General features: G+C 44.8%; 60 protein-coding genes (1 of these 60 cut by a window edge). 33 read left to right on the top strand and 27 right to left on the bottom strand.

Annotation, left to right across the window (positions count from 1 at the left end):
• The 3 genes from AC5JL3_RS08830 to petB all read right to left on the bottom strand — a co-directional run.
• A protein-coding gene (locus AC5JL3_RS08830) for an ATP-binding protein (RefSeq protein ID WP_496074132.1) crosses the window boundary here: on the bottom strand, positions 1–246 show its 5' portion. 174 nt of this gene lie to the left of the window's left edge; 246 of the gene's 420 nt are visible here — the first part of the coding sequence; it begins with the start codon at positions 244–246; its stop codon lies off the left edge, out of view.
• Between the two features lie 519 nt (positions 247–765).
• Positions 766–1,248, bottom strand: coding sequence for a cytochrome b6-f complex subunit IV (petD, locus tag AC5JL3_RS08825; RefSeq protein ID WP_496074131.1), 483 nt, complete (start codon positions 1,246–1,248; stop codon positions 766–768).
• A 133-nt stretch (positions 1,249–1,381) separates the two neighbouring features.
• Positions 1,382–2,050, bottom strand: a complete 669-nt coding sequence (gene petB, locus AC5JL3_RS08820) for a cytochrome b6 (RefSeq protein ID WP_496074130.1) — start codon at positions 2,048–2,050, stop codon at positions 1,382–1,384.
• Positions 2,051–2,466: 416 nt separating this feature from the next.
• On the opposite strand from petB, the gene ctpA reads away from it, so the two are divergent.
• Positions 2,467–3,708, top strand: a complete 1,242-nt coding sequence (gene ctpA / locus AC5JL3_RS08815; protein WP_192219135.1) for a carboxyl-terminal processing protease CtpA — start codon at positions 2,467–2,469, stop codon at positions 3,706–3,708.
• Between the two features lie 90 nt (positions 3,709–3,798).
• Here the strand turns inward: ctpA and AC5JL3_RS08810 are convergent, their stop codons facing one another.
• Positions 3,799–4,467, bottom strand: a complete 669-nt coding sequence (locus AC5JL3_RS08810; RefSeq protein WP_496074136.1) for an MBL fold metallo-hydrolase — start codon at positions 4,465–4,467, stop codon at positions 3,799–3,801.
• 426 nt (positions 4,468–4,893) lie between these two features.
• On the opposite strand from AC5JL3_RS08810, the gene AC5JL3_RS08805 reads away from it, so the two are divergent.
• The 3 genes from AC5JL3_RS08805 (at position 4,894) to trmFO (ending at position 8,683) form a co-directional block, all read left to right on the top strand.
• The gene (locus tag AC5JL3_RS08805) at positions 4,894–6,387 is read left to right on the top strand and encodes a site-2 protease family protein (RefSeq protein ID WP_496074129.1); all 1,494 of its coding nucleotides are present in this window, start codon (positions 4,894–4,896) and stop codon (positions 6,385–6,387) included.
• Between the two features lie 334 nt (positions 6,388–6,721).
• On the top strand, positions 6,722–7,222 hold the full coding sequence (locus tag AC5JL3_RS08800; protein ID WP_496074128.1) for an FHA domain-containing protein: 501 nt from the start codon (positions 6,722–6,724) through the stop codon (positions 7,220–7,222).
• Positions 7,223–7,321: 99 nt separating this feature from the next.
• Entirely contained in the window at positions 7,322–8,683 is a 1,362-nt protein-coding gene (gene trmFO / locus AC5JL3_RS08795; RefSeq protein ID WP_496074127.1) for an FADH(2)-oxidizing methylenetetrahydrofolate--tRNA-(uracil(54)-C(5))-methyltransferase TrmFO, read from the top strand.
• A gap of 322 nt (positions 8,684–9,005) precedes the next feature.
• Here the strand turns inward: trmFO and AC5JL3_RS08790 are convergent, their stop codons facing one another.
• Positions 9,006–9,158: a hypothetical protein gene (locus tag AC5JL3_RS08790; RefSeq protein ID WP_496074126.1), complete on the bottom strand. Its 153-nt coding sequence runs from the start codon at positions 9,156–9,158 to the stop codon at positions 9,006–9,008.
• A 212-nt stretch (positions 9,159–9,370) separates the two neighbouring features.
• Here AC5JL3_RS08790 and AC5JL3_RS08785 point away from each other — a divergent pair, with 212 nt between their 5' ends.
• Positions 9,371–9,607 (top strand): helix-turn-helix domain-containing protein, encoded by a 237-nt coding sequence (locus AC5JL3_RS08785; protein WP_496074125.1) that lies wholly within the window; start codon positions 9,371–9,373, stop codon positions 9,605–9,607.
• A gap of 169 nt (positions 9,608–9,776) precedes the next feature.
• Positions 9,777–10,343 carry a restriction endonuclease gene (locus tag AC5JL3_RS08780; RefSeq protein ID WP_496074124.1) on the top strand — a complete coding sequence of 189 codons (567 nt, stop codon included), beginning with the start codon at positions 9,777–9,779 and terminating at the stop codon, positions 10,341–10,343.
• Here AC5JL3_RS08780 and AC5JL3_RS08775 read toward each other — a convergent pair.
• Positions 10,306–11,499, bottom strand: a complete 1,194-nt coding sequence (locus AC5JL3_RS08775; RefSeq protein ID WP_496074135.1) for a DNA cytosine methyltransferase — start codon at positions 11,497–11,499, stop codon at positions 10,306–10,308. The genes AC5JL3_RS08780 and AC5JL3_RS08775 overlap by 38 nt on opposite strands.
• A gap of 87 nt (positions 11,500–11,586) precedes the next feature.
• On the opposite strand from AC5JL3_RS08775, the gene AC5JL3_RS08770 reads away from it, so the two are divergent.
• From AC5JL3_RS08770 to AC5JL3_RS08760, 3 genes are read left to right on the top strand one after another with little or no spacing between them, the layout of a single operon-like run.
• A complete protein-coding gene (locus AC5JL3_RS08770; protein WP_496074123.1) occupies positions 11,587–11,880 on the top strand; it encodes a UPF0175 family protein in 294 nt (97 codons plus the stop codon).
• The gene (locus AC5JL3_RS08765) at positions 11,877–12,359 is read left to right on the top strand and encodes a PIN domain-containing protein (protein WP_496074122.1); all 483 of its coding nucleotides are present in this window, start codon (positions 11,877–11,879) and stop codon (positions 12,357–12,359) included. Before AC5JL3_RS08770 ends, AC5JL3_RS08765 begins: the two co-directional genes overlap by 4 nt.
• A gap of 17 nt (positions 12,360–12,376) precedes the next feature.
• Positions 12,377–12,523: a hypothetical protein gene (locus AC5JL3_RS08760; RefSeq protein WP_496074121.1), complete on the top strand. Its 147-nt coding sequence runs from the start codon at positions 12,377–12,379 to the stop codon at positions 12,521–12,523.
• Positions 12,524–12,535: 12 nt separating this feature from the next.
• Here AC5JL3_RS08760 and AC5JL3_RS08755 read toward each other — a convergent pair whose 3' ends face one another.
• Together AC5JL3_RS08755 and AC5JL3_RS08750 are read right to left on the bottom strand one after the other, a co-directional pair.
• Positions 12,536–12,907, bottom strand: a complete 372-nt coding sequence (locus AC5JL3_RS08755) for a hypothetical protein (protein WP_496074120.1) — start codon at positions 12,905–12,907, stop codon at positions 12,536–12,538.
• Complete coding sequence (locus tag AC5JL3_RS08750) at positions 12,904–13,236, bottom strand: DUF433 domain-containing protein (protein ID WP_496074119.1); 333 nt, start codon at positions 13,234–13,236, stop codon at positions 12,904–12,906. Before AC5JL3_RS08750 ends, AC5JL3_RS08755 begins: the two co-directional genes overlap by 4 nt.
• 24 nt (positions 13,237–13,260) lie before the next feature.
• Between AC5JL3_RS08750 and AC5JL3_RS08745 the strand changes: the two genes are divergently transcribed.
• From AC5JL3_RS08745 to AC5JL3_RS08735, 3 genes are all read left to right on the top strand, one after another.
• The gene (locus AC5JL3_RS08745) at positions 13,261–13,539 is read left to right on the top strand and encodes a hypothetical protein (protein WP_496074118.1); all 279 of its coding nucleotides are present in this window, start codon (positions 13,261–13,263) and stop codon (positions 13,537–13,539) included.
• Positions 13,540–13,729: 190 nt separating this feature from the next.
• Positions 13,730–14,737 carry a hypothetical protein gene (locus tag AC5JL3_RS08740; RefSeq protein WP_496074117.1) on the top strand — a complete coding sequence of 336 codons (1,008 nt, stop codon included), beginning with the start codon at positions 13,730–13,732 and terminating at the stop codon, positions 14,735–14,737.
• A gap of 294 nt (positions 14,738–15,031) precedes the next feature.
• Positions 15,032–16,756 carry an ABC transporter ATP-binding protein gene (locus AC5JL3_RS08735; RefSeq protein ID WP_496074116.1) on the top strand — a complete coding sequence of 575 codons (1,725 nt, stop codon included), beginning with the start codon at positions 15,032–15,034 and terminating at the stop codon, positions 16,754–16,756.
• 161 nt (positions 16,757–16,917) lie between these two features.
• On the opposite strand, the gene AC5JL3_RS08730 is transcribed toward AC5JL3_RS08735, so the two are convergent.
• Complete coding sequence (locus AC5JL3_RS08730; protein WP_242058515.1) at positions 16,918–17,307, bottom strand: c-type cytochrome; 390 nt, start codon at positions 17,305–17,307, stop codon at positions 16,918–16,920.
• A 278-nt stretch (positions 17,308–17,585) separates the two neighbouring features.
• Here AC5JL3_RS08730 and petG point away from each other — a divergent pair, with 278 nt between their 5' ends.
• Positions 17,586–17,705 carry a cytochrome b6-f complex subunit V gene (gene petG / locus AC5JL3_RS08725; RefSeq protein ID WP_192219129.1) on the top strand — a complete coding sequence of 40 codons (120 nt, stop codon included), beginning with the start codon at positions 17,586–17,588 and terminating at the stop codon, positions 17,703–17,705.
• A gap of 204 nt (positions 17,706–17,909) precedes the next feature.
• Here the strand turns inward: petG and rsmD are convergent, their stop codons facing one another.
• Both rsmD and hisH read right to left on the bottom strand, forming a co-directional pair.
• A complete protein-coding gene (gene rsmD / locus AC5JL3_RS08720; RefSeq protein ID WP_496074115.1) occupies positions 17,910–18,443 on the bottom strand; it encodes a 16S rRNA (guanine(966)-N(2))-methyltransferase RsmD in 534 nt (177 codons plus the stop codon).
• Entirely contained in the window at positions 18,444–19,079 is a 636-nt protein-coding gene (gene hisH / locus AC5JL3_RS08715) for an imidazole glycerol phosphate synthase subunit HisH (protein ID WP_496074114.1), read from the bottom strand.
• Positions 19,080–19,319: 240 nt separating this feature from the next.
• Here hisH and AC5JL3_RS08710 point away from each other — a divergent pair, with 240 nt between their 5' ends.
• Positions 19,320–19,892 carry a pyroglutamyl-peptidase I family protein gene (locus AC5JL3_RS08710; protein ID WP_496074113.1) on the top strand — a complete coding sequence of 191 codons (573 nt, stop codon included), beginning with the start codon at positions 19,320–19,322 and terminating at the stop codon, positions 19,890–19,892.
• A 462-nt stretch (positions 19,893–20,354) separates the two neighbouring features.
• Here the strand turns inward: AC5JL3_RS08710 and AC5JL3_RS08705 are convergent, their stop codons facing one another.
• Positions 20,355–20,840, bottom strand: a complete 486-nt coding sequence (locus tag AC5JL3_RS08705; protein ID WP_496074112.1) for a hypothetical protein — start codon at positions 20,838–20,840, stop codon at positions 20,355–20,357.
• Between the two features lie 354 nt (positions 20,841–21,194).
• Here AC5JL3_RS08705 and AC5JL3_RS08700 point away from each other — a divergent pair, with 354 nt between their 5' ends.
• The 3 genes from AC5JL3_RS08700 to glmM all read left to right on the top strand — a co-directional run bounded on the left by AC5JL3_RS08700 (position 21,195) and on the right by glmM (position 23,950).
• Entirely contained in the window at positions 21,195–21,431 is a 237-nt protein-coding gene (locus AC5JL3_RS08700) for a hypothetical protein (protein ID WP_496074111.1), read from the top strand.
• A gap of 412 nt (positions 21,432–21,843) precedes the next feature.
• On the top strand, positions 21,844–22,380 hold the full coding sequence (locus AC5JL3_RS08695) for a hypothetical protein (RefSeq protein ID WP_496074110.1): 537 nt from the start codon (positions 21,844–21,846) through the stop codon (positions 22,378–22,380).
• A 100-nt stretch (positions 22,381–22,480) separates the two neighbouring features.
• A complete protein-coding gene (glmM, locus tag AC5JL3_RS08690) occupies positions 22,481–23,950 on the top strand; it encodes a phosphoglucosamine mutase (RefSeq protein ID WP_496074109.1) in 1,470 nt (489 codons plus the stop codon).
• Positions 23,951–24,076: 126 nt separating this feature from the next.
• Here glmM and AC5JL3_RS08685 read toward each other — a convergent pair whose 3' ends face one another.
• On the bottom strand, positions 24,077–24,907 hold the full coding sequence (locus tag AC5JL3_RS08685) for a metallophosphoesterase (RefSeq protein WP_496074108.1): 831 nt from the start codon (positions 24,905–24,907) through the stop codon (positions 24,077–24,079).
• A gap of 611 nt (positions 24,908–25,518) precedes the next feature.
• On the opposite strand from AC5JL3_RS08685, the gene AC5JL3_RS08680 reads away from it, so the two are divergent.
• From AC5JL3_RS08680 to AC5JL3_RS08640, 9 genes are all read left to right on the top strand, one after another.
• Positions 25,519–26,874: an O-antigen ligase family protein gene (locus tag AC5JL3_RS08680; protein WP_496074107.1), complete on the top strand. Its 1,356-nt coding sequence runs from the start codon at positions 25,519–25,521 to the stop codon at positions 26,872–26,874.
• Between the two features lie 136 nt (positions 26,875–27,010).
• Positions 27,011–28,342, top strand: a complete 1,332-nt coding sequence (locus AC5JL3_RS08675; protein ID WP_496074106.1) for a flippase — start codon at positions 27,011–27,013, stop codon at positions 28,340–28,342.
• A gap of 352 nt (positions 28,343–28,694) precedes the next feature.
• Positions 28,695–29,705, top strand: a complete 1,011-nt coding sequence (locus tag AC5JL3_RS08670) for a glycosyltransferase family 61 protein (protein WP_496074105.1) — start codon at positions 28,695–28,697, stop codon at positions 29,703–29,705.
• Positions 29,706–29,829: 124 nt separating this feature from the next.
• Positions 29,830–30,768 carry a glycosyltransferase family 2 protein gene (locus AC5JL3_RS08665; RefSeq protein WP_496074104.1) on the top strand — a complete coding sequence of 313 codons (939 nt, stop codon included), beginning with the start codon at positions 29,830–29,832 and terminating at the stop codon, positions 30,766–30,768.
• 63 nt (positions 30,769–30,831) lie between these two features.
• On the top strand, positions 30,832–32,100 hold the full coding sequence (locus AC5JL3_RS08660; RefSeq protein ID WP_496074134.1) for a glycosyltransferase family 4 protein: 1,269 nt from the start codon (positions 30,832–30,834) through the stop codon (positions 32,098–32,100).
• Positions 32,101–32,265: 165 nt separating this feature from the next.
• The gene (locus AC5JL3_RS08655) at positions 32,266–33,177 is read left to right on the top strand and encodes a glycosyltransferase family 2 protein (RefSeq protein ID WP_496074103.1); all 912 of its coding nucleotides are present in this window, start codon (positions 32,266–32,268) and stop codon (positions 33,175–33,177) included.
• A 175-nt stretch (positions 33,178–33,352) separates the two neighbouring features.
• Positions 33,353–34,255 carry a phytanoyl-CoA dioxygenase family protein gene (locus AC5JL3_RS08650; RefSeq protein ID WP_496074102.1) on the top strand — a complete coding sequence of 301 codons (903 nt, stop codon included), beginning with the start codon at positions 33,353–33,355 and terminating at the stop codon, positions 34,253–34,255.
• A 92-nt stretch (positions 34,256–34,347) separates the two neighbouring features.
• Complete coding sequence (locus tag AC5JL3_RS08645; RefSeq protein ID WP_496074101.1) at positions 34,348–35,313, top strand: ABC transporter ATP-binding protein; 966 nt, start codon at positions 34,348–34,350, stop codon at positions 35,311–35,313.
• A 70-nt stretch (positions 35,314–35,383) separates the two neighbouring features.
• Positions 35,384–36,061, top strand: coding sequence for an ABC transporter permease (locus AC5JL3_RS08640; protein WP_496074100.1), 678 nt, complete (start codon positions 35,384–35,386; stop codon positions 36,059–36,061).
• Here AC5JL3_RS08640 and AC5JL3_RS08635 read toward each other — a convergent pair.
• On the bottom strand, positions 36,058–36,207 hold the full coding sequence (locus AC5JL3_RS08635) for a hypothetical protein (protein ID WP_496074099.1): 150 nt from the start codon (positions 36,205–36,207) through the stop codon (positions 36,058–36,060). The genes AC5JL3_RS08640 and AC5JL3_RS08635 overlap by 4 nt on opposite strands.
• Positions 36,208–36,342: 135 nt before the next feature.
• On the opposite strand from AC5JL3_RS08635, the gene AC5JL3_RS08630 reads away from it, so the two are divergent.
• Together AC5JL3_RS08630 and AC5JL3_RS08625 are read left to right on the top strand one after the other, a co-directional pair.
• Positions 36,343–36,555, top strand: a complete 213-nt coding sequence (locus AC5JL3_RS08630) for a hypothetical protein (RefSeq protein WP_496074098.1) — start codon at positions 36,343–36,345, stop codon at positions 36,553–36,555.
• A 584-nt stretch (positions 36,556–37,139) separates the two neighbouring features.
• Positions 37,140–37,313 (top strand): hypothetical protein, encoded by a 174-nt coding sequence (locus tag AC5JL3_RS08625; protein WP_496074097.1) that lies wholly within the window; start codon positions 37,140–37,142, stop codon positions 37,311–37,313.
• A 41-nt stretch (positions 37,314–37,354) separates the two neighbouring features.
• Here the strand turns inward: AC5JL3_RS08625 and AC5JL3_RS08620 are convergent, their stop codons facing one another.
• The 4 genes from AC5JL3_RS08620 to AC5JL3_RS08605 all read right to left on the bottom strand — a co-directional run bounded on the left by AC5JL3_RS08620 (position 37,355) and on the right by AC5JL3_RS08605 (position 42,998).
• A complete protein-coding gene (locus tag AC5JL3_RS08620) occupies positions 37,355–39,793 on the bottom strand; it encodes a TIM-barrel domain-containing protein (protein WP_496074096.1) in 2,439 nt (812 codons plus the stop codon).
• A 75-nt stretch (positions 39,794–39,868) separates the two neighbouring features.
• A complete protein-coding gene (locus AC5JL3_RS08615) occupies positions 39,869–40,831 on the bottom strand; it encodes a ribonuclease III domain-containing protein (protein ID WP_496074095.1) in 963 nt (320 codons plus the stop codon).
• Positions 40,832–40,888: 57 nt separating this feature from the next.
• Positions 40,889–41,254, bottom strand: coding sequence for a response regulator transcription factor (locus AC5JL3_RS08610; RefSeq protein WP_496074094.1), 366 nt, complete (start codon positions 41,252–41,254; stop codon positions 40,889–40,891).
• Positions 41,255–41,444: 190 nt separating this feature from the next.
• The gene (locus AC5JL3_RS08605) at positions 41,445–42,998 is read right to left on the bottom strand and encodes a SagB/ThcOx family dehydrogenase (protein ID WP_496074093.1); all 1,554 of its coding nucleotides are present in this window, start codon (positions 42,996–42,998) and stop codon (positions 41,445–41,447) included.
• Between the two features lie 328 nt (positions 42,999–43,326).
• Between AC5JL3_RS08605 and AC5JL3_RS08600 the strand changes: the two genes are divergently transcribed.
• Complete coding sequence (locus AC5JL3_RS08600) at positions 43,327–43,875, top strand: pentapeptide repeat-containing protein (RefSeq protein ID WP_192219105.1); 549 nt, start codon at positions 43,327–43,329, stop codon at positions 43,873–43,875.
• 49 nt (positions 43,876–43,924) lie between these two features.
• Here the strand turns inward: AC5JL3_RS08600 and AC5JL3_RS08595 are convergent, their stop codons facing one another.
• The 3 genes from AC5JL3_RS08595 to AC5JL3_RS08585 all read right to left on the bottom strand — a co-directional run bounded on the left by AC5JL3_RS08595 (position 43,925) and on the right by AC5JL3_RS08585 (position 45,592).
• On the bottom strand, positions 43,925–44,233 hold the full coding sequence (locus tag AC5JL3_RS08595; protein WP_496074092.1) for a DUF4349 domain-containing protein: 309 nt from the start codon (positions 44,231–44,233) through the stop codon (positions 43,925–43,927).
• A gap of 245 nt (positions 44,234–44,478) precedes the next feature.
• Positions 44,479–44,871, bottom strand: coding sequence for a translation initiation factor (locus tag AC5JL3_RS08590; protein WP_496074091.1), 393 nt, complete (start codon positions 44,869–44,871; stop codon positions 44,479–44,481).
• Between the two features lie 208 nt (positions 44,872–45,079).
• Positions 45,080–45,592, bottom strand: a complete 513-nt coding sequence (locus tag AC5JL3_RS08585; protein WP_496074090.1) for a hypothetical protein — start codon at positions 45,590–45,592, stop codon at positions 45,080–45,082.
• A gap of 706 nt (positions 45,593–46,298) precedes the next feature.
• Between AC5JL3_RS08585 and AC5JL3_RS08580 the strand changes: the two genes are divergently transcribed.
• The 3 genes from AC5JL3_RS08580 to AC5JL3_RS08570 all read left to right on the top strand — a co-directional run bounded on the left by AC5JL3_RS08580 (position 46,299) and on the right by AC5JL3_RS08570 (position 50,634).
• A complete protein-coding gene (locus AC5JL3_RS08580) occupies positions 46,299–48,251 on the top strand; it encodes an alpha-amylase family glycosyl hydrolase (RefSeq protein ID WP_496074089.1) in 1,953 nt (650 codons plus the stop codon).
• A gap of 69 nt (positions 48,252–48,320) precedes the next feature.
• Positions 48,321–48,587, top strand: coding sequence for a hypothetical protein (locus AC5JL3_RS08575; RefSeq protein WP_496074088.1), 267 nt, complete (start codon positions 48,321–48,323; stop codon positions 48,585–48,587).
• A gap of 145 nt (positions 48,588–48,732) precedes the next feature.
• The gene (locus AC5JL3_RS08570; RefSeq protein WP_496074087.1) at positions 48,733–50,634 is read left to right on the top strand and encodes a chloride channel protein; all 1,902 of its coding nucleotides are present in this window, start codon (positions 48,733–48,735) and stop codon (positions 50,632–50,634) included.
• A gap of 108 nt (positions 50,635–50,742) precedes the next feature.
• Here AC5JL3_RS08570 and AC5JL3_RS08565 read toward each other — a convergent pair whose 3' ends face one another.
• The 6 genes from AC5JL3_RS08565 to AC5JL3_RS08540 form a co-directional block, all read right to left on the bottom strand.
• Positions 50,743–51,381: a histidine phosphatase family protein gene (locus AC5JL3_RS08565; RefSeq protein WP_496074086.1), complete on the bottom strand. Its 639-nt coding sequence runs from the start codon at positions 51,379–51,381 to the stop codon at positions 50,743–50,745.
• Between the two features lie 124 nt (positions 51,382–51,505).
• Entirely contained in the window at positions 51,506–51,649 is a 144-nt protein-coding gene (locus AC5JL3_RS08560; protein ID WP_496074085.1) for a hypothetical protein, read from the bottom strand.
• Between the two features lie 397 nt (positions 51,650–52,046).
• A complete protein-coding gene (locus tag AC5JL3_RS08555) occupies positions 52,047–52,217 on the bottom strand; it encodes a hypothetical protein (protein WP_496074084.1) in 171 nt (56 codons plus the stop codon).
• Positions 52,218–52,382: 165 nt separating this feature from the next.
• Positions 52,383–52,610 carry a hypothetical protein gene (locus AC5JL3_RS08550; protein WP_496074083.1) on the bottom strand — a complete coding sequence of 76 codons (228 nt, stop codon included), beginning with the start codon at positions 52,608–52,610 and terminating at the stop codon, positions 52,383–52,385.
• Positions 52,611–52,815: 205 nt separating this feature from the next.
• Positions 52,816–53,481, bottom strand: a complete 666-nt coding sequence (locus tag AC5JL3_RS08545) for a histidine phosphatase family protein (protein WP_496074082.1) — start codon at positions 53,479–53,481, stop codon at positions 52,816–52,818.
• Between the two features lie 44 nt (positions 53,482–53,525).
• Positions 53,526–54,005 (bottom strand): FHA domain-containing protein, encoded by a 480-nt coding sequence (locus AC5JL3_RS08540; RefSeq protein WP_496074081.1) that lies wholly within the window; start codon positions 54,003–54,005, stop codon positions 53,526–53,528.
• Positions 54,006–54,456: 451 nt separating this feature from the next.
• On the opposite strand from AC5JL3_RS08540, the gene AC5JL3_RS08535 reads away from it, so the two are divergent.
• Positions 54,457–56,386 (top strand): inverse autotransporter beta domain-containing protein (locus tag AC5JL3_RS08535; protein ID WP_496074080.1); only part of this gene is annotated, 1,930 nt, incomplete at its 3' end.

Here is a 56,386-nt window from a genome sequence, read left to right as displayed (position 1 = left end):
AATTTCTATCCGCTCATCCCAGATAGCTAGCTCGATTTCAATTGCTGTTTCGGAGGGTAATTTGTGATGAGCATGGCGAACAGCATTAGTAAATCCTTCTGTCAGAGCTAAATTCAAGTGAGCGAATGAATGAGAAGATCTGTTGATCCGAGAGATATAGTTTGAACAATTTTGTGCAAACCATCCGTTTAAGTCAGTGATGACATTCAGATCGCTTTTGACTTTGAGGCGCTCAAATAATAACATCCCTTTGCTCGACTTTTTGCTGAGCCTACCTTACAGCAGCTTACTAGAAATTGAAAAGTAAACAACCATATTACCGATTGTTTTAAATAATTACTATTAACCTAAAGATAAGAGCAAAAAAACTTAGCTTGCTCTGTAAACTCCCATCAAGTGGCTTTTAGTAAATTCTGCACGGATACTAGTGATGCTGATTTTGCATAGACACCCTGAGCTTTTTGTAGAGCAGCTCCCTCTCAAGTAGGATAGTTTTCCAACTGAGGTAGTTATGTATCGCTAATTTAATGCTACCTCAATAGGTATAAAGAAGAATATTAATAAAAATAAATATAGAGGAATGTTTTCAATTTGAATTGACTAACAAATTTGATAGCATGAATGATGAAGGGTGCTTCCCCTCACCCTCTAATTTTTAAACGTTGATACTCAGAACTTACAAAAAACTGATGCCTGTTAATGTCTTTTGGCAGTACATCCGTACAGCTAAAACATCAACAGGCATTGAGGTGAGCGATCGCTTTCTTAAAACAGACCCCAGGTCAGGGATTTGTCGATTGGTAAGGTTGCGCCAACACCCAACCAGATCGTAACAAGGGTGCCAATCAAGAACACTGTAGTCGCTACAGGACGACGGAATGGGTTCTGAAACTTGTTCACGTTCTCAATGAAGGGAACCAAAATCATACCCAAAGGAATGCCAGCCATGCAAGCAACACCCAACAGTTTGTTCGGTAGCGTGCGTAGAATTTGGAAAACTGGGTATAAATACCATTCAGGAAGGATTTCTAGAGGTGTTGCGAACGGATCGGCTGGTTCACCAACCGTTGCTGGGTCAAGCACCGCCAAACCAATACACAGCGCAATCGTCCCCATAATGACGATGGGGAAGGTATAAAGAAGGTCGTTTGGCCAAGCGGGTTCACCGTAGTAGTTGTGACCCATTCCCTTGGCAAGCTTTTCACGTAATTTTGGATCAGCTAGATCCGGCTTTTTGAGAATTGACATCGTAGATTATTCTCCTTAATCAACAAAGAAAAGATCAGCAAGCAGGAGGCAGTTAGCGTTTAGCTCTTAGCAGAAGATTATCAGGAAAGACAATAGACAAGTAAGGGCTAATCGCTAACTGCAACGTGTTAATTTACAAGGGACCAGAAATACCTTGTTTGCGGATCATGATGAAATGTAACAGCATGAAGACCGCAATCAGCCAAGGTAGAACAAAGGTGTGAGCACTGTAGTAGCGAGTTAGGGTGGCTTGACCAACGCTACTGCCACCGCGTACTAGATCAGCCATAAAAGTACCGACAAAAGGAATTGCCTCAGGAACACCAGAGACAATTTTGACAGCCCAATAGCCGATTTGATCCCAAGGCAGCGAATAACCGGTAACACCAAAAGAAACCGTGATTACTGCCAGGATTACACCGGTCACCCAAGTCAACTCACGAGGCTTTTTGAAACCGCCAGTGAGGTAGACACGGAACGTGTGCAAAATCATCATCAGCACCATCATGCTGGCAGACCAGCGGTGAATAGAGCGGATGAGCCAGCCGAAGTTGACTTCCGTCATTAAGTACTGCACGGAGGAGAATGCCTCGGTGACCGTTGGTCTATAGTAAAAGGTCATTGCAAACCCAGTAGCAAACTGGATTAGGAAGCAAACGAGAGTAATCCCACCCAGGCAGTAAAAAATATTAACGTGCGGAGGTACATACTTTGTGGTAACGTCGTCGGCAAGTGCCTGAATTTCTAGACGCTCCTCAAACCAGTTGAAGGCTTTTGAGTCGGTTATCTGCTTTGAAAACATGAAGCCAGAATTCCTAAAAGGATATTGCTGTTTTTGACGTAGTTAACCCTCAAGCGGCACTCTGCCACCGAGGAAATTGATTATGGCTTTGGGTGAGGGGAAACACACCAATAAAGCTGAGCTTACACAAATCTGATCAGGAACGCTGACCCGGTTTGATGTCCGCTATACAAGAAATGTAACATAGCTTGTCAGAGGTAGACGTTGCGGTGCCGTAACTCTTAATAGCTTGCCTTCGACCTGTACCTTAAGGGTTACTAAAGAGGGGATGCTGTTGACGACTGACGGTTGATGTTGAGGTGTGAACGGTGAACCGTCAACAGTCTACGGTAGTTGATTTCACGCGATCGCGTCGTCCCTAGGCTCTGCCACACTGACAATTTAGGGAATTAAAGCCTGAAGTGAAAATTTTAGTCATGCACAAACGAGCTTTCTGGGTTGGAGTTTTACTAATCTGCCAAATCATCTTCTCATCGGCATGGTGGACAGCACCAGCATCTGCTTTTACAGAGGAGCAAAAGATTTTCTCGCAAGCGTGGCGAATCGTCTCTCAAGCGTATATAGATGACACGTTTAATGATCAAAATTGGTGGGCATTACGAGAAAAAACGTTGAAACAGCGGCTAGATAATCGCGAAGCGACCTATGCAGCGATTCAAAAAATGCTAGAGAGTCTTGACGACCCCTTCACGCGACTCTTGAAGCCCAACCAGTATCGCAGTTTACAGGTCAATACCTCCGGAGAACTATCGGGTGTAGGACTACAAATTGCTCTGGATGCTGAGACGGGAGAATTAGAAGTAATTGCCCCAATTGCTGGGTCACCCGCTGATCAGGCGGGAATTAGCCCACGCGATCGCATCCTGGAAATTGATGGTGTACTAACTTCAGAACTCACTCTCGATGAAGCCGCCTCTCGGATGCGCGGCCCCATTGGTACGACGGTTACTCTGAGAATTCAAGGTGATGATGGGAAGCCAAAGTCAATCGAACTGGTACGCGATCGCATCGCTCTCAACCCAGTTTATGCCGTCTTAGATACCCACCCTGGTAGTACCCCAGTTGGTTACATTCGCCTGACCCAGTTCAGTGCCAATGCCCCGACTGAAGTCGCTGACGCGATTAATCAACTCGAAGAACAGGGCGCAGATGCTTATGTCCTTGACCTACGAAATAATCCCGGTGGTCTGTTGCAAGCTGGTATCGAAATTGCTCGTCTCTGGTTGGATAAGGGAACAGTTGTTTATACCGTTAACCGACAGGGAATGCTAGGTAGTTTTGAAGCCAATGGCCCGGCACTAACGGAAGACCCTTTAGTAGTCTTAGTCAACCAAGGAAGTGCCAGCGCTAGTGAGATTCTCGCTGGAGCATTACAGGATAACGGGAGAGCTAAACTAGTTGGTGAAAAAACCTTTGGCAAAGGCTTAATCCAGTCATTATTTGACCTATCAGACGGGTCAGGATTAGCCGTAACTGTTGCCAAGTACGAAACACCAAACCACCATGATATTCATAAACTAGGCATCACCCCAGACTTTCAGGTGCCGTTAGAACAAATAACGTTCAATCAAGTCGGCACAACAGCAGATGGTCAATATCAAGCAGCTATAGAGTTTCTGGCATCCAACTCCGTAGTGGCTGATGCTGTAAGTAACTAAGCTTGTTGTCCCGCTAAACTGAATTCCCACGTCATTAAGGGCGTGGGATGAGGTTAACGTGTTGTTAGCTTCAAAGATGTCAGAAAAGCTTCAAAGCAAAGGTTGAGTATGTCGCAAAGCTGCTAAATTCAGTTGAGTTAGTTGCTCATACGCCTGATCAATTACGCCTTTGCCTCGCAAACTTCCTGTATTAGCACCAGGACAAATGTAATGCAATGTTGTCGGTGTAAAGCGCTCAATTAAGGACTGCACACTTTGAATTTGCCTTCGCCAATGAAAGGTTTTTGAAGTGCGTAAAGGTTCTGGTTTGCCTTGTCGATTTGGCAATAGATGACGCCCAGAAAACAGAACACCACCTGCACAGGTGAAGTAAAGACAAGAAGAACCTGGCGAGTGACCCGGTGTCCAGATAGCGCTACAGTTGGGAGTGAGAGTAAACTCGTATTGGAAGGGACTTACGTCTAGTCCCGGCAACAGGTAAGCTTCTTGTTCTTGAACCACAATAGTACAGCCGAACATCTTCTGAATTTCCTGCGCTCTCCCAATGCCACCTCTATGAGTTAGGAATAGTAAGGACACTCCCCCTTGTTGTCGAATGAATTGTTCGTTGGTTTCATTCAACGCCGGACAATCGATCAGGAGATTGGCGGAATTTCCTACAATAAGATATGCCGTACCACCTAACGTATCGCGATTGGGTGGAAATGCGAAAATTGTTTCTAGGACAGGGCGTGGTGGTTTGAGTACAGCAGGTTGCAGATTTGACGGTGGGGTTTGAGGAGGAGTAATATTGCCCTTTTCGGGGAAATCAGGTTGCACAATGCTTGTCTGCCTGTAGTTTGAGTGAACGGTACTAACCTTTATGAAAGATGGAGAGAGTGGGAGATGAGGGAGAGGGGAAGAAAATGCTGCCCAGTAGGGGGCAATTGATATTCCGAAGAAGAACTAAGTAGAGCGTTGGAAATAAACATTGCTGGTTTAAGTGATTAAAGCTTGGGAAACTTTACCCAGCCACTACTCACTAGCCCACAGTCCCCAAAACGATAAGTTCTGTTTGATTGCGCCTACTTGCTTATCTTGACTTATGCCTCATGGTGCCAGTGCCTATACGGAACAAGGCATCTACTATAAAATCCTCCCCTCTTGGTCAAGATCGCTCCATTACACCAATTGTGATCTATCATCATGGAACTGTTGCTCCTAATTCTACTAGGCATTATCACTTACTTCATCGTCCAGCGTAGTGTGGCAAGCATTACCCGGACACCAGTCTGGTTATTGTGGCTGGTAATGATGACTCCTGCACTGGTCTGGAGTGGATGGAATCAGCTGTATGAAGATGCACCGATGCCACCTGCCCTTGTATTTGGACCTTTCGTGATTTGCCTGCCGTTGTACTGGTTCTTGATTCAGTGGGGACGCCGCGATTCTACCCCTCCAGCAACTCAGGGAACAGAGACAACACCTCCAGCATTAACGCCAAAACCAACAGTTCCAATAGCGAGTGAAGAGTCAGCGCTACGCCCAATTAGCAAACAGGAAGAAACTGACCTTAGAAATTGCTTTCCCTGGGGAGTTTACTATCTTCAGAATGTTGAGTATCGTCCCCAAGCTGTTTTGTGTCGAGGAAAGCTACGCACAAGCCCAGAGGCAGCCTATCAGACAGTACGGCAAAATATTGAAGCCGAATTTGGCGATCGCTTTTTTGTAATTTTTCAAGAAAGCCTGAATGGGACTCCCTTCTTTGCTTTAGTTCCGAATACGCAAACTCAAGCCAAGGTAGGGACTGAGTCGGAACCTGTGTCGCGCCCAATTTTGGCGTTGGGGTTACTGTTGACTACCTTGTTGACCACCACAATGGGAGGCGCACTGATTGCGGGGCTTACTGAAAAAGAGCTTAACCCCTCGACTTTAGTGAAAGGGTTCCCTTATGCCTTAGCACTGATAGCAATCTTGAGTGTCTATGAATTGGGTCATTACTGGGTAGCAAGGCTGTACAAAATGCGGATAACGCTGCCCTACTTTATCCCGTTGCCTCCAATGCAATTCTTTCCCCTAGGGACAATTGGCGCATTTATTCAGATGCGATCGCCTGTTCCGCATCGTAAAGCCTTATTTGATGTTGGGATTACTGGACCCTTAGCCGGGTTGATTGTCACCTTACCGATTTTAATTTGGGGGCTTATCCACTCCAGAGTCGTTCCAATTTCAGATGCCTCAGGACTGTTAAATTTTGAATCCCTTAATCCAAGATTTTCCTTCTTGCTAACCCTACTCAGTAAGTTGGCATTAGGTAATGAATTAACGCCAACAATGGCAATTAATTTGCATCCTGTGGCAGTGGCAGGCTATGTCGGTTTAATCGCGATCGCGTTGAAGTTGATGCCAGTGGGGCAACTTGATGGAGGTCACATCGTCCATGCTATGTTTGGACAGAGAACGGGTGCAACTATTGGTCAGATTACCCGCCTGCTGGTGCTGGTACTTGCCTTGCAGGAGTCAGATTTATTAACGTTGGCGATTATTTTATTATTCCTGCCAGTCGCAGATGAACCAGCCTTAAACGATGTCTCAGAACTTGACAACTGGCGTGATCTAGTAGGATTTCTGGCTCTATTGATTTTAGTAAGTATCATTTTACCGCCACCAGGTACGCTCACTGGGCTGTTAAATGTTTAGGAGGCTGAGGACTAGTGCGTAATTAGCTATTCGTCTTTTAGGTTGCACATTCGTAAAGTTCTACCTCAAGGGAGAAAAAGTCATTTAAGCTAATGTGTATTCAAGTTGCATTTCATGGAAGATGGTTAAGCTAATCTAATTCAAAACTCAGGGTTGCGTCTCTAAGATTTCGTGAACTAATGCTCTTCAATTGAGCGCATATAGGCAGTCTTCTGCGCTCAATTGTCGAAGTTGCACTGTCAGCCATCCAATCTTTTGTCCTGCAAAACTTCACTTCGTCACGAGAAGTCGCTTGACGTTTTATTCAAACCCTGTAAAGCCAAGGATTGTGAAAATGCCTGAAGCCGAAACCTCTCACTTCCATCACTCGAAACACAATCTTTCACCTATTGGTTCAACTACAAAGCCAATCTCCCCTTCAGAACCGCAAGAGGTTCATTGGTTGATTGTGAAAGATGACCAGGGACGGAAAGAAATTCCCTTGGGAGGAGAGGTATATTCCATTGGGAGAGACGCTGAATGTGATATTCGTCTCTTTTCACTGTTTGTTTCTCGCCGACATGCCACGTTAGTCCGGCAACAGCGTGATGACGGAAACTACTACTACCAAATTGTCAATGGCAATCTTCAAGGTCAACTCAGTGCCAATGGTATCGTAATTCATGGACGCAAAATTCAAAGCTATGACCTCAAAAATGAGGACAAGGTTGTGTTTGGGCCTGGGGTAAGTGTTACCTATTATTTACTCAAACGCAACAATCGCAAGAGTGGACCACTTGATCCATTTGACATTACACTGATCGACCCTGGCATGGTAGAAGAACAAGAAAAGTAAACGTCTTGGGAGTACAAGCGCCAACCTCAACAAGTGACCATGGAGGAAGTAGCAAGGCAAGAATACTTCCTTGAACGGGGCAAGAGACGAGGAGGATGAATGATGGAGAAGCAAATGATTCATGTAATTGGTGGTGGACTAGCTGGTACAGAAGCCGCATGGCAGATTGCTAAGGCGGGTGTGCCAGTGGTACTCCATGAAATGCGCCCCTTAAGAAAAAGCCCTGCTCATCACACCGAGGAACTGGCGGAACTGGTTTGTAGTAATTCCTTTGGTGCCCTCTCAAGCGATCGCGCGGCGGGTTTGTTGCACGAAGAACTTCGTCGCCTTGGCTCTATAATTATCGGCACGGCTGATGAACACGCGGTTCCTGCGGGTGGCGCACTAGCGGTAGATAGAGGAGTGTTTAGCCACAACTTAACGCAAACGCTTGCGACTCATCCCTTGATTGAGTTGCGTCGCTCAGAAGTTCAGGAAATTCCTACTGAGGGAGTTGTTGTTCTGACGACTGGTCCTCTAACTAGCCCTGCTTTAACTGAAGACTTGCAACGCTTCACGGGCATGGAATACTTCAGCTTTTTTGATGCGGCAAGTCCCATTGTCACAGGAGAATCAATTAATCGTGAGATTGCTTTTTTTGCCTCGCGTTACGATAAGGGCGAAGCGGCTTATCTCAACTGTCCGATGAATCGAGAGCAGTATCTGCACTTCTGGCAGGAATTATGTGCTGCCGAAAAAGCGGAATTGAAAGATTTTGAGCAAGAAACGGCTAAGTTCTTTGAGGGTTGCTTGCCAATTGAAGAGATGGCACGGCGCGGCGAAGATACGATGCGCTATGGTCCCTTGAAGCCAGTGGGGTTATTTGATGCTCGAAAGGGAGATTTTCGCGCTCCAGAAAACCAATCCCAGCGTCCCTATGCTGTCGTACAACTTCGACAGGAAGATAAGGCGGGTCAACTTTGGAATATGGTGGGATTCCAAACCAATCTGCGCTGGGGTGAGCAGAAACGGGTATTTCGGCTGATTCCAGGTTTGGAGGAAGCGGAGTTTGTCCGGATGGGTGTGATGCACCGCAACACGTTCCTGAATGCGCCTCAGCTATTGCACCCGACGCTGCAATTTAAAAAACGCCCAACTTTGCTAGCGGCAGGTCAACTGGTGGGTACAGAAGGCTATACAGCAGCAGCGGCAGGGGGTTGGCTGGCAGGGACGAATGCAGCGCGGTTAGTACTAGGATTGGAGCCTGTAACGCTGCCAACTACGATGATGATGGGTGCGCTGTTTGACTTTATCAGTTCGGCATCACCGAAGCATTTCCAACCAATGCCACCGAATTTTGGAATTCTGCCAGAACTGGGTAAGCGAATTAAGAATAAGCAAGAGCGATATGGGATGTATCGCGATCGCGCTTTGGCTGATCTTGATAGTTGGAGTAGAGGGCTGAGAGCGTCTGCGGCTTGAGTTGTCGGGTTTTATTGATTGACTAATGCGATCGCTTCGTCTCCTTGAATAGGGGTCTAAGAAAGCGATCGCATTTTAGCTAGGTGGGTAAACAAGAAGGTAATCAGAAGAAGACCAACGCTTAGGCACGAATAATCGATTTTCTTGCCCAATCTCTTGTATTTTCCAGGTAAATTAACACTGATTTCCAGTGCTTTGTCCGATCCTCGTCTCTTTTGAGCGTTTTCTTGACCTTCTCTAGGTAGATAAGGGTGGTGTAACGCTCATCGTTGTTGGGACACCGTTCAAGAATTAGATCGTAAAGTTGTTGCCACTGCTGTTGTCAGTTATCCTGGTTGGGATAGAAGATTGCCTCGAACAAATTCCGCCAGAAAAACTCAATGGTGCCAATGTCTTTGAGATTTTGCGGGGTTGGTTTATCCCAGCCAGTGTGGCGAGCGCGTAGAGCATTGACGTTCGGTAGATTGCCGATCATAGGGGAAGATAGGGAACAGTCAAATTTAAGCAGGGTTGGATCATTGCTGCCTAAATTTTATCGATCCAGCAGAAGCGATCGCTCTCTCGGCACAAGGGGATTCTTCACAATTGGTTGAGACGTTAGGTTTAGTCATTGAGGTTTGCTAGGGCGATAATCTATGTGACACATCGTCCGTAGACTGATAGTCCGTAGACATTGAAAATCAGTATATGGAAAAAGCAAAAGGCAAAATCCTTTGTGCCTTAGGCTACCTCGTGAGGCAGCGCCGGACTAAGCTTGGCATCTCACAAGAAGAACTGGGACTACGCGCTAACTTAGACCGTACCTACATATCTGGGGTGGAACGCGGAGTACGAAATCCCTCTTTGACTGCTCTTGTAAGTCTTGCTAGTGGCTTAAACACAACAGTGTCAGACCTTCTCAATAATCTAGAAAACGAGTTTTGAATTCAAAGTGAGTGAAAATCTAGTTTCTCAAATCAAGGCTCAACTTCAAACAGCCCCAACGCAACTGAAAGTCTTTAACCTTTTGTCGGATCGAGCATGGCATTGCCGCAGGTGTGAGGGCCGACAAGTAGCCTCGGAGCAATATGCTGGAGGTGGGGGCATTCAAGGCTTGCAACGTGGTAGTAAAAATCGTCCTGGTTTGGTTATCGAATCAGAGTCTAGACCTTGTAATAATTGCCAGCGTATAACCAAACAAGACCACTGGACAGGAGAGATAAAATCAGCAAATTCTGCTGCTAAAATACCAAACTCTTTAGTAAGAAGAATTTTGGAAATTTATTCTTATACAGATGTAATCGAACAAAGGCAACGTGCCACCCATGAGTTAGTCATTGACCATCGGTTTCCCATGGAGCGTTGGGGAAGTAATGAGCCACCACATCTTACCTCAATAAATGAGGATGAAATTAAGGAAAAATTTCAATTGCTAAAGAAGGATTCTTCTGGTAATCACAATCTTCTGAAATCGAGAAGTTGTGAACGCTGTATTAAAACTGGGAAAAGAGGGACACCTTTTAGCATAAGGTTTTGGTATGAAGGCGGTGAAGATTGGGCTTCTATACATCAGCGCGGTACTGAGGCTGAGGAAGGATGTATTGGATGTGGTTGGTATAATTTTGAGGCTTGGCGTGATGCTCTCAATCAAAGATTAGCTGAGTCTGCAAAGGACGATTAACAGTATCTCCACGTTGGATATTAAGTGCAATATCAGTTAAGTACGGTATAAGCGCCCAAGCGATACACTCTGCTAGACGAGGCGGCACAGCATTACCAATCTGCCACATAGCTTTCTTCATAGAACCTTCAAAAACAAATGAATCTGGAAATGTCTGTAATCTAGCCATTTCACGGGCTGAAATAACACGGTTAAGATATGGGTGAATATGAGTACCACCATGATTCTCTTTGACAGTCATACTAGGTTTTCCAGGATATTGACGCTTGAAGGCATCGACATAAGTTTTATACAAAGAACCGCCTGGTGGAACTTTAGCAATTCGTTCCATGTACTTAGGTGAATGCCGAGTCCATTCATGATTAATTTCTGGTAGTGGTGTCCACTCAGGAAGGTCAGAAATTGCTGATTCAATCGGTTTGTATTGATGAGGCAACAGTTGAGCTTTTGGATATGGGTTCTTCATGCCAAATCGGTTGGCAATAAAAATGGCTCGTGGGCGAATTTGCGGGACTCCATAGGCAGCAGATTCAAGAATTGCAATAGAAACATGAGGATAACCAATTGCCTCAAATGCCTCACAAATGGCTTTCTTAACAGCCCCTTTCTGCATGGTAAGAATCCCCGGCACGTTTTCCATAACAACATACCACGGTCGTATTTCTGAAACGACTCTTACAAATTCACGAAATAGACGATTGCGAGGGTCATCAGGGTTGCGCTTTCCTGCAACTGAGAATCCCTGACACGGAGGACCCCCTACAACCAAATGAACTTCAGGCGAACCAATTTGATTAAGCCAGTCTATTGGATTAAATTGTTCGATATCACCGTTAAAGTGATGACATTGTGGAAAGTTCCTTTTGTGTGTTGCTGATGCTATTGGGTTCACTTCAACACTTGCTACAGGTTGAAATCCTGCTTGGACTAAACCTTGTGTCACTCCACCCGCACCGCAGAAAAGATCGACAAATGTATAGTTGGAGGGAGGTGTGGGCAGCGAACTAATTTCAACAAATGTTTTGTAAGGATCGCACTCACCTGTCTCTAGTTCACGTTGGATACGTTCGTAACGTCCTAACTTTGCTGTCTTCTGCCTAGATGCAAGATTTTGCTCCTCTACATTAGAAAAAAGAGACAGTTGTTTTGCTTCCATCTTAAGCTTTATAGTCATGTTCATTAATTGTGACATATAGTCAACATAAGAGCAAGCTCAACACAGCCAACAACCACTACCCTCCAGATGCAGACGCAACAACCAGAGACTGAAGTCAAGTTCACAGTAGTTATTCCTGAAATCCCTGAAGCACACAAGTTAGAAGCAGAAAGCAAAGCACGGGAAGCCTATGTGATGACACTGCTACGACATAGTGATATCAGCGCAGGACGGGCAGCAAAACTTCTAGGCATTGATCGCTGGCAACTTTCCGACCTAATGGATGTGTATGACATATCACCGTTTCCGACACAGACACGGGAAGAGTTGGAGCGTGAGGTTGCCAAAGCCAAGCGTACCTTGGAGAAATATTCCAAGTGATCGTTGTTTCAGACACCACACCCCTGAGTGAATTGGCAAAGGTTGGACAGCTAAATTTATTGAGGGATATCTTTGGGCAAGTCATCATCCCTGAAGAAGTTTACAACGAAGTAACCACCGGAACGCATCCAGCAGTAAGTGCGGTACAATCAGCAACTTGGATTGAGGTGCGCTCAATTACCAATGCTGAGAATGTACCTATTCTTCAAGATGGTATCCAGCTTGACTTGGGTGAATGTGCCGCGATTATCCTTGCTGAGGAGTTAGGTGTAGATCAGCTATTGATAGATGATTTAGCGGCGCGTCGAGTGGCGCTGTCTCGAAACTTACCCGTTATCGGTACAATCGGCACACTGTTACTTGCCAAAGATCAAGGATTGATTCCTAGCGTTAAAGAAGTGCTAGACGCTCTTATTGCCCAAGGTAAACGCATAAGTCAACAGCTATACCAGGAGACTCTGCTTGCTGCACAAGAGTAGAAAGAATCCTTAGATTTTTGGACGATCGCATTATAGAAAAGAGCGATCGCACTTACAATTCATCCGGGTCAACATCCAATTCTCGAAGTTTAGCGGCTAATTTTTGCGATCGCATCTCCCCTCATCCATTCAAAACGCCATTCGCTTGCGATCGCTTCTTGTAACGCTTCAAGCAATTAAACTTGTCCCTGAAACGGAATCCAATCTACATAATCTCTCCATTCTTCAGCTTCAGTCGTCTCCCAAATCACAAAAAGTTCTTCCGCCAACTGCCCTATTGATGTTTTGGGACGTACCCAAAGTAACCCCCAAATGTACCCGCCATCTGCCCAGTGTGCTTCCAGATGGTCTGGCATACTGGTACGGTTGTCTGTTACCAAAAGCCGTTGCGATAACTCCAGATAGCCTAATATATCTGGGTCGAGTGTTCCTAGTTGCGGTGCATTAGGATCGCCCACACGCAAGATATCGATCACAGGATTTAGACGCAGGACAGCTACCTTAAGCCGAGATGACAAATTCTCATCAAGCAAGAAACGTACCTTCACAAAGGATTTCCTCGCTCTTTAGCTCGCTCTTGCTTTTTTGCAATTATACGTTGCGCCAACGGTGAAGGATTGACTAACGATTCCTGATAACGCTGTTCGCGCCATCTCGCCAAACGTAATAGGTAGGCATCTATATCAGCCTGATTATGCAAATAGTAAGTAATCGTCCCGTAAATCTGCTCTAAGCTCAGAGTAGGTAGATTAGCAGCAATCTCTTCTGGTGAATATCCTTCCAAATAATAATCAAGCACATTATCAATGCCGATGCGGTGTCCTTTCAGGCGGATGTCATCTGGCGATAGAAAGTCAAAATAATCTTCTAATTGCATTGGTTTACCTGTGGACTGGGTTTAATGCATCTTAATCTTTACGTTATCAGTAACTATGCTGTGCAGGAGTACCTTAATGTTACTGAGGGACAGATGCTGACACTGCTTAAAATCGGTGTTACCGAAGCAGAAGGCGGTTGCGTTCCTCTAGTCTTACTCACCCCCAAACAACCCCAAGTTCCCCAGTTGGCAGATAAAATTGTTGCCCTTATGGAAGAGGAAGGCGTAGGTTTAAGTGATTTGCTGGAGGGCATAGAAACAGAACGGCAGGCAATTTGGCAAGAGCAACAGCAAGATGCCTAGAGTATTTGCTGACTCCAGTGACATATCACCGTTTCCGACACAGACACGGGAAGAGTTGGAGCGTGAGGTTGCCAAAGCCAAAAGAGCGATCGCCCTCTCATCACAGGCTTAGAAGTCACAAAATTGGAGTAGGGATTTACACTCAGATCAGCCACGCTTTGCAGATAGCTAATCCGAGTTAGCTCCAACTATGTCAAAATCCGATGGTCAACTCGATACCCCACTCAGTTCCAGTCAGCCCCTCATTGAAGCGTTTGAACAAGACTTGCTCAGAGGCACCTTACCACCTCTAGATGTTCCCAACGCTCACAATCCAATCTATCTACCAGGAACTGAACCCAGCCTACAACAAACCTATTATTGGCTAGCTCGGCTTGCTCGTCAGCTCAAACAAGACAAAGCTAAAGAGTTTCTGATTGAAAGAATGCAATCTTCCTGGTTAGGAACTCCCCAACAAAAGTGGTTCTATCAGATTTCTATAGGACTGATAACTGGGCTGATAGTGGCGCTGATTTACGTGGGAACGACGGGACTCATTGGAGCAAGTATTGGTGGCATCACTTACGGATTGATTTTAGGGCGTACTCAAGAAATTTTCCCAGTTAATCGTCTTAAATTTTCTCTTGAATTTGCCAAAGCTCAGTTACTGAGTTCTGTGATTGAAGGGCTGTGGTGGGGACTGGTTTATGGGCTGATTGATGCCCTGATTTGCTGGTTAATCTGGGGAATTGAAGGACTCATTTTAGGAATGGCTGATTCGTTAGTTTGGGGGCTAATCGAAGGACTAATTTGGGGACTAATGGTTCCAGACTTCGATAATACAACTGTCAATAATCAAGGAATTAGAGAATCAGGTCTAAATGCAGGAATTTTTACAGTTATTGGTGGAGTAGCCTGGGTACTACTTTATGTTGGAGTCCTATTGGCGATGGGAGAACCTTTGGAACCTCGTGATTTACTAATTGACGGAATCGGGAATGGAGTGTTTTTTGGCATCTATGTTGGAGGTTTAGCTTGCCTTCAACATTTTGTGCTGCGCTTGATTCTAAAGCAGAGTGGGGCTATCCCTTGGAATTATGCTAAGTTCCTTGACCATGCCGTTGAACTGGGATTCTTGAAACGGGAGGGTGGCTGCTATCGCTTCATTGACGACTCAGTGCAGGAGCATTTTGCTCAGATGCCACTGAATGGAAGGTGAACTTTACATCTTGTACCTGAGCATTTATCCACCAGGGACTCAAGGATACTGTTGATCAATTAGCTCTCGTGTGTGACCCCTCCCCAAGCCCCTCTCTGCTTCGGGGAGGGGCTTCCGGACTCCCCCAACCCACTGCGAGGGTTGCGGGGCTGGGGGGTTAGGTCTTCCGAATTCGCCAATAGTATCCTTAAGTTCACGGTGGGTTTAAGGTACTTTCTAAAAACAAGGAAGCTCAGAAACAGCTTAAAAACTGGTAGCGTCAAAAAAAGAAAATGTTGTTCTGGACGTTACCTCTTGAAAACGCGCTCTAATTACTGGCAGCTACTGCCTTATATTCGCCCTCACTGGAAAACCATTACTCAGGCATTTGTTTGCACGCTAGGTGTTACAGTGTTTTGGCCCCTACAAGCCGCACTAGCAGGGCAACTGGTCAGTTTAATTGGACAAGGCAATATGCTAGGGCTTGCGCGGATAGCTGGAAGCCTTGTCCTAGTTTTTCTCGTCCAGAAAATCCTGATGTATGGGCAAGACACCCTGATGGCAAAAGCTGCCCTGTTTGTCGCCTTAGACTTACGCAAGCAAGTCTATGCCCACATCCAACGCCTCAACCTCAGCTATTTTGAAACTGTCCAGACAGGCGACTTAACGTACCGCTTCACTGAAGATATTGACCGGGTTGGTGAGGTAGTCAATAAAGTCTTCCATGACTTTACCCCTTGTGTGTTGCAGCTAATTGTGTTGCTGGGTTACATGATTTATCTCAACTGGCAGCTAACGCTGGCAACATTCATCGTTGCGCCGTTGATGGGTGTTTTGATTGGCTGGTTTGGTGAACAGATGCTGAAGTTTTCCCGCCGCAGTCAAAATCACATCTCTAACTTATCGGCTTTGCTGACAGAGGTGTTTAGTGGGATTCGCCTTGTGCAAGCGTTTGCGGCTGAGGAGTTTGAGATTGATCGCTTTGCTCAAGAAGCAGAAGAAAACCGTCAAGCGAAGTATGCAACTGAACGGCTGAGGGCGATTCAGAACCCAGTTGTGGGATTTGTGTATGCGATGAGTGTTTTGCTGCTGTTTCTCCTGGGTGGTTGGCAAATTTCTATGGGGAACCTCACAGGCGCACAATTTGCCACATTTGTTGCTGCGGCATTGCTACTTATTGACCCGATTGCCCATATCACCAGCAACTACAACGAATTCAAGCAAGGTGAGGCATCGGTCGATCGCATATTTGAACTGGTAGCGATTCAGCCAACGGTGGTGGAAAAACCAGGTGCGAGTGTCTTGCCAAGCGTTACGGGTAAAGTTGAGTATCGGAATGTGTCATTTGCCTACAAGGCAGATGAACCTGTGCTGAAAGACTTAAGTTTATTAGCACAACCAGGAGAAGCGATCGCATTAGTTGGTGCGTCGGGTGCTGGTAAAACTACTCTAGTCAATCTACTGCCCCGCTTCTATGACCCTCAATCGGGTGAAATTTTCATTGACGGAATAAATATTCAGGATGTCACCCTAAAGAGTCTGCGGCGGCAAATTGGCATTGTCCCGCAGGAAACCACACTATTTTCTGGCACGATCGCCCAAAACATCGCCTTCGGTCAAGCTGAATTTGACCTTAAAGACGTTCAGGAAGCCGCTAAGATTGCGAATGCTCACCAGTTCATCACTCAGTTTTCCCAAGGCTATTACACCTGGGTAGGGGAGCGAGGCGTGAATTTATCAGGAGGGCAAAGACAACGAATTGCGATCGCGCGGGCTGTTCTTCTCAACCCCAGTATCCTCATCCTTGATGAAGCGACTTCTGCTTTAGATTCCGAATCCGAAGCCTTGGTACAAGAAGCCTTAGAGCGGATTATGAAAGAGCGCACGGTTTTTATCATTGCTCACCGACTGGCAACTGTGCGCCGTGCTGACCGTATTCTTGTTGTAGAGCAAGGACAAATCGTGGAATCGGGAACCCACGAAGAACTTTTAGAGAAAGGCGATCGCTATGCTCGATTCTATGCTCAACAGTTTAGTTAGGTGACAGGTTTTAGGTCTTAGGTAATAGGTTTACAGGTATGCCCTGCTCTTCTTTGAATCTCCCCAAAACCCTAATCTTTCCAAGGAGAGCGCCATAGCTTTTCCCCTAAAACCTACCACCTACGCGCCTTAACCAAGACACAGGGCTACTCAACCAATCCTCACAAATCTTCCAAGTAGCTTAAAAGGTCTGACATTTCCTGAGGGCTAGGCTGGAACTTCGGCATTGGTGGTGTCTCGCCACTTGTCACCTGATGAATCAAGTTGATCTTGGACTTTCGCTGAGAAACATGCTGCAAGCTTGGGCCGACCCGACCATCCGCTTGTATTCCATGACAACCAGCACAGTTGATTTGAAAAATCGCACGACCTCGCAGTGAATCGCCATCTAGTGACAAGACATTTTGGATGTAAGGGTCTGAAGTCTGAATTAGGTGGAAGCCTAAGATGCTTATAGCGATTGTTAGCAGCGCCGCAAGCACCACTAAGGTAATCCGCCGGATTAGGATTTCAGGATGGGCAAGCTGGTTCTCCAAACGAACTCCTGTCAAATTAAGAATTTACTAAGCGTTTTTTGTCGATATGAAACGAAAAACCGATTTTGTTATACGAGTAAGGTGATAACGTAACGGCTTGTCGAAAAGTATGTCGATTAATAAACATAGCTTAAAATTTACAGAATGAGTAAGCAAGTCTAAACTTGCACTACGGTTGAATTTTGGCTTTCACAATGCAGCTAATTCTTTCAGTTCAGTCTGTAGCTGTTGCGGCGTGAGAGCTAGTACGATGAGAAACAAGCAAAAAAACTTATTAATGTAGGAGAACAAACGTGGTAGAACCGCTGCTTTCAGGGATTGTCCTTGGCTTAATCCCAGTTACCCTTGCTGGACTGTTTTTCGCTGCCTATATGCAGTACAAGCGTGGCGACCAGCTAGGTATCAATAAGTAGGGAATAGGGAATGGGGAGTAGGGCAAGAATCTGGAACTTGCACTAAACAGCAAAACGAGGTTCTATCCACTCCCTACTCCCTAGTGCAAGAAGGCAGGAGGCAGGAGGCAGAAGGAATATTGCTTGTAAGGTAAGCTTTTTAACCTTTTTCAACTGGATAGTTATTTCCGCCACACTGCACTAGCCTACTCCCTCTCTTCTTCATCAGCGACGATAGAAAGTCAAGGCAGTATTGCCGTAGACTTTCTGCCTACAGATTTCTAGGTTGGGAAGTGGTATTTCTAGTCGATTGTTTGGGCTATGCTCTACGGCTAGTTCACCCTCAGCATCGAGTAACTGGTACTGAGCGATCGCTTTTAGGACTGGCTGATACAAGTCACTCGCATAGGGTGGGTCGAAGTAAATGTAGTCAAACGACTGACCTGCTAATATTTTTAATCGCCCAACAACGTTCCCTTGTATCACCTGAAACTCCTGTTCAGGCTGAGCTACTTGTTCCCAGTTCTGCTGAATAACGGCACAGGCTTTTGCCCACTTCTCAATTCCCACAACCAAGGATGCTCCCCGACACAGTGCCTCCGCACCCATTGAACCTGTACCAGTACATAAATCAAGCCATCGGCAATCAGCAATCGTACCTTGCCAGATATTAAAGACTGCCTCTCGTACCCGTGCTAGCGTCGGGCGGGTATCTTGACCTGGTAAAGTCTTTAGTTGCCGATTGCCGTAGATTCTCATTTACACTAGAACAGCCGTCTTGACTTGAGCCACGAAATTAGACAAGATTTGCAACCCTGCTGTGGAAGATTTTTCCGGGTGAAACTGGACTGCCATTAAGTTGTCACGAGCGATCGCAGCCGTTACTGTTTGGCTACCGTGGGTAACAGTTGCTGCGCGAATTTTGGGGTCAACTGGGTCAACATAGTAGGAATGGACGAAATAGACTCGTGGAGTGCCGGATAACTGCTGCCAAAGCGGAGAATTCGGCTGATTGAATTCCAACTCATTCCAACCCATGTGAGGAACGGTAATTCCTGGTTCCCAGCGAAAGCGACGTACCATTCCGGGAACAATTCCTAATCCCGGTTCAGTACCTTCCTCACTCCCGTCAAAAAGAATTTGTAAGCCTAAGCAAATGCCTAGAAAGGGTTTACCACTAGCGATCGCTTTTTTAATCGGTTCCTCAAGTCCACGCGATCGCAAATGTTGCACAGCAGGGTCAAATGCTCCCACGCCTGGTAGAACTACAGCATCCGCCTGCTCAATGTCTGCTGGTGAATCGGTAATTTTCGTCGTCGCCCCAGCTTTCTCCAGACCTTTACAGGCAGAGTGCAGGTTTCCCATGTCGTAATCTACAACGGCAATAATTGGCATTAACCCGCTCCCCCTTACATTTGTTATTGAAGCCACCTCTATTTTAAGTTGCCGCCTCTCTTCTATGAACCTACTGTGTATACATATCGCCTGCTCAACCTCAAAATGTTGCCTTTTGCCCCCCCCAACCCCCAACTTTTGGGGGCTTCCAACCGAGCAAAGTCCCCCAGAATTGGGGGATGCGAGGGGGCTTATCAATCTCGACCGTGAGCAGTAAAACTTGTGTATATACGGTAGCTTATGAACGGAAAAATTCTCCTAACCTCTTTTCAAACTTGGTTACCGCATCAGAGATCTAACGCTTCGGATGATTTATTAGAAGAAATTGCTCAGTTAAATATTCTCTCTCCTGCCTTAACTTTATTGAGACAGTTACCCGTTGATGTTCCCAAAGCCAGCCGCTGCGTAATTGACAAAATTGAGGAACTACAACCAGATGTCATCATTTGCTGTGGTATGGCAGAGTGCCGCACAAAATTAACAGTGGAATCTTGTGCAACGTGCAACGATGACTTACTTAAAACATCAGTGGATTTGGAGAAATTAGTAGCTGAGTTAGTTGGTACAGAGATTAGTCACGATGCAGGTAAATTTGTTTGTGAAGGACTGTACTACGAGGTCTTGAGCTATTTGCGATGCCGCAGGCGGTTCTACCGCACATCGCGTCGCCTGCACACCTGCTGTATTTTTGTCCACGTCCCTGTTTTGACTCCAGAGAATTCAGCGAGTGTCGTGGAAGATTTCCACTTAATTATTAAGAAAATGGCATCTTTAGCTCCTCAGGACACTGACTTTCTACATAAGTACCTCTAGGTGCTAGCTTGCTCTTGATGTTGCCCTTGCGGATTAGAAGCTCTGGTCTGACACTCGCTCGCTGGGGTCTGATTCTGCTCCCTTCTCTCTCTAGCCTTCCTCAAAGCGGAAAGGATAATTGCCTTCACTTCCGGCTTAAGCTGATTTAGCTCAGCTCCCCATAGTCTCTTCAGGGTCATTTCATCAATAGTGTCAGTCCCCAACATAGTTTCCTGCCCTATTAGTATCACCATCTACCACTTTAGACGGATGCACCTAATCAGAAAACCTATGTAGTCATCTTGCATACCTCAAACACCAGTAAAAATCAAACTCAAATGGTGTTATGAGGTTCCAGCAATATAGAAATCCGTTGCAAATCGTTGCAAAACCTAAGTTATATTGAAACGAATCACCGTCTTATGAATTGAATAAGCAGCGATCGCGCTTCTCTAGTCTGTACGTTCCACTTCCAAGCAAGTTTTAGCGACTAAATAGCTGCTGTCGCCTCACTCTTAAGTACGCCCAAACTGGGAACTGATAAAACTCAATCACCAGCCAGCCAATAATCGCTAAATGGGATAAGAACGTTAATCCAGTCCAAGCGGCTGGAAGCCAAGCCAACCGACTACCAGGAGATGGGGGAAAAGTGTATGCGGATAAACCAATCAAGGTGGTAGGCAGCACGACAAAGCCTATGGCGAATAGCCAGTAAGCCCATCCCCATTCAACTCCCTCTAGATGTGCGCCCGTCCAATTTCTGCCATTCCAAAGCCAGATTAGAGGCGGTTGCCTAGCTGGCATTTTGATGAGCTGTCGTTCTAGATCAGCCGTAAAAATATGACGACAGCAATCACAAGCCATCGCGTCCATTAACGGCATCGCTTTGAGCTGGTTTAAGCGACAGACGGGACAGGGATAAACCCCTTGATAGTCAAAAGGGTGTTTTTTGTTCTTTGAACTGTACATTGGAAAAGCAATCTCGCTTTTAGTCTGCCCTTCCTGATATCCGTTAAGTTTTGGTTACCAGAAGGATAAGTAGTGGCTATGTTGTGATCATACCTAGAGTCGTTTTATTGATTTTGCAGGTGTGACAGATTACGCCAGTAGCTAGGTAGCGAAGTGGTCAGAAACTTTCGCCTTGATGCACTCTCTTGCGCTCCGGCTCAAGAAGAAGGCTCATTTACCATATTTAGAGGTAAATTTACGAAAACTTTATACAGGCAGAAGTAAAATACATTATCTCTTGATGAAAGCTCCTCTGCCGCTCGGCATAATTATGAGTAATTAAACAAGTAGCACTCGATGAGAGCCGAAGCCAAGATGATTGCACTAAACAACGTCAACGTCTCTGCAAGCCACCAAGTTATCTCAGATGTCAAGTCGCAGTCAGGCATCTTATCAGAACGAGCAGCGATCGCACTTTGTAGTTTAGGCGTAGCAGTGTTTGCTATCCCCATCTTGGTAGTCATTCAGATTTGCAGTGGTTTGTTCTGGGGAGGAATGACAGTTTATCAGCTACTCAACAGTTCTGGATTTAATAGCTTGGACGAGATTTGAGTAACAAGAGTTAAGCGCTATCTCATCCTCTGCTAGTAAGAAGGTGATACCGAGGGCAAAGTTTGGTCAATAGAATTTAGAATCGAGAAAAGCTGCCTCCTCAATACTTTAGCTAGCTCATAAATCGCCTCAAATTTGCCTCTCTATTTGGGTACACAAGAGTTCAGGATAGAGTATAAATATTTCCAGCGTTGAAGAAAGTTTATAATAGTTTCCATAGGTAGAAAGCCGCTGTAAAGTTTTTAGCCAAGAGCTGATAGACTTTACAGTGGTCTAATTGTTATGGCTAGAGGAAAGTGATCGCCTCAATAAGACTATATCTATTAAGACAGGCTAATTTACGGGTTTTTCTTCTAGGAAATTGCTAACTTAGTCAAAGTTTAGTTTTCTGAAACTTACTAAGAGCTAAAGTATGCAGACAGTTACCACTTTTTTTAATCGTTTCTTCGGTTCTAAAGATTTATCAGCTTTTCCTACCAAAGGAGACTTCGTTAAAGGGATTAACTTTAACGGTAAAGCGATTACAGTCGATGGATATCCTTGGATAGCTTACAGTCATGCTTTAGCCGAAGGCTTATCTATGCCTGATTCTATTGCTACTGAAACTGGGGTAAAACCTGAACCAGGTGTCAACCGTGGTATGAAAAAAATGTTGAATACTGTGGTTTGCAAAAGGCATAAACTCGAAATTAGTCAGAGCGTGCCTAATGGTAGCTATGAAGTCTATTTATGGATTATGGAAAACTACGCTTCTAATCACCATGAAATGGATGTAATTTTGGGCGGTCAAACAGTGGACAAAGGTATTGCGAAGCTGGAGGTTAATAAGTGGGTGAAATATGGTCTCTACGCGACTACAGTAACTGATGGGTCTTTGAATCTAGCGCTATTAACCACCAATCCTGAAAGAGATGCTCATCTAATGGGCATGGCTATCTTCAGAGTCTAGTGCAAGAAGGGCTCAAGATTTCCTTCCTGTGAGTAGGGGAACTCTAGAGCAGAAAGTGCTATCCTCCACAGTGAGTGTGTTGTGTGAGGAAAAGTGAGTTATGGTTACATCCCCCGCCCGGACTCAGGGCTTACGTCGTTTTGAATTGTCGCGCCGTCGTCAGCAGCCTTCTTCAACGGATGTTGGTCTAGCGAGCCTACCCTTAACGCTACCAGCAACACCCTTGTTTGGTACCGATGGCATTCGGGGACGAGTAGGAGACTTGTTGAATGCTGATTTGGCGTTACAAGTTGGGTTTTGGGCAGGTCAGGTGCTACTCGCCTCAGCACCAGCACCTGGACCCGTGATTTTAGGGCAGGACTCTCGAAATTCAAGCGATATGTTGGCAATGGCTCTTTCTGCTGGTTTGACATCGGCAGGGTTAGAGGTGTGGAATTTAGGGCTATGTCCAACTCCTGGTGTTGCCTATCTCAGCAGCGTTACCAATGCTGTTGGTGGGATTATGATTTCTGCTAGTCATAATCCTCCGGAGGATAACGGAATTAAGTTTTTTAGTTCAGAAGGTACGAAGCTACCATCAGCGTTGCAACAGCAGATTGAAGCAGGCTTGAGGAGTGGGGTAGGCAGCGCCATGCCCATTCATACTTGTGGACAGCATTACAATAGACGCGAGTTAGTTGCGGCTTATGTTGAATCCCTGCTGTGTCCTCTAGAATCTGTAACGGATTTACGAGGGATGCGAATTGTGCTGGATTCAGCTTGGGGTGCTGCTGCACAACTGGCGGGGCAAGTGTTTACCCAAATGGGTGCAGATGTAATTTGCTTGCATGACGAGCCAGATGGTGATCGCATTAATGTTAATTGTGGCTCGACTCACCTGAATCCCCTCAAGGAAGCTGTAGGCAAGCACTCTGCTGATATGGGCTTCGCGTTTGATGGTGATGCCGACCGAGTGATGGCAGTGGACGCAACAGGACGTGTGGTCGATGGAGATTACATTCTCTATCTCTGGGGCAACACCCTGCGCCAAAACGATCAGTTGCCTGATAATTTGATTGTGGCAACAGTTATGGCAAACCTAGGCTTTGAGAGGGCTTGGGAACAGTTGGGTGGTAAATTCGTGCGTACTGCCGTTGGTGACCAGTATGTTCAGGCAGAAATGTTACGCACTGGAGCGATGCTAGGAGGTGAGCAATCAGGGCATATCCTCTGCCATCACTACAGCAGCACTGGGGATGGACTACAGACAGCCCTACACATAGCATCTTTGGTGCGTCAATCAGGTGCTTCTTTATCGCAGTTAGTAGACCAAAGCTTCCAGACTTACCCGCAGTTACTATGTAATGTCCGAGTCGAAGACCGCGATCGCAGATTACAGTGGCAACAGTGTGATGCTCTGACAAATGCGATCACTCAAGCTGAGACAGCGATGGCAGACCAAGGACGGATTCTGGTTCGTGCTTCCGGTACTGAACCCCTAATCCGTGTCATGGTAGAAGCCGCAGATGCCCAAGTGGCTGAATACTGGGCATCTGAACTCGTTCTCCTAGTACAGCAATATATTGCTTAGTAGTCTATCAAGTTGAATTGAACGGTTAAAACTGATGCAGAGATGCGGAGCATTTCACTACAAAATCTCTCCGCGTCTTCTGTTTCTACCTATGTAAATTAGTCAAATTCTAAATACTCCCCTCTTTCAAGCTTGCGCCAGAGTAATTACTGTAACTTCTGGTGGACAAAATAAGCGTCCTGGTGGGTAGGTGCCTAAGCCGCGATTGACATACAACTGGTTTTGTCCAACCTGATGCAGCCCCTTCGTCCATTCCCAATGCTTCACTACCCTGACACACTCTTTCATGTAAGGTATCCGGCGCTGCACTGAGTTGGGAAGATATTGCTCAAGTACTTTAAACACAAGTGGGGCTGGTCCAAATCCTGGGATGATGATCTGACCCCCGTGGGTATGACCTGACAACTGTAAATCCACTCGCCATTGCTGTAAAGGTTCAGCACTATCAGGATTGTGAGACAAGACAATGCAAGGTGTCTGGGGGCTGAGTTGGTTCATCACGGGGACAGGATCGAATTCTCGTGACCAGAAATCAGCCAGTCCGACCAAGGGTAATTCTGGCCCCAAGGGATAGGCGATCGCATTCCATAAAACTTCTACGCCGATACTAGTGAGAGCATCAGTCACTTGTGCTTTTGACGAGTGAAAACAAAGGTCATGGTTGCCCAGTACAGCATAGACTCCCACGCGGCTTTGTAAGTGCTTCAACCGCTGTACGAGCTGATGCACGGGAGATGGATCGTCAGTCACGTAGTCGCCCGTCATAACGACTAAATCAGGTTCAGCTTGATTACTCGCTTCAATCGCTTGAGCCAGCAGACCTTCTGATAGCCGCAAGCCATCATAATGAAAATCCGAAAGCTGTACAATTTTTGTACCTTGTAACGATGCTGGTAAATCAGCGATCGCAATGGTCATCTTCTCAACAGTTACTGAGCCTGCAAATACCCAATTCATTTGGCTAACTTTCCCTTCCCTCAAAAGCGCGATTCCAGCATAGCTCAGAGATTTAATTTCATGGGTAGGACAGACTGATATCTAATGTTGGAGACAAAAGGAGAAACCATCTATAGGTTGGTACTCATACCTTGACCCTGCTTCAACTTGATACCTCCCACAACTAAAGTCTGTAAGATTCAGGGTTCTTTATCATGTCTTGTTTTTAGTTATAGTTCTGAGCTGGTAAATATAGAAGTAAAGTAACCGGATGATAATTCTGTTCTAATCGGCAATGATTTATCTCAACAACGATTGTTTTACAAGCCTTGAAGACAACGGCATCTATCTAAAGATATAAAAACTTCTGACTAAATCACTAGATAGTCTGTATTATCCGCACACAATCGAGTAACGACTTTATGAGTACTTACCTTGACTGAAAAATACAAAAAATACACCATTGGTATAGTTAGAGAAACGACTAACTCAATAGTAAGGAAGCTCACATTTTTCTCTTTCCTGAAAAGAGACGCTAGCCTTCAGAAATCCTTCCAAATCAAGCCCAGTTTGCTCTCTCTGTTTAACTGCAACCACAGTGTCTCGGTAAGCAATACAGTCTGCCAAAAAGCATGAAAGAACTAATTTTAAGTAGTCCACTAGTTATCATTTTCCTAGTAGTAATTAGCTTAATATATGTTCTTGTTATTTTTCATTATGCAGGAACCAACAAAAAAATCGCTTCAAACTTAGAAAAAGTTTTTTTTGGTACTTTTATTATTAGTATATCTGGTGCTACAGGTGCCTCCATCCTTCCCTTTAACAAACTCAACCCTCAGGTTTTAACACTTGCCAGTACAACGTTACCTACAATAGCGGGAAATATAGGTCTTTATGGGCTTGGTTTCTTTATTATAATTTCGCGTCTTCGTTATACCCTGAAGGATTCAATTCAGGTTTTAGTAAATCTTATTGTTAAAGAACCTTTCTTGTTTCTGCTGCTCTTAATGATTGAGCTATCTTGTTTGTGGTCAAACGCGCCAATTTTCACCTTAAAGACGAGCGTTGTTTATCTAGTCGTTTCATTATTTGCTATTTACTTGGGCAAGCAATATTCTTGGCAAGAAATTTATCCATTGTGGCGTTGGATTAACATAATTGTCGTCATTCTCAGCTTTCTTGAATCCTTAAAAGGAGACCCAGGTGCAAACTGGAGCGGTATCTTAGGACACAAGAACCAGTTTTCCTTTTTCATGGCTCAAAGCGCAATGTTGTGGTTAATGCACGCTGTTTATTCACCGAAGCAACGTCGCCTTTCTATTGGCTTTTTTGCTTTGTCATTAATTGCACTACAAAAAGGAGGCAGCGGTGCTAGTAAAGTTTTAATGGTAGTATTAATTAGCCTATGGGGATACTTCGGATTTGTTAAAAAGCTGAAAGTACAATGGGCTTTTGTGTCTGTGATTCTTTTTATGATTTTGAGTATTTGTATAACAATTCTAGTTACAGAAAACCTAGAATTTATTGTTGTCGATACTCTTAATAAAGATTTGACTCTCACGGGACGGACAGACTTCTGGCCAATCATTGTCGATAAAATCAATCAAAGTCCCTTGTTAGGGTATGGAATCGCTGGCTTTTGGCAACCGTGGCGAGGAGCAGATGATCCAGGTGGTGGGATTATTGTTGCCGCTACCCAGTTTCAACCACCTCATTCTCACAATGGCTTTTTAGACCTTGGTCTAGAGTTAGGTTGGTTGGGAGTATCACTCTATGCTTTATCCTTCTTCAACAATATTGCCAAGGCAGTTGTTTATTTAGGTCGGACTCGCTTACCGGAAGCTGGACTACCGCTTTTATTGTTGACCTACACTCTAATGACTAATTTAACTGAAACAGGGCTTCTTGGAGCAAACAGTATTTGGTTTTGGTATGTGGTGACGACGGTAAGATTAACGTTGGATACTTCGGGAAAGAGCATAGCCTAAAACTAAGCATGTGTGAACCGTTGAGGAGTTAACTAAACAGTTACCAAGCAAATTCAAAAGAGTGATTAATGTGATTTAGTGGCTACGTGTATTCCATTTTTGAAAACCTACTCTTTGTAATGGATTGAACGTTTTAATGTTAAAGAAGCTCACTGCCATTAGTCAAAAGCTAACTCCTAATCTACGACAGATTCTTGGTAATACAGCTTGGCTATTTACAGAAAAGATTGTGCAGATGGGTTTGGGTCTGCTAGTTGGAGTTTGGGTTGCTCGTTATTTGGGTCCAGAGCAATTTGGTCGCTTCAACTATGCAACTGCATTAGTGGGATTATTTAGTCCGTTTGCCAAACTCGGATTAGATAGCATTGTTATACGAAACCTAGCGCGTGACTCATCTTGCAAAAATGAAACTCTTGGTACGGCTTTTGTACTCAAGCTGATTGGCAGTATTGTGATGTTATTTATAACAGTTGGAGTAATTACAATTTCCACCCCAACTGCTACATCTAACAATATAGAAACTCGGTGGTTAGTAGGAATTGTTGCAGCAGGTGCAGTTTTCCAATCCTTTGAAATTATTGATTACTGGTTTCAGTCGCAAGTTCAGGCAAAATATTCAGTTTGGGCGAGGAACGTTGCCTATGTAGTGATAAGTGTGGTCAAAGTGATTTTAATTCAGACAAAAGCACCACTTGTAGCTTTTGCGATCGCTATGGCTACAGAATATGCCTTAAGTGCTATTGGTTTTGTCATTACTTACCAACTTCAAGGCAATTTGATCAAGGCATGGCAAGTTAACCTTAGGTATGCAAAATTATTACTTAAAGATAGTTGGCCTCTCATTTTATCCGGCATAGTCATTATGATCTATATGCGTATTGACCAGATTATGCTAGGACAGATGGTTGGCGATAAATCAGTGGGTATTTATTCAGCAGCGGTAAAGATATCAGAGTTATGGTATTTCGTACCAGCAGCCATTGTGAATTCTGTATTTCCGTCGATAGTACAAGCTAGGCAGATTGGTGAGACTGTTTATTATGAGCGGATGCAAAAACTTTTTAATGTAGTAACTGTATTGGCTTATGTTGTTGCTATTCCGGTTACATTTTTGTCTGATCGAATTGTTACATTGATTTATGGTGAATATTATCTCGAAGCTGGGGCAATCTTAAATGTGCATATTTGGTGTGGTTTGTTTGTATCTCTAGGAGTAGCCAGGGAGATTTGGTTAACAACAGAAGGATTAATGAAGTTCTCTGCAGCAACAACAGCAGTTGGAGCCGCTGTTAATGTTGTTTTAAACTATTTTCTTATTGATAAATATGGGGGCTTAGGAGCTGCCTTTGCTACTGTAGTGGCACAAATTCTTTCTGCTTATGCTGTTGGAGCCTTTTATCCAAGAACAAGGAAAATTTTTATCCATCAAACAAAAGCAATTACCTTGGTTGGATTATTTAATAGATGATCTAAAATTCAACTTTTAAGTTTGTCTATGAAAAATGTTTATCAAAACTATTGAAGATGTAATCAATTCAGAGTTTATTCTTACAGGAGTGTGTTAAGTGAACAAAAAAATTAAATCTGTACTCAGACCTTACTGGTATATCTTTAAAGACACGATTAGAACGGGAAAAGGTTTATTGATTAAACCAATCCAAACTTTACCTATTAGCTCAGAAGTAATTGGGCCTCCAAAAGGATTTTACGAGTCAACACAGAAGTGGTTAGCAACAAATGAGCTTCCTCAAAATAGCTCTCAAGGAAGCTACCAAGAGATTTATCCAGTTCATCTAATCCGTCGAGCAAAACCAGGAACCTTGGATAAAGAGGCTCATTGGAAATTCAAGATTGAATATGAACGTGAAATATCTCCTTCCTTTGTTGCGGTAATTCCACAAGGACGAGTTTGGGTTAATAAGGGAAAGATTGTTGATTATACTGCTGTCATTACGGCAGATGATTGTCTTTTATCTGAGTTATCTATCGAGTTTGGGAGGCTGCCGAATAATCACTCAATTTTTACTGAATGGAAGTTACCTCCTGTACATACCATCGAAGGAATAGCCGCTGTTCTTACCTCAGCTAAAGCGAATATCTATTTCCATTGGATGACAGATTTGCTACCACGCATCGAGTTACTACGCCGTAGTGGTATTGCCTTAGATAGTATAGACAACTTTATTGTTAATAGTTACAATTCTCCTTTTCAGAAGGAAACCCTAACAACTTTAGGTATTTCACCTAGTAAGATTGTTGAAAGCTCTAAGAACCAACATATAAAAGCAGATAAGCTAGTAGCCCCTTCTCTACCAAGCTTGCCTGGAAATCCTCCGCTTTGGGTTTGTGATTTTCTCAGGGAAAACTTTTTAAATACAGCTCAGCTAGGAACAATACTTCCTAATGTTGATAAACCAGAACATATTTACATTAGTCGGGCTACTGCCAGCTATCGTCAGGTGATTAATGAAGCTGAGGTAGCAGGTTTTTTAAACCAACTAGGATTTCAAACCGTAGCACTAGAGTCTCTAACGGTAGCTGAACAAGCCGCGCTTTTTCATTCAGCAAAGGTGATTGTTGCACCCCATGGTGCGGGACTTACTAATACAGTATTCTGCCAACCAGGAACAAAAATAATTGAATTCTTTTCACCTAAGTACGTGAATGTTTGTTATTGGGCATTGGCTAATCAAGTTAACTTGGACTACTACTACTTACTTGGTGAAGGACAAAGTCCGCCTGAAGGAGTAGATCCTCATTTATCGGGAGAAGATATTTTTGTAAACGTAGACTCATTATCCAAAGTTATGAAAGCTGCTGGGGTTGCGTAATTTTTTTAAACCAAGATTTTTTAGAGAAGGTTTAGCAAGCAGTATTGAGCATCATACAAGTTATGCTGCTATATTTAATTTGGCTCAAAGCCACCCTTGCCAAAGAGTTTAGGACGAAATATGTATGGCTAATTGGGACTTAAAAACGCCTGTAGTCTTGATGATTTTCAATAGACCTGATACGACAGAAAAGGTGTTCGAGAAAATTCGTCAAGCTAAACCACCTTTACTCTTAGTGATTGCAGATGGTCCCCGTGCAGATAAGCCTGGTGAAGACCAAAAGTGTGCGGCGGCTCGTGCAATTATAGAGCGTGTGGATTGGAATTGCCAAGTTTTAAAAAACTACTCTGAAATTAATTTGGGTTGCGGTCTGCGTCCATCAACAGGCTTGGATTGGGTATTTGAAATAGTTGAAGAGGCAATTATTTTGGAAGATGACTGTGTTCCACATCCTACATTTTTTCGCTTTTGTGAAGAATTGTTGGAGCGTTATCGTCACGATGAACGGATAATGTCGATATCTGGGCAAAATGTCCAATTTGGACAGCAGCGAACTGGTTATAGCTACTACTTCTCTCGCTACAACCATTGTTGGGGATGGGCAACTTGGAGACGAGCTTGGCAATACTACGATTTTGACATGAAACTTTGGTTAGAAATTCGTGATAATAATCTCCTTAAGGATATATTAGTAGACCCTGACGCTACAAAAAGTTGGACAAATATTTTTCAGTCAGCTTATGAAAAATGCCACAATACTTGGGATTACCAATTTACCTTTGCTTGCTGGGTTCAAAATGGTCTTAATATTATTGCGAATGCAAATTTAGTTTCCAATATTGGTCATGGTTCAGAGGCAACCCATACCAATGATGAAAGTAGTCCCTTTAGTAATATGCTAGCCGAAGCAATAGATTTTCCTTTAGAACATCCACCTTTTATTGTTCGTAATCAGCAAGCTGATGATTTTACAGAAAACATTTTATTTAATTATCACCCTCGGCTATTCAAGCGAGTACAAAGGAAAATTAAAAATATAATAAAACCTATAAAATATGGATAATTTAAGAGTATTAATTTCGTCACAAGTATTAAATATTAAAAATACTAAATAAAGCTATTCATGATTAAGGTTTTGCATCTTAGTAATTCTGATGATGGTGGGGCTGGTCGAGCTGCTTTACGATTGAGCCAGGGTTTATGGAAGATGGGTGTAGACTCTCAGGTTTTAGTGCAGTTCAAGTCTGGTGATGATAAAACCGTTCTGGCTCCAAGAAGTAGCTTAGAAAAGGTCATTTTGAAGTTAAAACTGACTGAGTATCTAGATAGATTACCGTTACAGTTTTATCGTCAGCGCGACGCAGGTGACTTTTCCCCTGAGTTACTCCCCGATGCGATCGCCTCAAAAGTCGCTCAACACAATCCAGATATCATTAATCTGCATTGGGTATGCAATGGATTCCTAAAAATCGAAACCTTGGCTAAGTTTACTCAACCCTTGGTTTGGACGCTTCATGATATGTGGCCGTTCACAGGCGGGTGTCACTATAGTCAAGAGTGCGATCGCTATACGGATTCCTGCGGGGCATGTCCCATACTACACAGCGATCGAAACGGGGATTTATCACGCTGGATCTGGCAGCGCAAAGCCAAAGCTTGGAAGGATTTGAATTTAACAATCGTTACTCCTAGTTCCTGGTTGGCAAAGTGTGCGAGTTCCAGTTCTCTTTTCAAGAATCTGCGCGTCGAGGTGATTCCCAATGGACTTGATACACGAAAGTACAAGCCTATACAGCGACAGATGGCGCGAGAACTCTTAAATTTACCTCAAGACAAATATCTGGTTTTGTTTGGAGCCATGTATGCTAGTAGCGCTCGCCGCAAAGGATTTCATCTGCTTCAACCAGCATTGCAAAGCCTAAGTCAGTCTGGATGGCAAGACAGAATTGAACTCGCGGTTTTTGGGGCATCTGAGCCGACAGAACCGATTGAACTGGGATTCACGTCTCATTATTTGGGTAAACTCAGCGATGAAATCTCTTTGGCGCTAGTCTATGCGGCTGCCGATGTCTTTGTTGCACCGTCCCTTCAAGACAACTTACCCAATACTGTAATGGAAGCGCTCGCCTGTGGCACCCCTTGTGTGGCTTTCAACATCGGCGGTATGTCTGAGATGATCGAACATCAGGTCAATGGCTATCTTGCTCAACCTTACCAAATAGACGATTTAGCTCAAGGAATTGCTTGGGTGATTGAGAATCAAGAACGTCACCAAAAATTATGCGATCGCGCCCGCGAAAAAGCCGAACAAGAATTTACCTTAGAAATACAAGCGCGTCGCTACGAGTCTGTTTATCAAGAACTCAAGCAAACCTCCAAGTTCTCAGGGAACTGAACCTGTCTTCTTTGGAGAATATGCGAAAAAAAGCGATCGGGCATTAGGCGTATCGTTGAAGCAAGCGGTCAGCCGCTAATGATCGGGGTGTATGGCAATACTTTAAAATAGAAGGCTTCTTGCCGATTAACCTTATAGACAGCCAGGATTCCCAGCTAATCAACAATGAAAACCCCTGTTACCTTAATTATCTTCAACCGACCTAATCAGACGGAGAAGGTGTTTGAGGTCATTCGCGAAGCCAAACCACCTAAGCTATTAGTCATTGCTGACGGTCCCCGTGCCGAGCGACCGGGTGAAGAGGAAAAGTGCGCGGCGGCTCGTGCAATTATAGAGCGTGTGGATTGGGATTGTGAAGTTTTCAAGGACTACTCAGATACTAATTTGGGTTGCGATCCCCGCATTATCAAGGGATTAAATTGGGTGTTTGATACCGTTGAAGAGTCAATTATCCTAGAAGATGATTGTGTCCCCCATCCCACATTTTTTCCCTATTGCGAAGAACTACTAGAGCGTTATCGACATGATCAACGAATCATGAACGTCTCTGGACAAAATGTTTTATTTGGACGAAAGCGAACAGACTACAGCTACTACTTCTCTCGCTTTACACTTTGTTGGGGATGGGCAAGCTGGAGAAGGTCATGGCAGCACTTTGATGCCGACGTTAAACTTTGGCCAGAAGTTCGAGACGGGAATTTTATTAGAGATATATTAGAAGACCCTTATGCTGTAAAAGTTTGGGCAAGAACTGTTCAGCTTCTTTATGATGGACATCTACCAGCCTGGGATTTTAAATGGATGTTCAACTGCTGGATTCAAAATGGTTTATGCATCATTCCACAAGAAAACTTAATTACTAATATTGGTCATGATGCAGACGCTACTCATACCAGTGACGAAAAAAGTCCTTACAACAAGATGGCAACAGAAGCCATGAGTTTTCCTTTAAAACATCCGCCTTTTGTCGTTCGTGATTTGCAAGCCGATAAGTTTACCCAAAAAACACTCTTTGACTATGATCCGAACTTATTCAAGCGAGCGAGTAGGAAAGTAAAAAAGATATTGAAGATATGAGCTAAGTCCGAAAAGGGTTTGACTTCACTTGTTAAATTCAACATTTAATTGGAAGCAGATTACTTACTACTTCTGATAGAGGCGCTATAAAGCCAGGACGTGTTCAATCATTTTGAGGACAAGCTGGTTCATTGACATCAAGTTAAATTTAGCGTCTACTCAGAGGATTAATTTTATGAACAAGCTAAAAGAATTTTATGAGGAGAATGGTTTCTGTATTTTTCAAAAGCTTGTTCCAGAAGACCTAGTTGACAAAATTTTAGATATATACAATTCACAAATATTAGAATCAAGTAACTATTTTTTTAGGCAATCTAGCAATCGCTGGGAAAGAAATAAACGCACGTACTATGGATATTGTGAGGAGTCTTTTCTCAACGTTCATGATTACCCAGACTATCCAGGCTTTTGTGAAGCAGCAAGACAAATCTTTTGTTTGTCTCAGGTAAGGGAAGCACTAACTCAACTAACAGGGAGTGCCGAACATAACCTAATGCAGTCCATGTTGTTCGACCTGAACGCGGCTACGCCAGCTCATCAGGATTGGTACTATCTCGACTCTATTCCAAATGGTCATTTATTGGCAGGTTGGTTTGCCTTAGAAGACATTCATGAAGACGCTGGTCGATTCTACGTGTTGCCAAAGTCTAATCAAGTTGATTTTGACTTGACAACGGAGGAAAAAGTTTCTAATGCTCCCTATGTACAAAAGCTAAAAGACTATGTATCTTCTCATCAAAGCGATATCTATGCTCCGGCATTAAAGAAAGGAGATGTACTCTTTTGGAATTCCAGAACAATTCATGGTTCTTTAGACATTAGAAATCTCAGCTACTCAAGAAAATCCCTAACGGCTCATTATCTTCCTAGCCAATACCAAAGTGGTAGTCGTTATGCTGCTTCTCCTAGTGTTATAGACTATGAAATGTACGAAGGGATGAGATATCGACTAGTTCCTTCACACCAGAAAAACTATTCACCTACAGCTAAACTCAGGACTGATCTATGGCAGTATGTATGGAATCAGCCAAAATTAGCAAGAATGGCTCAGCTCGTTAAAAGCTTGAAAAATTCTTAACCTAGAGTCACTGCACAGAGCATCTTGCCAGGTATTTTGTCAAAACTCGACACCTTCAACACTAACAACTCTTATCTGCTGAGGAAAAACGAGTGAGTGCAATACGTTTTGAGGAAGTGTTCCTAAAATTTCCGGGTGCGTCCCATCCGGCGGTCAATGGCTGTACTTGTGAAGTTGAAGCTGGTGAATTGGTCGTAATTCTAGGGCCATCCGGGTGTGGGAAAACAACACTTCTCAAAATGGTCAATCGTTTGTACGAGCCAACCTCAGGGACGATTTACCTTGACGGGACAGACATCCGCAAGATGAAAGTCACGAAGTTACGCCAACAGATTGGCTACGTGATTCAGCAATCGGGCTTATTTCCTCACATGACTGTTGCTGAGAATATTGCTGTAGTGCCGAAGCTTTTGGGTTGGTCTAGGACACAATACCAGCCTCGAATTGATGAGTTGCTGACATTAATTGAGCTACCACCTCAAGATTACCGTAACCGTTACCCGTCCCAACTATCTGGTGGTCAGCAACAGCGAGTTGGCTTGGCACGCGCCTTGGCTGGTGACCCAAAGGTGATGTTGATGGATGAGCCATTTGGGGCAATTGATGCGATTACTCGTGAGACTCTACAAAATGAGATTTTGCGTCTTCAGCGTCAACTCAAGAAAACAATTCTCTTTGTTTCCCACGATGTTGAGGAAGCACTGCGTCTGGCTGACAAAATCATGATTTTGCAAAAAGGTCAGATTGTCCAGTTTGATACGCCGTTTAATATCTTGACACGACCAGCCAATGCTTTTGTGCATGAACTGGTGGGGGCGGATGATATGGTGCGTCAGTTGAGTTTGCTGCGCGTTGAGACAGCGATGATTGATGTGCCTCAAAACCACCAGCCTCGAAGTGAGCATACGATCGCACGACATGATAATTTACGTCAAGCCCTCTCGCTTCTCCTACGAACGGGTGCCCAGAAACTCACTGTACTGGATGGTGGTAATGCTGTCGGTGTCCTTACCCTGGAACATATTCGTGATTCTGCGAGTATGGGCGCAGGTGTTTAAGGGGTTTTTAGTCATTGGGATTGATGCGCCCAGATAATCCCAAACCTTCAACCAGTAACGAGAAATTGGCATGGGCTACATCTTGAAAAATCCTGGAACTGTCTTTGGTTATCTGCTGGAACATCTACAGATGACGGGTTTAGCGGTGCTGATTTCTGTCGCGATCGCATTACCCTTAGCATTGTTGGTTACTCGTTACCGTTGGCTGAATGTGCCAGTGCTGGGAGTCCTCGGAACGCTCTATACAATACCAAGTTTGGCGCTCATTATCCTACTGGTGCCACTTTTTGGGTTGAATCGCCAGTCAGTGGTTGTTGCGATGATTATCTATACCCAAGTGATTTTGGTGAGGAACTTCTCAGTAGGACTGCAATCAGTTCAACCCGCCATCATCGAAGCAGCACGCGGTATGGGGATGAATCCCTGGCAACGCTGGTGGCGGGTACAGGTACCACTGATTTTACCAATTTGTTTAGCCGGAGTGCGTCTAGCAACGATTGTGGCGATCGCAATTGCTGCAATTGGAGCTAAGTTTGGGGCGGGTGGATTGGGAGTGCTGCTATTTGATGGCGTTTCCCAAGGGCGCCCAGACAAGATTTGGGCAGGTGCGATCGCGGTGGCTGTGTTAGCGTTTGCAATTAATGGAATTCTACTGGGATTAGCGTGGCTGTCTAGTCCAGCGAGAAAAATTCAACAAGCGTCTCGCCGGAAGAGTCGAGCTACTGTACAGAGTTCGCCTGTAGCTTAATCGCAAGAGCGATCGCACTCTCTCGAATGCCAACCCAGATAAAAATGCGATCGCCCAGTTTGGCTGAGTGGATGCGATCGTGTTGCTGAAGGGTTGAGTATTAACGTGGGACAAAAGCTACTTGTGCCAGTTCGTAGATTGTCCACTCAAAAACTCTATTAACAGTAAGAATTACTCAAAAAATATGCATAACTGATAGTCATTTGCGCTAGTTGCATAGTGTAACGCCTAACACAATAAGAATTCCTTATCATTTAAATATAAGGAGTTGGGTGGAAAAGATGAAAGAGATTGAAGACCATGACGATGGAAACCTATTTCCTATACGCCATAAACACAATCCAGATGCATTAACTCAAGAGGAAGTCGCTAGCATTCTACAAGTAGCTGATTCCCACGACCTCTCGAAGGAAGAGACATTAAAATTGCTCTTACGCTTAAGGGCTAGGAAAAGAGCTGCTTACGCTAATAACACAAAGCAGCAAATGGCTTAGCTTTCTTGGGTTTAAATTGAGCTAGAACTAGAATGAAAAGTCAATAAGCAAGGTTGGGCTGATAGCATTAGTATTTTGCTGTTTAGCTTTATCCTTGCAAACCAGGGCACGACATTTCGTGCCTCTGTTATATGTAATGTAGTTATACAGCGACTTGATATTACTGTTAGTAGCAATTGAGCTGTAGGGAATTGCCTCTTAATCACTAAGTCTACTTAAATATAAGAAATAACTGAGTAAAAACTCCTAGACTGATGCTCTAGCCTTACATACTGACTCTTCAGCACTATTGATTGTTCCCAATAAAAATATGTTTAATTAATTCTAAATAAAACCTCAGTAGAACTAGAAGAGTTGTTGTATTTCCCAGAAAAGGTGTACAGTCTATGTAGTTAGTAGCAGAGTGAGTTGACAATTAACGTTCACCTACTCTCCTTTTGTTTTTCTTCCTTCAGAAGCTTTTTAAGACTTGGACTAAACCTAATAATTGGCAAGCATTCGCTAATCTTAGCGTTACTTATTGACGTTTCTCTAGCTTGCCCAAGTCTTACCACTGTTGAAGTACTAATCATCAAAACTCAAAAATGGAAATCGTCGCAATTGTTATTCTTGGTCTTTCCGTATTCATTGGTTTTTCTACCAAGGAGAACCAACCAAAACCTGATACGAATAACGAACCTGATAACGACCCGGATTCGGTTTTTAAGCAACCCTATGATATGGATAGCAGCAAAGAACAACTGACAACAGGCGAGTGACAGGCAGCAACCCAAAAATAGAAAAACTTTTGGAGTAATTGCTACATAACTGCTTGAGGTGTCACCACAATCTGCCAAGAAGCGGTTTGGGGTACCGTGGTAAGAGTTAGTGACAAAACTTCCCCTAGCCAATGCTGCTCACTGATAGTCACACCAGTTACCTCAACGTGACTCACTGCCACTAATCCCCTCCAAAGAATTTGGAAGCTTCGCTCATCAGGCATTCCCTGGTAGCGACCTCGGACTGGCTCACAAGTGAGAAAAAAGCGATCGCCTTCACAACGTTGCGTAAATAGGCGGCGGCTACCCGCATCAGTGCGGTAGGTTGCACTTTCACCGTCATCCTCATACAAGTCAAGTTCTCCATCTGCTCCTGCATAGACTTCCAGGATGAGAGTCGTTGGTGGGGCAGTTCCCACTCGGAGGGAAACTTCCGCTAGTGGCAGAATTGCTCCAGCACGGACAAATACTGGCACCTGATCGAGAGGTGCGTACAAGTTCAAATGCTGAGATTCTAAGTAATAGTTACCCGTAGAACGCTCCCACCAACCTCCAGCAGGTAAGTAAACTGAGCGGTAGCCTCCCGCCTCAACCACGGGAGCGACAAGTAATTGTTCACCCAGTAAAAACTGTGTTGGCACTTGGTAGGCTTCTTTGTCCTCAGGATACGCAAGGTACAGAGAACGGCATAAGGGAAGCCCCGTATCATAGTTAACTCGGCTGAAGTGATACAGATAGGGTACAAGTTGGAGCCGTAGCTGCAACGCCTTACGCACGGCATCCTGCACCCAGCGTCCGTAATTCCAAGGTTCACGCCGACCATGATCGGAATGTAGCCGGACAATCGGACAAAAGCAGCCAAATTGTACCCAACGGACAAAGAGTTCTGGGTCAATAATTGGAACACCAGGGACATGACCGAAGAATCCCCCTAAGTCATGCGACCAATAGTTTACTCCAACATTGCCCGCTCTTGTTGTGAAATCTACCAGGAATCGGAGGACTTCCCAGTGTGAGTAGGTATCAGCCGAGAACTGTACGGGATAGCGATGTGAACCAATGCCACCTGTACGGGAGAGAATCAGAGGGCGACGATTGTGCTGCGCTTCTAAGTGCGTGAAATAAACGTGGTTTGTCCACAATTGGGAGTTGACACCAGGGTAAGGTGCGTTGGCGCCATCAATCCACCAAAAGTCGATACCATCCTCTTCGCGAGGACTGTGCAACACCTGCATGAACAAATCTGCCTCGGATTGAGACGCTAGATTGAACAGCAACCACCCTTCTTCAGAATCAGCGTTGATTGGATTATTGGGTTGTTGGTCGTCGGGTTGCCAAGACTCAAAAAACCAGCCAGCCGTCGGGTTCTTCAGCGCGAATACCTCACCCGCTCTAACTTCGGCAGGGTCAAGTCCTCGTCGTTCACACAGAGATTGAAATTGGCTCTCTGTGGGTGATACTCCTTCAACATGGACATTAGCACCGATATGCAAGCCTGTATCATGCGCCCACTCAAGAAAGGCTCTTGGGTTTGGAAAAAAATCGTGATTCCAGTCCCAACCACACCAACCGGAAAGGTGCCAATCGACATCGAGAACTAAGACATCTAGGGGTAGTTCTAGTTCATTAAAGTGCTTAACGAGTTGGCGGTAATCGTCATCGTGCATTTGGTCATAGAGCGAGAACCAAACACCAAACGCCCAACGCGGCAGCATGGGAATACGCCCATACAGTTGTACAAAGTTAGAAAGTGCCTGTGGGTAGTCTCGACCGTAGGCAAAGAAGTACCAATCTTGACAATCAGGGTCGGAACGTTGGGCAAGCCAGCTATCCTTAATTGTGGCGCTGGTTGAATCATCAAGAATGCTATAACCACTGAGGCTAAGCACTCCTGGAGGGAAGCGATGCCATTGTTTCAAGCACTCTTGGACAGAGTCAGGAAGGTCAGCATGACGGTAAGCATCGAGGTACCAAAGGGGCGGTTCTTCAAACCGGGTCGTTTCACCGCGATCTCGTAAATGCCGATGGGCTGCTTTTAAAGGAGTGTAGAGCCATTCATTTGTATAGGGATACTTTTGAGAAACCGAAGCGGGATGAACACCTTGGGGTTGAAAGTTGCGGTGGATGAGGTCGAGGCTTGCTACAGTTCCGCCGAGGTTTTCATTATCAACTGTTGAGGGTGTCCAAGTGCCCGACTCGGTTCCACAAGTCCAGTGGATTTGCAGGTTTGCATCGTTGAAGGGTTCATCACTTAGCTGATAGACGATTTGCATCAACTCGGTATGCAGGTGCAGCACTCCCTCGTCTGTCAAGGTGACGTTGGTAAAGGGTATCGCTTCCGGTCGCGTCAGGACAGTTACTGTGGAATTATCTTCAAATTGACCCTTTGCCGACCACTCAAGGCGAACTAAGCCGTTGCTCAAAGCGCTAAAGCGTGCGCCCCCACACAAGATGCGCTCGCCAACAAGCTGATAAGTCACAGATGCACTCCCGATAAACTGAAAAGGCTCTACACGTCCAGATTACCAATTGACGTTCTCTCTAACCCTTAAGCGTTATGTTTTTTGCCCTTCGATTACGGCATTAAAGCGGTCTCTACCTTCGTTGTAATCCTTGCTTTCGTAACCCATTACATGACGGATAATCCATTTTTGAGGTTTACCGTCTTCTAGTAATAACGCGATCGCTTTTCTTAAAATTTCATCGTCATCAATAAAGCATTTCGAGAACCACTCACTAGTTTTTGAGAAACCACGCCTCTCCTCCAAAGTGTTGCACTCAACATAAATCGCTCCTAACAATACCTTGAATGACTTAACACGAATAATGTCTTGCTCCAGATTGAACCCTGCCAAATCTTCCGGCGTGAGTTGACTAAGATACTCACCCTGCCGTTCATTACTGACAATTTCCTTATATAACTGTATAAGTTGACGTTCACTCACATAAGGTAAGTTGCGATATAGGTAATCAGATGCGATCGCTTTTAGGAGAGCATCACCCAGAAATTTTAGCTGCTTATTCGGTGATGGACGCTCCTTTAGGTCTTTGAGATGACGTTCTAGCAACGGCGCAATTAGGTTCTTAACCAACCAGTTACGAGTTTGCGAGAAACCGCGATCTAGGTGAATCGCACCGACTAGAGCCTCAAAACCACTCTCGAAAGGATTATTCGGTTGCTGGCGGAGGCGATGTCGTTGTTCTGCTAAGCCCAAAAATGGATAAGCTTCCCCTAAACCCAGTTGGAACCAAAGCTTCGTCAGCCTTTCTCTTTCCAGCAGCTTGTCACGCAGCGCTGAAAGGTTACCAACTTCTAGATAAGGACAGTGATGATATAAGTAGTCAGCCGCAACAACATTTAGAATTGCTTCACCTAAAAATTCCAGACGCTCATTGTTGTTGTCTGGTTCGCTGATTTGTTGGGCATAGGAACGATGACTGAGGGCAAGGTAAAGGATTTCGCTGTTCTTGAAGTTGATGCCGATTTTGGCTTCGACTGGCTCAGAATTCCATTCCATGTTGGGGTAATTGGTAACTTGGTGATAAGCGATTTCTTGCTACAGCCTATTGCCGTTTTAGCCTCGTAGGAGTTGTTTAACTGTACCAACTAGTTCTTGCGGGTGGAATGGCTTAGTCACGTAGGCATCAGCACCTTGCTTGATACCCCAGTAGCGATCAAATTCTTCCTTTTTAGCTGAACACATGACTACTGCTAAGTTCTGGGTTTCAGAGTTGGATTTGAGCCGACGGCAGACTTCATAGCCATTCATCCGGGGCATGATGATGTCCAGCACAACGAGATCAGGACAAGATGATTGAATTTGCTCTAGTGCCTCAACGCCATCACTAGCAACAATTACACTCAGTCCACTTCCTTTCAGGAGTGATGAAATCATCTCCCTTTGACTCAGACTATCCTCCACCACCAGAACTGTGCCCATAAATACCCACCTAGATTGCTTTATTAAATGTTAATGAGAAATGGTGTTTTTCTGCGAGACCAATGTTTTTTTTTACCGACTGCAACGAGAGCTAAATCTGCTTTAGCCCGAATTACCAGTTAAAAGTGCCCTTGACAACGTTTCTTATGTTCTCATGCAAATTGGTAAGTTTTGTCGGTAGATGGCTAAACTAAAGCCGTCTTGGACGCCCCAAAGTAGTGATATATAGAACAGCCTCATCCGTTGGGATGCCTAAGACTTCATTCACTTGGTCATCAAAGAAACCAGCAATACCGCTTACCCCTAAACCTAGATAGATTGCGGCTAAATTCATTCGTTGCCCCAGATGACCAGCATCCATGTGTAGATAACGATAAGCGCGATCGCCAACTTTTGTCACAGCTTTCTCTAAATCAGCCGTATGAAACACCACTGCCGCCGCATCTCGTCCTAACTCTTGCCCTAAACACAGGTAGTGCAACTCTCTCCGGAAATTTTTAAATCGAATCTGCCGCAACTCCTGGGCTTTTGGCGCGTAATAGTAGCAACCTTCCTCTAAGTTAGTGACTCCAGAAACCGCGACAAAGGTTTCAATTAAGTTCAGATCAAAATAATCGGGTGAACTATCAAGTCCTTGTGCAAAGGAGTGCTGCGGTTGGTAGGTAAAATTTAGTACAGCGTTCAGTTCGTCTAGTGTCAAATTAGCTCCGTTGTAAGCACGGGTGGAGCGTCGCTGGAGAATAGTGTTCGACAGGGCTTGTAGGGGTAAGTCTCCACTTTGCCAATCTATAGGTTTTGTCGCGGTTGAGACTTTAGTGCAGAAGGGAAAGTTGTACTTATCTTCTAATTGTTTCTCTGCATTCGTGTTTGAGTCATCCTTGTCGAGGTTCCAATTCCTGGTATCCTCGATTTGTGTAGCCCGATGCAAGTAGCCCAGTAGTTCTCCCTCAGGAATATTTGGGTAGCTTATTTGAGTTGAAGAGGGCAAAACAGTTGGGGCTGGTGGTAAGTTTTGGCGGGGATTGAGCTTATCGGCTAAAGGTATAATCGCAATCGTTCCTTCAGCATCCGGGTCAAGATACAGTAAATTATTCACCGTCTCATCCGAAAAACCACCTACTAGGTGAGGACGGTAAGCGGTGAGCGAACAAGCTAGCTCAATGTTGCCCAGTAAATGACCTGTATCCAGGAAAATCCGCCGATAGGCTCGATCCTCATAACGCCAAGCTGAGCGATGAAAAACGGCTGTAATTACAATCGCCAAGTCAGTGCTTCCCAAGACTGGATGCCAGAAACAAGCATCTTGCAAAACTGACCAAACCTCACTCTCCCAAAAATGAATGAGAGAGTGGCTACGACACTGATAGTTGTAAAGTCCGGTTGGTAATATAGGAGTGCCACGGGAGACTAAATAAATCTCGGCTGGGTACAAACCACCCGCAGAGGGTGCCGCTCGGAGATAGAGGGGGGGACCATTGAGTGTCGGCATCCTTGCTGTCAAACCATAGCTATGAAGAAGTAGTTGCGACAGCCTCCGCCAAGTTTTACCCGGTTCATCGGTATAAGCTTCATAGTCTTCCTTTAGGTAGGGTTTTAGGTCAAAGGTGGTACCGACTTTGTATTCTTTATAAGGGACAGGCTGATTTTCCCAGTCCAGTTGTTTGTTTTTAGATGCGATCGTCTCTGGATCGTATTTGGTGCGCTCGTGGTAGTGCTGAGCCATTGATACTCGCAGTTCTGACATAGTGTTTTTATATATTTGGAGCTTTGCTTTTCATCTTGACATTTCACGGCGCTGAACTTGTTATATCAATTTGATGAAGCGCAGCAGAAAACGATCACGCAGGTCTGTAACCAATTGAAGTTAAGTACATAATACAGCGCATTTTGTCAAGGTTCATAGGAAAATTTTAGCAAATCTTCGCAAAGATTAAAAAAAAGTTAGAACAAATGTGTCTTTTGCTACAGTGTTCTACTGTTAAGGAAGTACTAAGCATAAATACATATTGATGTTGCAGTAGAAATAACCTCCGAAGAAGCCAGTCAAGGCTTCCAGATTAAAAGCGCCACCGATGAAGAAGATTTCTGGAGCCGAGTTATTGGCTCAATATGCCAGTGGAAAACGAGATTTTAGTGAAGTAGATATCAGCGAGGCTGACTTGTTTGAAGCCAATCTACAAGGAATTGATCTAACTGGCAGCAAGCTTCAAAAAACCTATCTGCCCTACTCTAATCTGAGTCAAGCGGAGTTACAGCAAGCTCAACTTCAATCAGCTCAGTTGAGTGATGCTCAGCTTTACCAAGCCAATTTATCTGAAGCTAACCTAAGGCAAGCAAATTTATTTAGAGCGACTCTCCGTCGTGCCAATTTACGAGGAGCAATTTTGGAAAATGCCAATTTACAAGGAGCAGATCTAGGAAACGCTGACCTCAGTGGTGCGAATTTGAGTAATGCTGATTTGAGTGGAGCAAATCTAGATAGGGCAAACTTATCCCAAGCTCAGTTAAGTGGAAGTAATCTGTTTCGCACCCAAAATGTTGACTTCTCCAATGCCTACTTAGACAGTTCAACGATTTATCCGAATGGGCATCGAACGGATAATCTTCAAACTGGGGAGTAGAGACTGGGTGATGAGGTAATGAGTCAAAAACTTCCAAAGTTTATGTATGTTAGCTTCCTGCCTCCCTACCACCCCATCTCCTTTTGAGGCGGATGTAGCCAAACAATACTGCGCCACCAAGCAGAAGAAGATAAGGGCTATATGCCATCAGCCACAGTCCTAATTTGAGTAAGCCTGTGGTAAATTCACTAACCGATCGCGTAGCTTTGTTCCAAGTATCTTGAACCTGTAACCCCAAAGGTTGTTGTGGCGTTGTTATCGAAACTGCGGCTTCTAGGTGCAAGGTGATAGTAGAGTAGGCTACGCGATTCGTTAAGCTTTTTAGCTGAGCGTCAATCTTGCCCCCTAACCCTCCCAACTTTGGGGAAATCGGAGTTCAAAGTCCCCCAGAATTCGGGGATTTAGGGGGCAAGTGCGTAACTCCTGAAATTAAATTTCTTATTAGTTGAGTTGCGATCGCCTGATGAAATACTAATAAAAATAAAGGCAGTAGCCCATTTCGCCACTGCCTTATTTACATACTCCGTGCGGTTATTCCTCACGATAAGCCCCAGTTTTATTGCACCTTAAAATCACCGCACCAAATCAAATTTTACTTTCGCCTCATCGGTCGTTGTTGTAATACTGGTCAGCAGGGTCACCATATGGGTCTTCACTCGCTGGGCGAACATCTCCATATGCACCATAATCGGCAGGGTCGCCGTAAGGGTCTTCACTTGCTGGACGGACATCACCGAACGAGCCAGAGTCAGCAGGGTCACCGTAAGGGTCTTCACTTGCTGGACGGACATCACCGAAGGGACCGTAGCTGGCAGGGTCACCGTAAGGGTCTTCACTTGCTGGGCGGACATCGCCGAAATCCTGATAGGCTGGGTCGCCGTATGGATCTTCACTTGCTGGGCGTACTTGCCGATCATAGTCGGCATCCTGATCGTATTGCTGACCGGTAGCCTCAGAGAGGGCATCCTGCATTTTTCTCAAAAATCCATCTACCATGATTAATCTCCTTTTTAAACTCGTCAATGAAATCGTTGAGTAAATGAGTAAAAGCTCTAAATCTATTCAACGTTTTGTTTTTCTGCTTCAGCGCTTGTCGTAACTAGTACAGCGTGGTGAAAATAAGTGACCAGCTTCAGGTGGGTAAACACCTTACACTCAAATAATTTTTGACTTTTGAGTTGTACGAAGCAGCACTTAGTACGAATTAGTACGCTGGAGCTGGTTCAGGTGCAGTCTGCCCTTCAGGTGGTAATACATCAGTCAAATCACGACCTGAAGGTCTGTTGTTATAGCCTTGGAAGTCACGGTAGCGGGCTGCTTCTGATTCCGGAACTCGAATTCCCTCAGGTGGTGGTGTTACCCAATGAACACGATGCTGAGCATCACGGTAGTAAACACGCCCGTTCTTAGAGAGGTAATACTGCCCCTCTGCCCCCTGTCCTCGTCTGTTCTTGTGCTGATTGTAGAGGTAGTAAAGTGCAGCCGCTCCAGCCAAGATGGCTACTTTCTGTGTGTTCGACAATCCCTTCTTGGCTTGCGGGGAGGCTCCGGGGGCAGGATAGTTTTGCGTTCCCGTAACCGTATCGTCAACAGGTGGTGGCGGAGCGGCAGTCTGCTGACTAGCGCAACCAGCAAAGAAGGGAAGCCCTAGTAAAACGGACAGCAACCACGCGGTGGGACGTAAAAATTTTTGAGGCTTTGGTGAAATGGCGTTCATCGTATCTCCTGAATCACCCTATGTTCCGAAATCGAATGAATGATGTAGAAGCGTCTGTGAACCTGCGCTGTTGCAAAACCAGTAGTCTATTGAGTTAATTTCCCTAGGGAGTATGATCGCTTTTACAGATGAACGACAACAGCAAAGATGCAACGTTTCCATTCAATCTTGTTCAAGTTCTTCAGTAACTCCATCGTGCCGTAGATAGAGTTTCTCTAAGCTAATTTCCCCTTAGGAAATATGCAGGAGGATAGATAGTACTTAATTTAAGAAACTCAAAAGCTGCACTATTTTCTTTAAGTTAAGCAATCTTGATGAGAAGCTGCTTGATAAACGTGCGATCGCACTCCTCTCTTCACAATTTACTATTTTCTATGCAGAAAGTGTGCGATCCTGGCTCTATCTATAGATATAGAATAAACAATTCGCTCTGAGAATTTTTCTACCTTAGGTGACCCCAATCAGCTTGAGGAAGAGGTAATTGGTTACTTAGTAAACATTTTCTAACCCGAACATCTACTTTTTATTATTCACTGAACAAGGTAATGCTTTCAACAAAAAACCATTGCTTTGGCAAGCATCTATACAAAAAATAAAACATTTTGTAAAATCTTGAATAGTCTGCATGAATAACTCACAAATCCAGGCGTGTTGCATCAGCTTTCACGGACTAGAACTAACCTCTACAACTATCTAAGTAACTCTTATGGTGTCCACTCCTCCCTCTCAATCTTCGGCATCTCAGTATGAAATGTCAGATGCAAAAGTTAACGAGACAGTTGATGCTCTTATAACAGAAACTCCAACAGAACCTGATTTAGATTTAGAGTTTCTCTATACCAGAGATATCGAATTTCGTCAGGAAACCCTTTACTTCATTGTTGTGGATCGCTTCAATGATGGTGATGCCGAAAATAGTGAGGGACCAAACCCAGAGCTTTATGATCCAGATAAAAATGATTGGGGGAAATACTGGGGCGGAGATTTACAGGGAATTATTGACAAACTGGACTACTTAAAGACATTAGGTGTAACAGCAATTTGGCTTACTCCTTTATTTGAGCAAGTCGAAGACTTGTTTATTGACAGTGCAGCAATACATGGTTACTGGACGAAAGATTTTAAACGATTAAATCCTCGTTTTATTCACAAGGATGACAACCCATCTCTCAATAAAACCCAAGAATCGAAAAATACAATTTTCGATAAATTGATTGATGAGGTACACAAACGGAATATGAAGCTGATTCTAGATATTGTGTGTAACCATAGCAATCCTGATTTTAGTGGCAAAAAGGGAGAACTCTACGACGACGGTGTAAAAATAGCTGATTTCAATGATGATAAGGATAACTGGTATCACCATTATGGTGAAGTCACTAACTGGGAAGATGAGTGGCAGGTACAAAACTGTGAATTGTCAGGACTCGCCACGTTTAATGAAAATAATACGGAATATAGAGAGTACATCAAGTCAGCGATTAAGCAATGGCTTGATCGAGGTGTTGATGCTTTACGAGTTGATACAGTAAAGCATATGCCCGTCTGGTTTTGGCAAGAATTTACGGCTGATATTCAAACTTATAAACCAGATGTTTTTATCTTCGGAGAATGGATTTATAGTAGCCCTTTGAATGAGCGTTCAGTTGAATTTGCTAATGACTCTGGGATGTCAATTCTTGACTTTGGTCTAGCAATGGCAATTCGAGAGGCGTTAGGTGTAGGAAATTCTGAAGGATTTCACTTAGTTCAAAATGTTCTTGACCAGGATTATCGATACAACAGCGCTACTGAATTGATTACGTTTATCGACAATCATGATATGCATCGCTTCCAGACGTTAAATGCTGACCCGGAGAGTTTACGTTTGGCGATCGCATTAATTATGACCTCTCGCGGTATTCCCTGCATCTACTACGGTACAGAGCAGTATCTCCATAATGATACGAACGCAGACGGTGACCCTTATGGTAATAACGATCCCTACAATCGCCCAATGATGGAAAGCTGGGACACTGAAACACCACTTTACCGAGACATCCGGCTTCTTTCAGGAGTGCGGCGATTGAACCCAGCGGTATCAATGGGTAGTCAGTGGCAAAAGTACCTAACTCCAGATGTTTATTGTTATATCCGGCGTTACCGGGATTCACTGCTGTTTGTGGCAATGAATCGAGGGGCAGCGGTGAAGCTTGAGGCGGTTGAAACTGAGTTACCTGACGGAGAACATACGGATGTCTTATCCCGTCAAAAATTTGAAGTCAAAGACGGGCATCTTCATGATCTACAATTAGAATCACGGGAAGTAATTGTAATCAGTCACGTTGCTGAGAGAATCAAGGGGCAAACCATTGTCCGCGTACAACTCAATGGTGTCCAGACTAATCCTGGTGAAATTGTTGTCGTAACAGGCGATTGTCCAGAATTGGGGAACTGGGATATCTTGAAGGCGTATCCCCTGGAATTCATCAACACCAACACCTGGTTTGCAGAAATTCCCTTCAATGAAAGTGCTGGTAAGCTCATTGCTTATAAATACGCAATGTGGCGTGAAGGTCAGTCTCCCTTGCGAGAGAATCTGGTTGCTCGTCGTTGGGTAATCGCCAGCGAAGGCACCGTAAAATGGCGCGATCAATGGGCGTCCGGACGGGAGTCCTGACCTTTCGGATTAAGGTAGAGGTGTTATCAAGCCGTCTCTCCGCTTTTTCTCCAGCAGAATCCAACCTGGTTGAGCCATCAAACAATTGCCTTCAAGCGCAGCAAGAAAGGCGTCAATCCCTATTTGGGAATTTGGGAGAGTGTAAAGAATAAATCATTAAGTGTTCGCCGTAACTCCAAGCAGATTTTTTATGTGCTTCTAAGGAGTAATCAAAAGTTTGCGATCGCTTGTGCCTGGTTAGTCTTTACTTTTTACCTAACACCTAATACCTTTTCATTAACCTCATTGCTCGTTGGTTCAGTGATGAACTTTGGAACGAGTGAAAATTTGCTGTAGCTGAGGAAATTCTTCATGAAGATTTCATCAGGCATCAAATTATCACGAGTCGCTTTCCAAAGAAGGCAAATTTGTTGCTAATCAATCACAATAAAAATGAAACAAAAGTTAAACATTTTCTAATCATCCCAGCCGCTGCCCCTCAATGACTGCCATCCCTCCCGCCAAGGTGCTGCAGCCGAACTCGTCTGCCCTTGCTTTACCATATCGTTTCCCCCGCATCCTGAATCGTTTACAACCATCACCGGAAACCGTTGTCCTCTTCCTGGCTTTCGCCATTGGTGTCACTACAGGCATGGGGAGCGTGACCTTTCACTTCTTAATTGAGCAAATCCACACCTGGATGCTGAGAGACTTGATGGGGTTTATTTCCGTTTGGGGAGCTTGGACTTTAGCCTGTGTCCCGACGCTTGGCGGATTAATTGTTGGTTTGATGCGCGTTGCGCGACCTGACTTTGGGCCAAGTATGTCCGCTCTCATTGCGGCAGCTCAAGGTATCCAGAAAATTTCACCCTTGCGACCTGTCACCAAAATGGTAGCCGCCGCCGTTTCTCTAGGCACGGGTGCTTCTTTAGGCCCAGAAGGTCCGAGTGTAGAGATTGGGGCTAATATTGGGATGCTCCTAGGTCAGGTGCTACAAGTCTCGAAAGAGCGGCATCGTTTACTGTTAGGTGCAGGTGCAGCAGCAGGACTAGCGGCTGGTTTTAACGCTCCTATTGCTGGTGTTTTCTTTGCCTTAGAGGTGGTTTTGGGTACGACCTTTGCGACTTCTGCCGTGAGTGTTGTGCTACTAGCCGCCGTTGTGTCGGCTTTGATTGCCCAAATTGTCCTAGGTGCCCAACCCGCTTTTACACTACCCGTTTATGAAGTCCGTAGCCCCTTAGAATTACCCCTGTACTTAGGATTGGGTTTGCTAGCAAGTCTTGTCTCTTTGGCTTACACCAAGTCCATTCAACTAGCACGGCGTTGCTTTAAGGGAGAAGTTGTCGGTTTGCGCTGGCTGGGGCAACTGCCGCCACCGATAAAACCAGTAATTGGTGGTTTCTGCGTTGGTTTGGCAGCTTTGTATGCACCTCAAATTTTGGGTGTTGGCTATGAAACGATTCAAGCCATGCTCCAGGGTGTTGAGTTTACTCTACCCTTGTTGCTTACCCTGCTCGTTATCAAGCTGGTGGCAACAGCGATTAGTTTAGGTAGTGGCTTGGTCGGTGGCATTTTTGCGCCCGCAATGTTCCTGGGTGCTGCTTTGGGAGCTACCTATGGAACAGTTCTAGCAGCAATCATTCCAGCAGGAATGGTGAATATTGCTGCCCCCCCAGCTTACGCGATGGTTGGGATGGCAGCCGTTCTGGCTGGTAGCGCCAGGGCACCCTTGACAGCAATCCTGTTGTTGTTTGAGCTAACGCGGGACTACCGCATTGTGCTACCTCTGATGGCGGCAGTGGGACTATCTGTTTGGTTGATGGAAATGCTCACACCCGCACCAAGCCAAGAACCACAGCTACAGGCAACTCTTGGTCTTAGTGTTGAGCCAAACCCAGAGCGGGAAATTATGCAGCAAATGCTTGTGGCAGAAGCGATGCATCAGCCGTCCTTGATGCTATTGAGTTCAATGCCTGTATTAGAAGCGGCTCTTGCTTTGACAACGAGTCAATCTCGTAGTGCTTTGGTCGTCGATGATGCTGAACACCTAGTTGGTCTTGTCAGCTTGCAGGACATTAATCGATCGCTTATTCGTGCCAAAACGGACTTTCCTACCGCTCAGATGCCGAAGCTACTGCTGGGTGACATCTGTACGCGAGATATGGTGTACGCTTACCCTGATGAAGCGATTGCAGAGGCTGTAGATCGGATGGGGGCAAGAGGTCTACATCAGTTACCTGTTGTTAAACGAGACGATCCGAGTCAGGTGTTGGGTGTCTTGGAACAGGAGGGAGTGACTTTGGCGTGTAGTTTAGCGGCGACGCGAGAGGTGCTGCGTCAGCATCTTTCTTTGCCAACTGTTACCGAGGAATTAAGTCCGGTACCTGTTAAGCAACTTACCTAAAGTGAACAACGATTTTTACCTTAAGTTGAATGTCACTCTCGTTAAGGGAAATGAGGGAATAATTTCTTCCCCACCTTCCCCATCTTCCTTAAGCCAGTACCATTCACCTTAAGTTCCTGGTAAAGTACGCAAACGTTCATCCAAATGAGTACGGTCAGCCAAAGCATGAAGTAATGGGCCATGAGAACCAAATTCAACAATGCTCACTGAACCAACTGGACATCCTAAACGAAAGCGAAAGCGTCCAACATCAATTCCTAAAAGACTACACAAAATAATGCGAATGGTTGCCTTGTGGGAGACAATCAAAACATTACCCGTAGAGAACCGTTGCTTGATTTCCTCTATAACTAGCAAAGCACGAGACGCGATCGCAACAGCGGGTTCTCCTTCAGTTGGTGGATACCAAGCGGGGTCAGCCGTCCACCGGATGTAGTCATCGTGGTAATCACGACTTACTATATCAACTGATTGACCTTCCCACTTGCCGTAGTGGATTTCTTTTAAGCCATCCCGCAGTTCTGGCTGCATATCAATGGCTTCACATAGAGGCTTAGCCGTTGCGACGGTTCGTGCCATTGGACTACAAAAAATCGCCGTCCAAGGTGTAGAACGATAAGCGATCCCAAAAGCCTTCGCCATGTCCACCCCATCTGACGTTAAGTCTGCGTCAGTTGAACCGCAAAATGCATTATTCCGACTACTATCTGTTTGCCCATGACGTAAGAAATAAAGCTTGAGACTCAAATTGACATACTCCCGTCGCTAAATGCTATGCATTATAGCGAGGGATTCTCACCAAAAGGTGATTCTCAGTTCATTGAACTCACTTAAAATACACTTGGTTGTTGGTCGGCTTTCCGGAAAGCCGTTAAATCAAAGCGTGGTATTCACGCTTTGGCTCGATATGTCCACGCTGATTATAACGGGAGCGTTCTGCCGACATTAAAGGTAAATTGTCTCCCAGTGTCTGTGTTAAGAGTACAACAGCAAGAAGCAAACGTTTTGTTACCACGAATGTATCTTGAATCTGTGTTTCTTCAAAAAAAGCGATCGCCCGTACTGGAGTTTGGGCGATCGCTTATTCAACTCGTGTTTTTACAATTCCCAAAGTAATGGCAATGGTCTAAGTCAACCTGTACCTCATGAAAGTGTTTACGTTAAGTCAACGTGTTATTAGGCATACAACTACTGGCTGTCTCTGTATGTACTGATATCTGCTCAAGAGATAGCAATGACCACCACAGACTTAATCAAACCCTTATACCGTATTTTTTTATACAAATTGTCTTTACACAATTCTCAGCCTACTGAAAGAGAAGAGCCAAGCTTGATGATGTTAGCTTTGAGCAGCATTTAACAAAGATATTACTCAGACCCGCCTTCCTGGCAAGGCGGGTATTTCTCTGAAATTACTCTGACACAGGAGCTGCATCATACCTATTCTGTTGGGCAGTGCGCTCTACTTCCACTGAGGCAGAATCCTGATGTCTCCAAGGTTGAAAGCCGATCGCTCCAGCAGCAAATGCGGCTCCCACAAGCATCACCACAAGTACATTAGAGAATGATTGATCTTCCCGCATTTTTTTAGAACTGTTTAGCAACTCTGCTTTCAAAGTAGCTAAGGTAAGGGAGCTAAACACTCTATCAGGAGAGTAACTCCTGCTCTTTCAAAAGAGTTAACTTTGCGTCCCTAGGAGTCTTCATAATGGGTGAGAAGCTTACTCTAGTGCCAATCAAAGAATTGTCTAGCCTAAATATTGCTGTTGCCGGATTGAGCGGAAGACGTCGCGATGGATAGGTACAGCCCGCTGGCAGCTTAGGCGCACAGCTACCCACTCCCCATTTACCTGGATGGCTTCGATTTCTTCAGGAGTGACTGGCTTGCACAAGTCCCACGTCAACACAGCAGCAATTGTGCCCTTGTCCTCGCTACTTAAGGGTGCAGTTGTTCTGGGTAAGGTCGCTCTTGGCATGAGAGAAAACTACTTCATCGAAGTCGTATAGTCATAGGTAAGCTTGCCGGAACCAGGCTCAATTAACACTGAACCCAAATATCCCAGCAAGTAGTACATAAATACTATTTTAGAGGCTCAAAGAGTTTCTTGCCCGACTTATCAAGTTTTTTAAAGCAAGTCGGCTTCAATCTCTGAAACTCTTTTTATGCCTTGATTGTGTGGTTTACAAGGCGTTAATTCGTCCGACTAACTCTACCTGATCTTGCTGATTAGCCCGCAGCACAACGGATTCACCAGATTGGGGTGCAATCTCAGCGATCGCAGTAATGTTGACTTGATGGGTAACCAGAATAATCACGCCGGGAGTGGAACGGTTATCAGCAATAAACTGGCGCACTTGTGCCGTTTGCATGGGTTCAGTAAGGCGATCGCTAAAAAATGAGTTAATCGCTGGAAACGCTTCCACTGTGCCTAAATTCATCAGCCTCGCCGTCTCCAAACAGCGGCACCATTGACTGGATAAAATTCTCGCAACCCGAATGTTACGGCGGCGGAATGCCTCACCCATTCGCACAGCCTGCGCCCTACCTTCTGCTGATAGATTTCGTTGTGTCGTGCAATCCTCAACGCGGAAGTTAGGCGGATCGCCCGTTCCAGGTGCGATCCCATGGCGCATCATCACTACATAACCGGGTTCCCCTTGCTGAAGCAAAGACCAAATATCTTCTTGTTTCGCTGAAGTCGTGGGGCTAGATGCGATCGCACTTGGAGTAGGTGGAGTTGGATGCAATGTTGGGGATGGCGTGAAGGAACAGCCCGCGACGAGTACCAGCAGGATAAATGCGATCGGCCAGTGAAAATGTTTAAAACTCTGACGAAACAAGAACATCTTTAGTAATGGAGCCTACTTTTTTTGGTAGTTATCGCTCTTGTTTAAAGAAAGCTCTCACTTGAGAACTTTGGCTTTTGGAGATAGGTGTCTCTTTCCTTTGCTTGATTCTCTTGAGACGCAGGATGCTGGCTTAGCAGCGTTTTTTGCCTAGGCTTTTGAGCGGTATCGCCTAAGTTAATCTGAAGTTGAGGGCCAGAGGTAGCGAGAGCAACGATCATGCCGTCAACTACAGGAATAGTTGTGATCAGTTCCCCATTGAGATACGTGCCATTATTTCCAACGTTAATCACTTGCCAGTAGCTGGCTATGTGCCGGATTTCAACATGATGACGTGAGACAACAGAACTGTGGAGAACGACATGGTTATCAACCGCACGACCGATTCTGATAATCGGTTCGTTCTCAAATGTCCATTTTTGTAGTGGAGTGGATTGGTGCGGCTGCCGCAGCGACACTGTAATTACCATTGGGGCAAGAGTTGCCCTCAGTAAGGCGTTATTGCTCAATTTCTTCGACCCCACAAGAGAGATGACACCTTAAATCTACAAAATTTCTTGATTTTTCTAATCCGTAATTCCACAGAGTTTTGGGTGAAGATCACCCGACGACTAGGTATAGCCACCTGCTAAAGATAATCGCCTCAACTGACAGTCGAGGGCGATTTTCGACGCACATGATCGGCAAAGAATCCAACTGGACAGTGATGGACGCTTTTTGAAACCCTAGTCTAGGCTTCTGTTTTGAGCGCTCGGTTAATATCAACTTCCAAGCCGCCAAGAAAACACCAACATATCAAATATTTCTCAAAAATCCTCCGTGATTTCACTAGAGAAACACTTTAAATCTCTTTATTTATTTCCTGGATCTTACTGATCCTAGTAACTCACAACAGCCACTAATCTACAGAAAAGCATTTTGCTCTAGAGACAGAATTTCGCCTCTCAAGAAGCCACAAAATTTATAAGGATGCACATGAAGACGTTAAAGCTGTCACTGCTATCACTAGGCGTAAGCTTAATCTCGGCTACCACACTCATAACGCCAGTAGTAGCTCAGACACCGGACTCAGAACCCGAATTACCTTCAGAAACTGGTTCAGCCGACGATCTTAGAGTTTCTCCCAGAGGTGGAGTAGGCTTTACCACCACAGGTCCGGGTTATGAAGAGCCATTTTTTAGCCTTGAAGGCTTTATTCCTCTACAACAGAGTCCAGGAAACAACCTTACCTTCCTAGAAGGAAAATTGTTGTACTTGACTGACTCTACTATGGGCGGAAATCTAGTGCTAGGACAGCGGTTCTACAGTTCATCTCAAGATCAAATTCTAGGAGGCTACATTGCTTATGACTTCCGTGACACTGGTAATAGCTTCTTTAATCAGATTGGTGCTGGTTTTGAGCTACTGACAAATAAATTAGATTTCCGAGTTAATGGCTACCTTCCTATTGGCGATCGACGCCAACAGGTCGCCGAATCCTTCTCCAATCCTAACTTTGAGGGAAACTTCTTACTTTTAGATCGAGATAGACGGTTTGAGGCAGCCGTGGGAGGCTTAGATCTTGAAGTCGGTACCCAACTAGCGCGACTTGGAGAGGGAGACTTACGAGGCTATGGGGGTGTGTATTACTACAATGCCCCAGGTGGTGATGATGGCTTTGGGATTCGAGGACGACTGGAAGCCCGTCCATCCGATAACCTTCGAGTCGGTTTACTGGTGCAGAATGACCCACTATTCGATACAAGGGTAGTTTTGAGCTTGGGGGCTAGCTTTCCAGGAACTCGACCCCGTGGTGCCGAAAGAAATAGCACTTTGGCTCGGATTGGAGAGTCAGTTGGGCGTACTTCAACAATTACAGTTGATGAGCAGGAGGAATTTGAAACCATTACAGCAACCAACCCAACAACCAATGAAGCCTACCGATTCCAACACGTAAACCTGGGTATTGGGAACAGTGATGGTACCTTTGAGAGTCCCTTTGCAACCGTCCAAGAAGCTTTGGCAATAGCTCAACCCAATGACATTGTTTATGTACGAGCCACTATAGATCCAGGAATTGCCGCCTTTAGGATTCCAGATAATGTATCGATACTTTCGACTGGACCCGCACAGATCATTGACACCGTAGAAGCTGGCAATGTACAGTTACCCTTCTCTGGAACTGGTCTGCTACCAACCATCACAGGTACCGTTGCACTGGGAAACAACACGGTTTTATCTGGATTCAGATTTCTCAATTCGACAGGCAATGCTATTGAAGGAACCAATGTCAGTGACGCAACTATCCGTGACAACGTGATTACTGGTGCTGCTCAAAGCGGTATTTCTCTTAGTAATGTAACTGGAACAACTACCGTTGCTAATAACACCATTACTAATAGTAACGCGGGCATTTCACTGAACAACAATATTGGTACTGTTGACCTGAACATTGACGGAAACTCGCTAACTAACAACCTGGAAAACATCACTGTCGGCTTAGTTGATACAGCCGTGGGAACTGTAGGGGTTGTAGAGAATACCGTCACAGGCGGGGGAATCGGGGTAGGTGTTGAGGCAGGAGGTAGCTCTCTCATCGACGTTAACATCGGCAACAACACTGTCAACAACACTACAGGGACAGGTATTGCTGTTGATGTTCTTGGGCAAGCTCAAGTTGATGCCACGATTAACGACAACACCCTCACCGATAATCTGGAGAACATCACTGTTGGCTTAGTTGATACAGCCCAAGGAATTGTAGAGGTTGTGGAGAATACCATCACAGGTGGTGCAATTGGGGTAGGTGTTGAGGCAGGAGGTAGCTCCCTCCTTGACATTAACGTCGGCAGCAACACTGTCAACAACACGACAGGGACAGGTATTGCTGTTGATGTTCTTGGGCAAGCTCAAGTTGATGCCACGA

The organism is Symplocastrum torsivum, assembly GCF_059505465.1.
The sequence above is the reverse complement of the archived record's forward strand: the minus strand, read 5'-3'. Positions and strand labels throughout refer to the sequence as shown.

What these genes read in the sequence shown, in the direction of transcription:
- AC5JL3_RS08550 (WP_496074083.1), bottom strand. Translation starts at nt 52,610, where the DNA reads ATGCCAAGAGCGACCTTACCCAGAACAACTGCACCCTTAAGTAGCGAG.
- AC5JL3_RS08805 (WP_496074129.1), top strand. Translation starts at nt 4,894, where the DNA reads ATGGAACTGTTGCTCCTAATTCTACTAGGCATTATCACTTACTTCATC.
- AC5JL3_RS08675 (WP_496074106.1), top strand. Translation starts at nt 27,011, where the DNA reads ATGTTAAAGAAGCTCACTGCCATTAGTCAAAAGCTAACTCCTAATCTA.
- AC5JL3_RS08580 (WP_496074089.1), top strand. Translation starts at nt 46,299, where the DNA reads ATGGTGTCCACTCCTCCCTCTCAATCTTCGGCATCTCAGTATGAAATG.
- petD (WP_496074131.1), bottom strand. Translation starts at nt 1,248, where the DNA reads ATGTCAATTCTCAAAAAGCCGGATCTAGCTGATCCAAAATTACGTGAA.
- AC5JL3_RS08610 (WP_496074094.1), bottom strand. Translation starts at nt 41,254, where the DNA reads ATGGGCACAGTTCTGGTGGTGGAGGATAGTCTGAGTCAAAGGGAGATG.
- AC5JL3_RS08600 (WP_192219105.1), top strand. Translation starts at nt 43,327, where the DNA reads ATGAAGAAGATTTCTGGAGCCGAGTTATTGGCTCAATATGCCAGTGGA.
- AC5JL3_RS08555 (WP_496074084.1), bottom strand. Translation starts at nt 52,217, where the DNA reads ATGCGGGAAGATCAATCATTCTCTAATGTACTTGTGGTGATGCTTGTG.
- AC5JL3_RS08545 (WP_496074082.1), bottom strand. Translation starts at nt 53,481, where the DNA reads ATGTTCTTGTTTCGTCAGAGTTTTAAACATTTTCACTGGCCGATCGCA.
- AC5JL3_RS08590 (WP_496074091.1), bottom strand. Translation starts at nt 44,871, where the DNA reads ATGGTAGATGGATTTTTGAGAAAAATGCAGGATGCCCTCTCTGAGGCT.
- AC5JL3_RS08710 (WP_496074113.1), top strand. Translation starts at nt 19,320, where the DNA reads ATGAACGGAAAAATTCTCCTAACCTCTTTTCAAACTTGGTTACCGCAT.
- trmFO (WP_496074127.1), top strand. Translation starts at nt 7,322, where the DNA reads ATGATGGAGAAGCAAATGATTCATGTAATTGGTGGTGGACTAGCTGGT.
- AC5JL3_RS08700 (WP_496074111.1), top strand. Translation starts at nt 21,195, where the DNA reads ATGATTGCACTAAACAACGTCAACGTCTCTGCAAGCCACCAAGTTATC.
- AC5JL3_RS08800 (WP_496074128.1), top strand. Translation starts at nt 6,722, where the DNA reads ATGCCTGAAGCCGAAACCTCTCACTTCCATCACTCGAAACACAATCTT.
- AC5JL3_RS08630 (WP_496074098.1), top strand. Translation starts at nt 36,343, where the DNA reads ATGAAAGAGATTGAAGACCATGACGATGGAAACCTATTTCCTATACGC.
- AC5JL3_RS08605 (WP_496074093.1), bottom strand. Translation starts at nt 42,998, where the DNA reads ATGTCAGAACTGCGAGTATCAATGGCTCAGCACTACCACGAGCGCACC.
- AC5JL3_RS08665 (WP_496074104.1), top strand. Translation starts at nt 29,830, where the DNA reads ATGGCTAATTGGGACTTAAAAACGCCTGTAGTCTTGATGATTTTCAAT.
- AC5JL3_RS08585 (WP_496074090.1), bottom strand. Translation starts at nt 45,592, where the DNA reads ATGAACGCCATTTCACCAAAGCCTCAAAAATTTTTACGTCCCACCGCG.
- AC5JL3_RS08775 (WP_496074135.1), bottom strand. Translation starts at nt 11,499, where the DNA reads ATGGAAGCAAAACAACTGTCTCTTTTTTCTAATGTAGAGGAGCAAAAT.
- AC5JL3_RS08740 (WP_496074117.1), top strand. Translation starts at nt 13,730, where the DNA reads ATGTCAAAATCCGATGGTCAACTCGATACCCCACTCAGTTCCAGTCAG.
- AC5JL3_RS08750 (WP_496074119.1), bottom strand. Translation starts at nt 13,236, where the DNA reads ATGCAATTAGAAGATTATTTTGACTTTCTATCGCCAGATGACATCCGC.
- glmM (WP_496074109.1), top strand. Translation starts at nt 22,481, where the DNA reads ATGGTTACATCCCCCGCCCGGACTCAGGGCTTACGTCGTTTTGAATTG.
- rsmD (WP_496074115.1), bottom strand. Translation starts at nt 18,443, where the DNA reads ATGAGAATCTACGGCAATCGGCAACTAAAGACTTTACCAGGTCAAGAT.
- ctpA (WP_192219135.1), top strand. Translation starts at nt 2,467, where the DNA reads ATGCACAAACGAGCTTTCTGGGTTGGAGTTTTACTAATCTGCCAAATC.
- hisH (WP_496074114.1), bottom strand. Translation starts at nt 19,079, where the DNA reads ATGCCAATTATTGCCGTTGTAGATTACGACATGGGAAACCTGCACTCT.
- AC5JL3_RS08680 (WP_496074107.1), top strand. Translation starts at nt 25,519, where the DNA reads ATGAAAGAACTAATTTTAAGTAGTCCACTAGTTATCATTTTCCTAGTA.
- AC5JL3_RS08685 (WP_496074108.1), bottom strand. Translation starts at nt 24,907, where the DNA reads ATGAATTGGGTATTTGCAGGCTCAGTAACTGTTGAGAAGATGACCATT.
- AC5JL3_RS08625 (WP_496074097.1), top strand. Translation starts at nt 37,140, where the DNA reads ATGGAAATCGTCGCAATTGTTATTCTTGGTCTTTCCGTATTCATTGGT.
- AC5JL3_RS08650 (WP_496074102.1), top strand. Translation starts at nt 33,353, where the DNA reads ATGAACAAGCTAAAAGAATTTTATGAGGAGAATGGTTTCTGTATTTTT.
- AC5JL3_RS08785 (WP_496074125.1), top strand. Translation starts at nt 9,371, where the DNA reads ATGGAAAAAGCAAAAGGCAAAATCCTTTGTGCCTTAGGCTACCTCGTG.
- AC5JL3_RS08615 (WP_496074095.1), bottom strand. Translation starts at nt 40,831, where the DNA reads ATGGAATGGAATTCTGAGCCAGTCGAAGCCAAAATCGGCATCAACTTC.
- AC5JL3_RS08655 (WP_496074103.1), top strand. Translation starts at nt 32,266, where the DNA reads ATGAAAACCCCTGTTACCTTAATTATCTTCAACCGACCTAATCAGACG.
- petB (WP_496074130.1), bottom strand. Translation starts at nt 2,050, where the DNA reads ATGTTTTCAAAGCAGATAACCGACTCAAAAGCCTTCAACTGGTTTGAG.
- AC5JL3_RS08570 (WP_496074087.1), top strand. Translation starts at nt 48,733, where the DNA reads ATGACTGCCATCCCTCCCGCCAAGGTGCTGCAGCCGAACTCGTCTGCC.
- AC5JL3_RS08640 (WP_496074100.1), top strand. Translation starts at nt 35,384, where the DNA reads ATGGGCTACATCTTGAAAAATCCTGGAACTGTCTTTGGTTATCTGCTG.
- AC5JL3_RS08770 (WP_496074123.1), top strand. Translation starts at nt 11,587, where the DNA reads ATGCAGACGCAACAACCAGAGACTGAAGTCAAGTTCACAGTAGTTATT.
- AC5JL3_RS08705 (WP_496074112.1), bottom strand. Translation starts at nt 20,840, where the DNA reads ATGTACAGTTCAAAGAACAAAAAACACCCTTTTGACTATCAAGGGGTT.
- AC5JL3_RS08745 (WP_496074118.1), top strand. Translation starts at nt 13,261, where the DNA reads ATGCATCTTAATCTTTACGTTATCAGTAACTATGCTGTGCAGGAGTAC.
- AC5JL3_RS08695 (WP_496074110.1), top strand. Translation starts at nt 21,844, where the DNA reads ATGCAGACAGTTACCACTTTTTTTAATCGTTTCTTCGGTTCTAAAGAT.
- AC5JL3_RS08790 (WP_496074126.1), bottom strand. Translation starts at nt 9,158, where the DNA reads ATGATCGGCAATCTACCGAACGTCAATGCTCTACGCGCTCGCCACACT.